The 55514-nt window shown below is 71.8% G+C and carries 56 protein-coding genes, 1 pseudogene and 1 riboswitch (1 of these 58 running past the window's edge); of the genes and pseudogenes, 31 read left to right on the top strand and 26 right to left on the bottom strand.

Going from position 1 to position 55514, the window contains the following annotated elements:
* From ACWCP2_RS22125 to ACWCP2_RS22110, 4 genes are all read left to right on the top strand, one after another.
* Window positions 1–129: the end of a zinc-binding dehydrogenase gene (locus ACWCP2_RS22125; protein WP_450910289.1), read on the top strand. It extends 834 nt beyond the left edge of the window; only the last 129 of its 963 coding nucleotides appear in the window; its start codon lies off the left edge, out of view; the stop codon is at window positions 127–129.
* An 85-nt stretch (window positions 130–214) separates the two neighbouring features.
* Window positions 215–424 (top strand): helix-turn-helix domain-containing protein, encoded by a 210-nt coding sequence (locus ACWCP2_RS22120; protein WP_266881092.1) that lies wholly within the window; start codon window positions 215–217, stop codon window positions 422–424.
* A complete protein-coding gene (locus ACWCP2_RS22115) occupies window positions 424–936 on the top strand; it encodes a Clp protease N-terminal domain-containing protein (RefSeq protein WP_450910288.1) in 513 nt (170 codons plus the stop codon). Before ACWCP2_RS22120 ends, ACWCP2_RS22115 begins: the two co-directional genes overlap by 1 nt.
* A 108-nt stretch (window positions 937–1044) precedes the next feature.
* Window positions 1045–2256, top strand: a complete 1212-nt coding sequence (locus ACWCP2_RS22110) for an ALF repeat-containing protein (RefSeq protein WP_450910287.1) — start codon at window positions 1045–1047, stop codon at window positions 2254–2256.
* Window positions 2257–2311: 55 nt separating this feature from the next.
* Here ACWCP2_RS22110 and ACWCP2_RS22105 read toward each other — a convergent pair whose 3' ends face one another.
* Window positions 2312–3205: a helix-turn-helix transcriptional regulator gene (locus tag ACWCP2_RS22105; protein ID WP_450910286.1), complete on the bottom strand. Its 894-nt coding sequence runs from the start codon at window positions 3203–3205 to the stop codon at window positions 2312–2314.
* Window position 3206: 1 nt separating this feature from the next.
* On the bottom strand, window positions 3207–4166 hold the full coding sequence (locus ACWCP2_RS22100) for a DUF4097 family beta strand repeat-containing protein (RefSeq protein WP_450910285.1): 960 nt from the start codon (window positions 4164–4166) through the stop codon (window positions 3207–3209).
* Between the two features lie 146 nt (window positions 4167–4312).
* Here ACWCP2_RS22100 and ACWCP2_RS22095 point away from each other — a divergent pair, with 146 nt between their 5' ends.
* On the top strand, window positions 4313–5131 hold the full coding sequence (locus ACWCP2_RS22095) for a hypothetical protein (protein ID WP_450910329.1): 819 nt from the start codon (window positions 4313–4315) through the stop codon (window positions 5129–5131).
* Between the two features lie 13 nt (window positions 5132–5144).
* Here the strand turns inward: ACWCP2_RS22095 and ACWCP2_RS22090 are convergent, their stop codons facing one another.
* Window positions 5145–6089 carry a LysR family transcriptional regulator gene (locus tag ACWCP2_RS22090; RefSeq protein ID WP_450910284.1) on the bottom strand — a complete coding sequence of 315 codons (945 nt, stop codon included), beginning with the start codon at window positions 6087–6089 and terminating at the stop codon, window positions 5145–5147.
* 207 nt (window positions 6090–6296) lie between these two features.
* On the opposite strand from ACWCP2_RS22090, the gene snpA reads away from it, so the two are divergent.
* Window positions 6297–6971, top strand: coding sequence for a snapalysin (gene snpA / locus ACWCP2_RS22085; RefSeq protein ID WP_450910283.1), 675 nt, complete (start codon window positions 6297–6299; stop codon window positions 6969–6971).
* 257 nt (window positions 6972–7228) lie between these two features.
* Here the strand turns inward: snpA and ACWCP2_RS22080 are convergent, their stop codons facing one another.
* The 4 genes from ACWCP2_RS22080 to ACWCP2_RS22065 form a co-directional block, all read right to left on the bottom strand.
* On the bottom strand, window positions 7229–7813 hold the full coding sequence (locus ACWCP2_RS22080) for a dihydrofolate reductase family protein (protein WP_450910282.1): 585 nt from the start codon (window positions 7811–7813) through the stop codon (window positions 7229–7231).
* Between the two features lie 112 nt (window positions 7814–7925).
* Complete coding sequence (locus ACWCP2_RS22075) at window positions 7926–8525, bottom strand: GNAT family N-acetyltransferase (RefSeq protein WP_450910281.1); 600 nt, start codon at window positions 8523–8525, stop codon at window positions 7926–7928.
* Between the two features lie 138 nt (window positions 8526–8663).
* Window positions 8664–9710: a family 2 encapsulin nanocompartment cargo protein polyprenyl transferase gene (locus tag ACWCP2_RS22070; protein WP_450910280.1), complete on the bottom strand. Its 1047-nt coding sequence runs from the start codon at window positions 9708–9710 to the stop codon at window positions 8664–8666.
* Between the two features lie 78 nt (window positions 9711–9788).
* The gene (locus ACWCP2_RS22065; RefSeq protein ID WP_450910279.1) at window positions 9789–11195 is read right to left on the bottom strand and encodes a family 2B encapsulin nanocompartment shell protein; all 1407 of its coding nucleotides are present in this window, start codon (window positions 11193–11195) and stop codon (window positions 9789–9791) included.
* Between the two features lie 247 nt (window positions 11196–11442).
* Here ACWCP2_RS22065 and ACWCP2_RS22060 point away from each other — a divergent pair, with 247 nt between their 5' ends.
* The 4 genes from ACWCP2_RS22060 to ACWCP2_RS22045 all read left to right on the top strand — a co-directional run bounded on the left by ACWCP2_RS22060 (window position 11443) and on the right by ACWCP2_RS22045 (window position 14886).
* Window positions 11443–11895, top strand: a complete 453-nt coding sequence (locus ACWCP2_RS22060) for an RrF2 family transcriptional regulator (RefSeq protein WP_450910278.1) — start codon at window positions 11443–11445, stop codon at window positions 11893–11895.
* Between the two features lie 167 nt (window positions 11896–12062).
* Complete coding sequence (locus ACWCP2_RS22055; protein WP_450910277.1) at window positions 12063–13259, top strand: globin domain-containing protein; 1197 nt, start codon at window positions 12063–12065, stop codon at window positions 13257–13259.
* 92 nt (window positions 13260–13351) lie between these two features.
* Window positions 13352–13942, top strand: coding sequence for an N-acetylmuramoyl-L-alanine amidase (locus tag ACWCP2_RS22050; protein WP_450910276.1), 591 nt, complete (start codon window positions 13352–13354; stop codon window positions 13940–13942).
* Between the two features lie 41 nt (window positions 13943–13983).
* Window positions 13984–14886, top strand: a complete 903-nt coding sequence (locus tag ACWCP2_RS22045; protein ID WP_450910275.1) for a 1-aminocyclopropane-1-carboxylate deaminase/D-cysteine desulfhydrase — start codon at window positions 13984–13986, stop codon at window positions 14884–14886.
* Window positions 14887–14907: 21 nt separating this feature from the next.
* Here the strand turns inward: ACWCP2_RS22045 and ACWCP2_RS22040 are convergent, their stop codons facing one another.
* Entirely contained in the window at window positions 14908–16485 is a 1578-nt protein-coding gene (locus ACWCP2_RS22040) for a Na+/H+ antiporter (protein WP_450910274.1), read from the bottom strand.
* 63 nt (window positions 16486–16548) lie between these two features.
* On the opposite strand from ACWCP2_RS22040, the gene ACWCP2_RS22035 reads away from it, so the two are divergent.
* From ACWCP2_RS22035 to ACWCP2_RS22025, 3 genes are all read left to right on the top strand, one after another.
* Entirely contained in the window at window positions 16549–16809 is a 261-nt protein-coding gene (locus ACWCP2_RS22035; protein WP_250750367.1) for a UBP-type zinc finger domain-containing protein, read from the top strand.
* Window positions 16810–17045: 236 nt separating this feature from the next.
* Window positions 17046–17459: an ATP-binding protein gene (locus tag ACWCP2_RS22030; protein ID WP_214949331.1), complete on the top strand. Its 414-nt coding sequence runs from the start codon at window positions 17046–17048 to the stop codon at window positions 17457–17459.
* The gene (locus ACWCP2_RS22025; RefSeq protein WP_450910273.1) at window positions 17456–18544 is read left to right on the top strand and encodes a SigB/SigF/SigG family RNA polymerase sigma factor; all 1089 of its coding nucleotides are present in this window, start codon (window positions 17456–17458) and stop codon (window positions 18542–18544) included. The genes ACWCP2_RS22030 and ACWCP2_RS22025 overlap by 4 nt, the downstream gene beginning before the upstream one ends.
* 18 nt (window positions 18545–18562) lie before the next feature.
* On the opposite strand, the gene ACWCP2_RS22020 is transcribed toward ACWCP2_RS22025, so the two are convergent.
* On the bottom strand, window positions 18563–18997 hold the full coding sequence (locus ACWCP2_RS22020) for a hypothetical protein (RefSeq protein WP_450910272.1): 435 nt from the start codon (window positions 18995–18997) through the stop codon (window positions 18563–18565).
* 84 nt (window positions 18998–19081) lie between these two features.
* Between ACWCP2_RS22020 and ACWCP2_RS22015 the strand changes: the two genes are divergently transcribed.
* Window positions 19082–20047, top strand: coding sequence for a diacylglycerol/lipid kinase family protein (locus ACWCP2_RS22015; RefSeq protein ID WP_266881073.1), 966 nt, complete (start codon window positions 19082–19084; stop codon window positions 20045–20047).
* 332 nt (window positions 20048–20379) lie between these two features.
* Window positions 20380–20637 (top strand): WhiB family transcriptional regulator, encoded by a 258-nt coding sequence (locus ACWCP2_RS22010; protein WP_004937597.1) that lies wholly within the window; start codon window positions 20380–20382, stop codon window positions 20635–20637.
* Between the two features lie 171 nt (window positions 20638–20808).
* On the opposite strand, the gene ACWCP2_RS22005 is transcribed toward ACWCP2_RS22010, so the two are convergent.
* Complete coding sequence (locus tag ACWCP2_RS22005) at window positions 20809–22278, bottom strand: sensor histidine kinase (protein WP_250750383.1); 1470 nt, start codon at window positions 22276–22278, stop codon at window positions 20809–20811.
* Between the two features lie 374 nt (window positions 22279–22652).
* The gene (locus ACWCP2_RS22000; protein WP_450910271.1) at window positions 22653–23246 is read right to left on the bottom strand and encodes a TetR/AcrR family transcriptional regulator; all 594 of its coding nucleotides are present in this window, start codon (window positions 23244–23246) and stop codon (window positions 22653–22655) included.
* Window positions 23247–23324: 78 nt separating this feature from the next.
* On the opposite strand from ACWCP2_RS22000, the gene ACWCP2_RS21995 reads away from it, so the two are divergent.
* A complete protein-coding gene (locus ACWCP2_RS21995) occupies window positions 23325–24104 on the top strand; it encodes an SDR family oxidoreductase (RefSeq protein ID WP_450910270.1) in 780 nt (259 codons plus the stop codon).
* A gap of 145 nt (window positions 24105–24249) precedes the next feature.
* The gene (gene nagB, locus ACWCP2_RS21990) at window positions 24250–25035 is read left to right on the top strand and encodes a glucosamine-6-phosphate deaminase (RefSeq protein ID WP_450910269.1); all 786 of its coding nucleotides are present in this window, start codon (window positions 24250–24252) and stop codon (window positions 25033–25035) included.
* Window positions 25036–25178: 143 nt separating this feature from the next.
* Here nagB and ACWCP2_RS21985 read toward each other — a convergent pair whose 3' ends face one another.
* The 4 genes from ACWCP2_RS21985 to ACWCP2_RS21970 form a co-directional block, all read right to left on the bottom strand.
* Complete coding sequence (locus ACWCP2_RS21985; RefSeq protein WP_450910268.1) at window positions 25179–26669, bottom strand: glycoside hydrolase family 3 protein; 1491 nt, start codon at window positions 26667–26669, stop codon at window positions 25179–25181.
* 6 nt (window positions 26670–26675) lie between these two features.
* A complete protein-coding gene (locus ACWCP2_RS21980) occupies window positions 26676–27512 on the bottom strand; it encodes a carbohydrate ABC transporter permease (protein WP_450910328.1) in 837 nt (278 codons plus the stop codon).
* Between the two features lie 56 nt (window positions 27513–27568).
* Complete coding sequence (locus tag ACWCP2_RS21975; RefSeq protein WP_450910267.1) at window positions 27569–28591, bottom strand: carbohydrate ABC transporter permease; 1023 nt, start codon at window positions 28589–28591, stop codon at window positions 27569–27571.
* Window positions 28592–28771: 180 nt separating this feature from the next.
* Window positions 28772–30052 (bottom strand): extracellular solute-binding protein, encoded by a 1281-nt coding sequence (locus ACWCP2_RS21970; RefSeq protein WP_450910266.1) that lies wholly within the window; start codon window positions 30050–30052, stop codon window positions 28772–28774.
* Window positions 30053–30348: 296 nt separating this feature from the next.
* Here ACWCP2_RS21970 and ACWCP2_RS21965 point away from each other — a divergent pair, with 296 nt between their 5' ends.
* The 6 genes from ACWCP2_RS21965 (at window position 30349) to ACWCP2_RS21940 (ending at window position 38023) form a co-directional block, all read left to right on the top strand.
* Entirely contained in the window at window positions 30349–31113 is a 765-nt protein-coding gene (locus ACWCP2_RS21965; protein WP_250750353.1) for a GntR family transcriptional regulator, read from the top strand.
* A 198-nt stretch (window positions 31114–31311) separates the two neighbouring features.
* The gene (locus ACWCP2_RS21960; RefSeq protein WP_450910265.1) at window positions 31312–33474 is read left to right on the top strand and encodes a carbon starvation CstA family protein; all 2163 of its coding nucleotides are present in this window, start codon (window positions 31312–31314) and stop codon (window positions 33472–33474) included.
* Entirely contained in the window at window positions 33474–33671 is a 198-nt protein-coding gene (locus tag ACWCP2_RS21955; RefSeq protein WP_450910327.1) for a YbdD/YjiX family protein, read from the top strand. The genes ACWCP2_RS21960 and ACWCP2_RS21955 overlap by 1 nt, the downstream gene beginning before the upstream one ends.
* Before the next feature lie 90 nt (window positions 33672–33761).
* Entirely contained in the window at window positions 33762–34259 is a 498-nt protein-coding gene (locus tag ACWCP2_RS21950; RefSeq protein WP_450910264.1) for a GNAT family N-acetyltransferase, read from the top strand.
* Between the two features lie 66 nt (window positions 34260–34325).
* A riboswitch (cobalamin riboswitch) is annotated at window positions 34326–34454 on the top strand.
* A 159-nt stretch (window positions 34455–34613) separates the two neighbouring features.
* Entirely contained in the window at window positions 34614–37004 is a 2391-nt protein-coding gene (locus tag ACWCP2_RS21945; RefSeq protein WP_450910263.1) for a ribonucleoside-diphosphate reductase subunit alpha, read from the top strand.
* The gene (locus ACWCP2_RS21940) at window positions 37004–38023 is read left to right on the top strand and encodes a ribonucleotide-diphosphate reductase subunit beta (RefSeq protein WP_389435591.1); all 1020 of its coding nucleotides are present in this window, start codon (window positions 37004–37006) and stop codon (window positions 38021–38023) included. The genes ACWCP2_RS21945 and ACWCP2_RS21940 overlap by 1 nt, the downstream gene beginning before the upstream one ends.
* A gap of 48 nt (window positions 38024–38071) precedes the next feature.
* Here the strand turns inward: ACWCP2_RS21940 and ACWCP2_RS21935 are convergent, their stop codons facing one another.
* A complete protein-coding gene (locus ACWCP2_RS21935; protein WP_450910262.1) occupies window positions 38072–38296 on the bottom strand; it encodes a hypothetical protein in 225 nt (74 codons plus the stop codon).
* Window positions 38297–38377: 81 nt separating this feature from the next.
* Between ACWCP2_RS21935 and ACWCP2_RS21930 the strand changes: the two genes are divergently transcribed.
* On the top strand, window positions 38378–39343 hold the full coding sequence (locus ACWCP2_RS21930; RefSeq protein ID WP_450910261.1) for a helix-turn-helix domain-containing protein: 966 nt from the start codon (window positions 38378–38380) through the stop codon (window positions 39341–39343).
* Between the two features lie 199 nt (window positions 39344–39542).
* Here the strand turns inward: ACWCP2_RS21930 and def are convergent, their stop codons facing one another.
* The 8 genes and pseudogenes from def to ACWCP2_RS21890 form a co-directional block, all read right to left on the bottom strand.
* Complete coding sequence (gene def, locus ACWCP2_RS21925; RefSeq protein WP_450910260.1) at window positions 39543–40178, bottom strand: peptide deformylase; 636 nt, start codon at window positions 40176–40178, stop codon at window positions 39543–39545.
* Between the two features lie 66 nt (window positions 40179–40244).
* A complete protein-coding gene (locus ACWCP2_RS21920; protein ID WP_450910259.1) occupies window positions 40245–41255 on the bottom strand; it encodes a tetratricopeptide repeat protein in 1011 nt (336 codons plus the stop codon).
* Between the two features lie 117 nt (window positions 41256–41372).
* Window positions 41373–42641: an HD-GYP domain-containing protein gene (locus tag ACWCP2_RS21915; RefSeq protein WP_450910258.1), complete on the bottom strand. Its 1269-nt coding sequence runs from the start codon at window positions 42639–42641 to the stop codon at window positions 41373–41375.
* 236 nt (window positions 42642–42877) lie between these two features.
* Window positions 42878–44341 (bottom strand): annotated as a pseudogene (locus ACWCP2_RS21910) (HD-GYP domain-containing protein); the annotation flags it as partial.
* A gap of 227 nt (window positions 44342–44568) precedes the next feature.
* A complete protein-coding gene (gene rsrA / locus ACWCP2_RS21905) occupies window positions 44569–44910 on the bottom strand; it encodes a mycothiol system anti-sigma-R factor (RefSeq protein WP_450910257.1) in 342 nt (113 codons plus the stop codon).
* Complete coding sequence (locus tag ACWCP2_RS21900) at window positions 44907–45551, bottom strand: sigma-70 family RNA polymerase sigma factor (RefSeq protein WP_008741505.1); 645 nt, start codon at window positions 45549–45551, stop codon at window positions 44907–44909. Before ACWCP2_RS21900 ends, rsrA begins: the two co-directional genes overlap by 4 nt.
* A gap of 291 nt (window positions 45552–45842) precedes the next feature.
* Window positions 45843–46514 (bottom strand): alpha/beta hydrolase family protein, encoded by a 672-nt coding sequence (locus tag ACWCP2_RS21895; RefSeq protein ID WP_450910256.1) that lies wholly within the window; start codon window positions 46512–46514, stop codon window positions 45843–45845.
* 97 nt (window positions 46515–46611) lie between these two features.
* Window positions 46612–47427 carry an SOS response-associated peptidase gene (locus ACWCP2_RS21890; RefSeq protein WP_450910255.1) on the bottom strand — a complete coding sequence of 272 codons (816 nt, stop codon included), beginning with the start codon at window positions 47425–47427 and terminating at the stop codon, window positions 46612–46614.
* A 53-nt stretch (window positions 47428–47480) separates the two neighbouring features.
* On the opposite strand from ACWCP2_RS21890, the gene ACWCP2_RS21885 reads away from it, so the two are divergent.
* The 4 genes from ACWCP2_RS21885 to ACWCP2_RS21870 all read left to right on the top strand — a co-directional run bounded on the left by ACWCP2_RS21885 (window position 47481) and on the right by ACWCP2_RS21870 (window position 51157).
* Entirely contained in the window at window positions 47481–48194 is a 714-nt protein-coding gene (locus ACWCP2_RS21885) for a M50 family metallopeptidase (RefSeq protein ID WP_450910254.1), read from the top strand.
* Window positions 48195–48280: 86 nt separating this feature from the next.
* Complete coding sequence (aroA, locus tag ACWCP2_RS21880; RefSeq protein WP_450910253.1) at window positions 48281–49642, top strand: 3-phosphoshikimate 1-carboxyvinyltransferase; 1362 nt, start codon at window positions 48281–48283, stop codon at window positions 49640–49642.
* Between the two features lie 8 nt (window positions 49643–49650).
* Window positions 49651–50661 carry a ribosome small subunit-dependent GTPase A gene (gene rsgA, locus ACWCP2_RS21875; RefSeq protein WP_399376706.1) on the top strand — a complete coding sequence of 337 codons (1011 nt, stop codon included), beginning with the start codon at window positions 49651–49653 and terminating at the stop codon, window positions 50659–50661.
* A 172-nt stretch (window positions 50662–50833) separates the two neighbouring features.
* Window positions 50834–51157, top strand: coding sequence for a DMT family transporter (locus ACWCP2_RS21870; protein WP_112447780.1), 324 nt, complete (start codon window positions 50834–50836; stop codon window positions 51155–51157).
* On the opposite strand, the gene ACWCP2_RS21865 is transcribed toward ACWCP2_RS21870, so the two are convergent.
* Window positions 51123–51701 carry a TetR/AcrR family transcriptional regulator gene (locus ACWCP2_RS21865; protein ID WP_450910252.1) on the bottom strand — a complete coding sequence of 193 codons (579 nt, stop codon included), beginning with the start codon at window positions 51699–51701 and terminating at the stop codon, window positions 51123–51125. The two genes, ACWCP2_RS21870 and ACWCP2_RS21865, sit on opposite strands and share 35 nt — an antisense overlap.
* A 133-nt stretch (window positions 51702–51834) precedes the next feature.
* On the opposite strand from ACWCP2_RS21865, the gene hisN reads away from it, so the two are divergent.
* The gene (gene hisN, locus ACWCP2_RS21860; protein ID WP_450910251.1) at window positions 51835–52638 is read left to right on the top strand and encodes a histidinol-phosphatase; all 804 of its coding nucleotides are present in this window, start codon (window positions 51835–51837) and stop codon (window positions 52636–52638) included.
* Window positions 52639–52844: 206 nt separating this feature from the next.
* Entirely contained in the window at window positions 52845–53252 is a 408-nt protein-coding gene (locus ACWCP2_RS21855; RefSeq protein ID WP_450910326.1) for a CBS domain-containing protein, read from the top strand.
* A 71-nt stretch (window positions 53253–53323) separates the two neighbouring features.
* On the opposite strand, the gene ACWCP2_RS21850 is transcribed toward ACWCP2_RS21855, so the two are convergent.
* Window positions 53324–54775, bottom strand: coding sequence for a catalase (locus ACWCP2_RS21850; RefSeq protein ID WP_450910250.1), 1452 nt, complete (start codon window positions 54773–54775; stop codon window positions 53324–53326).
* Between the two features lie 148 nt (window positions 54776–54923).
* Here ACWCP2_RS21850 and ACWCP2_RS21845 point away from each other — a divergent pair, with 148 nt between their 5' ends.
* Window positions 54924–55340, top strand: coding sequence for a Fur family transcriptional regulator (locus ACWCP2_RS21845; RefSeq protein ID WP_450910249.1), 417 nt, complete (start codon window positions 54924–54926; stop codon window positions 55338–55340).
* Window positions 55341–55514 lie beyond the last annotated feature (174 nt).

Below are 55514 nucleotides of genomic sequence, written 5' to 3'. Positions count from 1 at the left end.
CTGTCCTTCTGCGCGGCGACCGGGGTCCGCCCGGTGATCGACGAGACCCTGCCGCTGGACCGGGCCCGCGAGGGCTTCGAGAAGCTGGAGTCGGGCGACCTGTTCGGCAAGATCGTCCTCACCGTCTAGGCCGCCGCACGCCGCACCGGCCGAGCCGCATCGCGCGTGTCAATGTGGGTTGACGTCTCCCGTGCGTCAACCTACATTGACACCCATGACCGAAGCTACCGATCTGGCCGCACGCGCCGGTGACCGTGACCCGCGCGTGGGCCTGCGTGCCGTGGCCGCCCTCCGGCGGCTGCTGGAGCAGCTGGAAGCCGTACAGGTACGCGGGGCCCGCGCGCAGGGCTGGTCCTGGCAGGAGATCGCGGCCGAGCTGGGCGTCAGCCGGCAGGCCGTACACAAGAAGCACGGGAGGCTCTGATGTTCGAACGCTTCACCCGGGACGCCCGCTCCACCGTGACGGGCGCGGTCGCCGAGGCCGAGCGGACCGGGGCGCAGCGGGTCGGCGAGGAGCACCTGCTGCTCGCCCTGCTCGCGCTGGGCACCCTCGATCCGCTGGGCGTCGACCGGGAGGCGGTCCGCGCCGACCTGGCGGCGGCCCGCCGCCGGGGCGGCATGTCCAAAGCGGACGAGGAGGCCCTCGCGGATCTCGGCATCGACCTCACGGAGATCGTCTCCCGCGTCGAGGAGACCCACGGCGAGGGCGCCCTGGCGGACCCGGCCCCGCCCAGCCGCTCCGGCCGCACCCGCTTCACCCCGGGCGCCAAGAAGGTTCTGGAACAGTCCCTGCGGATCGCCCTGGGCCGCAAGGACCGGCACATCTCCACGCTCCACCTGCTGCTCGCCCTCCTCTCCCGGCCCGGTACGCCGGCCGAGGTCCTCGCGGACCACGGGGTCACCCACGCGGGAGCGGAGGCGGCCCTGACGGGTTGAGCGGCGGGCGCTCCACGGCACCCCTCACGTTCTTTGCTGCTGCGTACAACCATCGGCCCGGCTCGTGAGTCTGAGCCGCGTAAGTACGTTTTCTCTGAGGGGTTCTCCGTGAAGCTGTCCCGTATCGCCGCCGCGATCACCACTGCCGCGCTGGCTCCGGCGGTGCTGCTCGCGTCCCCGGCCCTCGCCGCGGGCCAGGGGCCCGCCGTGCCCGCCGGGACGACGGCTCCGACCGCCCCCGACCAGGGTGCGGCAGGCCAGGAGGGTGCGGACCAGGCCGAGCAGGACCGCAAGACCATCCTCGCGATCATCGCCGACCCGATGGCCAGCACGTACATGAAGGAAGCCGGCAACAAGGCCATCGCCGACGGCCCGGCGGCCATGCGCAAGTTCATCGAGACGGACCAGTACGTCATCCGCCGCGACGACTACCGCGTCCTCATCAGCCGCCTGGCGAACGACGCCGGCCCCGGTCTGATGGAGGGGATCAAGCAGATCATGCGGAGCGACGCGACCCTGGACGAGCTGCGGCACTTCTACGAGGTCACCCAGCACGAACTGCGCGACGACGACAACAGGGTCGACATCGCGCGGCTGATCGGGACCGGCGGCCCGGCGGTGAAGGAAGCGGGCAAGAAGGCCCTGCGGGGCACCCCCGCCGACCGCATCGCCTTCCTGAAGACGGGGCAGTACCTCGCGCAGGCCGCCGACGACCGGGCCGAGCTCGCCCGCATCGACGAAAGCTGGGACGGCCCCCTCCTGAGCGAGGCGATCAGGAAGATCCTCGGCGGTTCCGCGACCCCGGCCGAACTGCGCCACTTCCTCGAGGTGACCCAGTACGAGCTGCGCGACCAGGACAACCGCGCCGAGATCGCGAAGATCATCGACGGCGGGGGTCCGGAGCTGGTCAAGGCCGGCCGTGCCGCGCTCGCGGGCACCGCCGCCGACCGCACCGCGTTCCTGGAGACGGGCCAGCACGAGGCGCGCGCCAAGGACAAGCAGGCCCAGGAGGAGCAGGGCACGGGCGGTCAGGGCACCGGTGGCCAGGGCACGGGCGGTCAGGGCACGGGCGGACAAGGCACGGGCGGTCAGGGCACCGGTGCGGGCTCGGATTCGGGTTCCGGCTCGGGTTCCGTGGCCGGCTCCGGAACCAGCGGCGGCAACACCGCCGTCACTCCCCAGGGCGGCAGCACGTCTCCCCTCGCCTCCACCGGCGCGGGTGACTCCGCCCTCATCGTGGGCGGCGCGGGCACGGCCCTGGTCGCCGGCGGGGGGCTCCTGCTCGCCGCCCGGAGTCGCCGTACGCGCTCCGAGCGCTGAACCGCCTCGCCGCGGCCGTACAGGGGTCGGCCGCGGCGAGGGGCGGCCCTTCGGCCTAGGCGGGGCCGAGCTCCGCGGCGATGCGGGCGGCCGCCTCCGCCAGGTGCGTACGGGCCCGCGCCAGCTGGTCCTCGCCGACCCCCCGGTCGCGGGCCGCGTCGCGGATGTCGTCGCGGAAGCGGTCCAGCAGCCGGTCCAGGTCGCGGGCCGGGTCCCCCGTCGGCGGTACGTCACGCGCCCAGTCCGTGTCGGCGGCGGGCGCCTGCTGAGCCGAGGGGGCGGACGGCGCCGTCGCCGGGCCGGAGCCGCCGAGCCAGGCTCCCGCCAGGCTGCCCAGGACCCCGCCCGACTTCGCGAACTGCTCCTGCAGCTGGCCGGCGATGCGCTGGACCTCCTCGCGCGCCCGCTCCTGCGCCTCCTTGGCCTGCCGGCGCGCCTGCTGGGCCTCCTCGCGGGCCCTGCGGCTCTCGTCCTTCGCCCGGCGTGCCTGTTCCTTCCACTCGGCCTTCGCCTTGCGGAACTCCTCCTTGGCGGCCGTCCACGACTCGCCCTCCACCGAAGTGGCCGACGCGCTGGCCGCGGCCCGCAGTTCGCGCCGCAGATCGCCCGCGGCGCCGCTCACGTCGGCGCGGATCTCGGCGGCCAGTTCGGAGACCGAGTCGCGGATCTCCAGTTCCAGGTCGGCCAGTTCGCCGCCGCGGTCGGCCAGTTCGGCACGCCCCGCGTCGGTGATCGAGTACACCTTGCGCCCGCCTTCGGTCGCGTGCGTGACCAGGCCCTCGGTCTCCAGCTTAGCCAGACGCGGGTACACCGTGCCCGCGGAGGGGGCGTACAGCCCCTGGAAACGCTCCTCCAGCAGCCGGATCACCTCGTACCCGTGGCGCGGTGCCTCGTCGAGCAGCTTGAGGAGGTAGAGGCGGAGGCGGCCGTGGGCGAAGACGGGCGGCATGTCAGAGCACCTTCTTGTCGAACGTGAGCGGGGCGGCCGGGGCGGCGGGGGCGGCCGGGTCCGAGGCGGGGCGGCGCAGCAGCGCGATGGAACCGGAGACGGTGGTGGCGCGCAGCGTGCCGGCGCCGGCCCCCAGGGTGCCGGTGATCCGTTTGGCGCCCAGCTGACCGGAGACCTGCAGGTCCTCGAAGGCGTTGGAGACGCCGCCGGTGGCGGTGTTGGCCTCGACCCGGGCGTCGGCCGGGTGCGGGAGGCGGATGGCGACCTGTCCGGACACGGAGGTGAGGGAGATGTCGACCGGTCGCGGCTCGGGCCGGTCGTCGAGGGCCAGATCGATCAGCATGTCCCCGCTGACCGAGTCGGCCCGTACGGTGCCGACGGCTCCGTCGACGACCGTCAGGCCGCCGGACACGGAGTGGAAGCCGAATTCGCCGGTCACGGACTGGGCCTCGACCCCGCCGGAGACCGTGTGCGCCTTGACCTTGCCGGAGAGGCCCACGAGCGTGGTCTCTCCGGAGACCCCGTGGATGTCCGTGCCGCCTTCGATGCCGGACACGAAGACGGTGGCGCCGACCCTGGCCAGCTGGACCCGGGCGGCAGCCGGGACGGTGAGGGTCACGGTCGCGCTGCGCTCCCAGGCCTTGCGGCCGAAGCCGCCGGAGGACCAGGTCTTCCAGGGCTTGGCGTCGAACCACTCCTTGAACCCCTGGGAACCGTTCCAGGGGAGGTCCTCGTAGGAGACGGTCAGGACGCCGCCCTCCTGCACCACGTGCAGGGGCGGGCCGTCGACCTCGGACACCTCCAGGCGGGCCGGGCCCTCATCGGCGGCGACGACGTTGACCGTGCCGCCGACCACCCGGACCCGGACCTCGGTCACCGGCTCCTCGAAGGTGAGCTTCTGCGGTTCGGCGACCGACCATACCTTCGGCGGACTCTGCGGGTCCCGCGCTGCCTCTGCCATGGTGCTGACCCTCCTCGGCGTACGTGCACGCAACATATCGCGTCTTCTGAGGAACACGATATATCGCGGTTGTGGGAAGTCAAGGGCGTCGGGATGATCCAAAATCATCACTTCGGTCCGATTTGGCTTAGCGTGTGGGCATGTCGATCTCCCAGACCACGGCGGGCGGCCTGCTGCTCTGCCGCGCCGAGCCGCTCGCCGCCCGACCCGCCGCGCACATCCTGCGCGAACGCCTGCTGCTGGCCCCGGCCGGCGAGTGGAGCGTGCTGGTCCCCGAGGCCAAGCCCTGGCTCGGCGGCGCGGAATCCGTGGCCGAAGTCCTGGCGGGCTGGGGCGCGGCGGTCGCGCTGAGTTCCAACTGGCCGGTGCTGAGCCTGTGGTGGGAGGAGGGCCGGACCGGCTTCGTGCTGTCCTCGGGCTTCCGCCGGTCCGCGGCCTACGCGTGGGACGCGGCGGGCCGTCCGCACGGCGCCCCGGACGCCCCGGACGCCGATGCCATGCGGGTGCTCGCGGCGCGGCTCGGGCTGGACCCGGTCCTGGACCTGGAGGAACTGGAGCGCCTGACCCGCCCCGACACGGCGGCCGACGGCGAGTCCCGGCTGCTCGGCGTCATCGCGCTGCTGGCCCGCGCGGGGCTGGCCCTGCCGGCCGGCCTGAACCCGGGGGAGCCGGCCGACCGGCTGCGCGAGGCGGCCCGGGTCGCCCCGGCGGCGGAGCGGGTGGAGTGGGCGGGCTGGCGCGACACGGTGCGGGCGGAGCTCGCGGTGGTCGAGGACAGCCCCCTGGGCCCGTGGCTGCGGGGCCCCAAGGCGCGCCTGGCGGGAGCCGCGCAACTGGCCGCCGGAGCCCCCCTGATGATGTGGGCGGCCCGCCGCCGCAGCCCGGGCTGGCTGGCGGCGGGCACCGTCCTGGTGACCCACGGCGCGGCCGCCCTGGCCTACGACCGGGCCCGCCGCCGGGCCTGAGGGGAGCCCGCCCCTACGCCGCCAGCAGCGGGCTCGCGTTGCGCGCCAGCCAGGCCCGGTAGGGCGGGGTCCCCAGCGCCGCTTCGCGGTAGGCCGCGCGGAGGTCCTCGTACACCCCCTCGGACATGTGCGCCTGCACCCCGGGGCGGGTCGCCAGCAGGAGGCGTACGGCGAGCGGGTCGCCCGAGAGCGGGCGGATCGCCATGTCCTCGCGCGGTCCGGAGGTGGGCTGGCAGGGGGCGACGGCCTCGCCGGAGACGATCAGCGAGGTGGCCGTGTGGTAATCGGCGTGCAGCAGCGGCGGGTCGAGGCCGGCCCCCGCGAGGACCCGGCGCAGACCGTCCCACTCCCCGTCCACCGACGGGTCCACGGTCCACCGGTCGGCGGCGAGGTCCCGCAGCTCCACCACGGCCCGCGCCGCCGCGGGATGGTCCCGGGACATGGACACGAACTGCGGCTCCCGCTCCATCAGCACCCGTAACTCCAGCCCGGCCGGCATCCGCAGCGGGCTGCCCTCCACCTCGTGCACGAAGGCCACGTCGAGCCGGCCCGAAGCCGTCATCCGCAGCAGGGCGTTGGCGGACACGTCGACCATCAGGTCGGTCTCCGTGTCGGGCAGCCGCCGGTGCAGCCGCCGCAGCCAGCCGGGCAGGGCGCGGCTGGCCGTCGAGCCGATCCGCAGCCGGGGCCCCTGGGACAGCGAGCGGGCCTCCGCGACGAGGGCGGCCATCTCGGCCAGCAGCGGCCGCGCCCGCCCGAGTACGGTGCGCCCGAAAGGAGTCGGCCTGCATCCGGTGCGCTCGCGCAGGAACAGCTCCCCGTCCAGGGCCCGTTCGATGCGCCGCAGCTGCGTCGTCAGGGAGGGCTGGCTCACGCCGAGCTGCCGGGCGGCCTTGTGCAGGCTGCCGGCGTCGGCGATGGCGCACAGGGCGCGCAGGTGCCTGACCTCAAGCTCCATGTCCCGAGGGTAGGCCGGGCCGAGCCGACCGCACCAGTAACCGGTATCCCCTCGAATCCCGCCATTCTCACGGGAGTTGGTCTTCCGAAATCCTCCCGATAGCCCCGCGCTATCGGGGTCTGACATCATCCGCCGGCCCCTCCCGCTCCCGCAGACTCCGGTACCGAACGATCCCCCCACCGCACCGGATGAGCAGGAGTCCCCCACATGCGCCACTCCCGCAAGACCACTCTGTCCGCCGTCGGTCTCGGCGTCGCCGCCGTCCTCGGAGCCGTCGTCCCGGGCGCCGCCGCCTCGGCCTCCCCGGGCGCCGGCAGCCCGGCCACCTATGCCGCGTACGAGCAGTCGAAGGAGAACCAGGCCGCCAACCGCGCCTTCTTCGAGGCCGTCCAGCGCTCGGTGGCGCAGCAGCGTGCCGCCGCCCCGGGCGCGGCGGCCGTGACCGTCACCTACAACACCCGCAACGCGCCGAGCTTCCGCTCCCAGATAGCCCGTTCCACGCAGATCTGGAACAGCTCGGTGGTCAACGTCAAACTGCAGGAGGTGTCCTCGGGCGGGAACTTCTCGTACTACGAGGGCAACGACTCGCGCGGTTCGTACGCGAGCACGAACGGGCACGGCCAGGGGTACATCTTCCTGGACTACCGGCAGAACCAGCAGTACGACTCCACCCGGGTGACCGCGCACGAGACCGGCCACGTGCTCGGACTGCCGGACCACTACTCGGGTCCCTGCAGCGAGCTGATGTCCGGCGGCGGCCCCGGCACCTCCTGCACGAACCCCAACCCGAACTCCGCCGAGCGCTCGCGCGTCAACCAGCTCTGGGCGAACGGCCTCGTCGCGTCCCGCCTCGCCGCGTCCGGCCTGGACGCGAAGGGCTAGGACTCCCGGGGCCCCGGCTCTTCGAACCCGGGCTCGTACGCCGCGCACCCCCGGTTCCGGCAGGGACCGGGGGTCCATGCCGGGACGAAGATCCCCAGGGATTTGCGCCGTCCGACCACCGTGTCGACGGGGCTCCCGCAGGCCGGGCACGACTGCTGGTCGTGCCCGGCCCGCGGGGCGACCGTCCCGTGCGTCCGCTGGTCCCGCTGTTCACCGGCCATACCTCCACGGTAGGCCGGTTTCGCCGGTTCGGCGGGTCAGCGCTTGACGGCGTACGAGGTGATGACCTGGCCGCCGCCGAGGGCCTTGCACCCGGTCAGCTCCAGGGGGCGCGCCCCGAATCCGGCGCGGGACATCGGCATGCCGGTGCCGACGAAGACCGGGTACGTCTTGACGACGAAGGCGTCGATCTCGTCGACGAGCCGGCCCGCGAGGTCCGCTCCGCCGCACAGCCAGATGCCGAGCCCCTCCCCGGCCTTCAGCTCGCGGACCTTGGCCACCAGGTCGCCCTCGATCAGCCGGACCGCCGGGTCCGGCGCCTCGGTGAGCGAGCGCGAGACGACGTACTGCTCGCGCATGTGCCCGTAGGGGCTGGTCAGGCCCTGCTTGAGGCCGGGCTCGTACGTACCGCGCCCCATGAGCACCGTGTCGAAGTGCCGGGGTTCCGCGTCCTCGATCCCCAGCTGGACGCGCCCCGGGGTGGAGATGGTCTCCGGGTACTCGGCCTTGAGGTGTTCGACGAACTCCTGGTCGAGGTGGCTGTAGAGGAAGTCGGCGTCGCCGTCGGGGGCACCGATGAAGCCGTCGACCGACGTGGCGACGAAGTACGTGAGCGTGCGCAAGCGATTCTCTTCCGTTCGGCAGTGCACCCCCATCGAGGCACGTCGGCCAAAGTACTTCAGGTGAAGTGGTACGGCAAGGGGTGACCGGACCTGGGCCCCGGGGGCCGGCCCGTCACTGCGGCTTGCGCCACATCGGCCACATCAGCGGTCCGTCCGGCAGCCGCACCGCCTCGCCCGTGAACTGCCAGCCCAGCCGCTCGTACAGCCCCTTGCTGCGCTCGCTGCTCGCCTCCAGGTACGCCGGCACGCCCTCGCGGTCGCAGCGCTCCAGCACCGGCCGGATCAGCTCCGTGCCCAGCCCCTCGCCCTGGCGCCCGGGGGCGACCGCGATCATCAGCAGGTACTCGTGCTCCTCCGCCATCGGGTGCACCGCGCCGGTGAGCCGGCCCACCAGCTCGCAGCGCTCGTTGTCCGGGTCGGCGACGGCCCGCATCTTCGCCGGCACCTCGTCCTCGACGTGCTCGGCCTCCGGATCGCCCGCCGGGATCCGCAGCCACAGCGCCGCCGCCGAACCGTCCGCCGCGTAGTCGATCCGGCCCTCGGCCAGCGCCACGTCCACGAAGACGCCCAGGAACTTCCCGTGCACCGCGGCCCGGTGCTCCGGGTCGGGGAACACCCAGCTGCTCACGGGATCGCTGCGGAAGGCCTCGTCGAGCAGCCGCGCCACGGCGTCCCGGTCCGACGGTCCGGCTTGACGTATCTCCAGCCCCATGGGGTCACACCCTTCACATCACTCACGCCTCAACAACCCTGAGTGATCCTAGAGTTGACCCACCGGCGCAGAAAGGCCCGTTCCGGCACCATGCGGTGCCGGAACAGGCCTCCGGGGTCCCCCCTCGCCCCTAAGCGGTCACTTCGTGCGCCGGGTCACGAACTCCGCCAGCGCCAGCAGCCCGCCCGCCGCCCCGAGGTCCGGGACGGCCCGCGACAGCTGCTGCACCGCCCGCCCCATCCGGTCGGCGGCATGGGCCTGCGCCCAGTCCCGCCCGCCGGCCCGCTCCACCGCGGCGGCCGCCCTGACCACGTCCTCCCCGGTCATGGGACCCGCGTACAGCTCGGCGAGTTCCGCCCCCGCCCCGGTGCCCGAGGTGAGCGCGGCCACGACCGGCAGGGACTTCTTGCGGGCCAGCAGATCGGCCCCGGCGGGTTTCCCGGTGTGCCCGGGGTCCCCCCAGATGCCGATCAGGTCGTCGATGAGCTGGAACGCCAGCCCGGCCTCCCGGCCGAAGGCGTCCATCGCGTCGACCTCGTCCGGGCCGGCCCCCGCGTACAGCGCGCCGAGCGCGCACGCGCAGCCCAGCAGGGCCCCGGTCTTGGCCGTGGCCATCGTCAGGCACTCGTCGAGCGAGACGCTGCGGCGCTGCTCGAAGGCGCAGTCCGCCTGCTGGCCCGCGCACAGCTCGACGATGCAGGCGGCGAGCCGCGCCGAGGCCGCCGCCGAGGCCGGATGCGGGTCCTCGGCGAGCAGCCGCAGCGCGAGCGCCATCATGGCGTCACCCGTGATGATCGCGTCCGGGGTCCCGAAGACCGTCCAGGCCGTGGGCCGGCCGCGCCTGCGCACGTCGTTGTCGATGACGTCGTCGTGCAGCAGCGTGAAGTTGTGCGCCAGCTCCACGGCCACCGCCGCCCGTACGGCCTCCCCCGCCGCCCCTTCCCCGCGCAGGGCCTGTGCGGCGGCGAGCACCAGCGCGGGCCGGATGGCCTTGCCGGTGCTGCCCGCCGCCGGGGTGCCGTCCTCGCGCTGCCAGCCGAAGTGGTACATGGCCACGTTCCGCATCGAGCCGGGCAGGCTCTCGACGGCCCGGCGCAGCTCCGGGTTGACCGTTTCTCTCGTCCGTTCCAGCAGGACGGCCGCTTCGTGCCCCTCGCTGGTGGTCATCGCCTCAGTGGTCGACATGGCGTGTGCGCTCCGTCCCGTCCTGTCCCGTCCCGCCCCGTGGCCTCCGCGCCGGCGCCGGTTCCGGCGCCGGCCGGGTCAGCGCCAGCGGGCGATCTCGACGTTCTCCAGGACTCCGAGCGCGTCCGGCACCAGGACCGCCGCGGAGAAGTAGGTGGTGACCAGGTACGAGATGATCGCCTGCTCGCTGATCCCCATGAACCGCACCGAGGTGCTCGGCTCGATCTCGTCCGGGATCCCGGGCTGGTGCAGGCCGATCACGCCCGACTCCTCCTCGCCGGTGCGCATGCAGAGGATGGAGGTCGTACGGGCGTCGCTGATCGGGATCTTGTTGGACGGGAACATCGGGACCCCGCGCCAGGAGGGCACCCGGTGTCCGCCGATCTCGACCGACTCCGGGTACAGCCCGCGCTTGTTGCACTCGCGGCCGAAGGCGGCGATGGCCTTGGGGTGGGCCAGGAAGAACTTGGAGCCGCGCCGCATGCTGAGCAGCTGGTCCATGTCGTCGGGGCTGGGCGCCCCGTCGTGGGACTGGATGCGCTGGTCGTAGTCGGCGTTGTGCAGGAGGCCGAAGTCGCGGTTGTTGAGCATCTCGTGCTCCTGGCGCTCCCGCAGCGCCTCGACCGTGAGCCGCAGCTGCTGCTCGGTCTGGTTCATCGGCTGGTTGTACAGGTCGGCGACGCGCGTGTGGACGCGCAGAACCGTTTGGGCGATGGAGAGTTCGTACTCGCGCGGCCGGGCCTCGTAGTCCACGAAGGTGCCCGGCAGCACGGCCTCGCCCTGGTGACCGGCGGAGAGGTCGATCGCCGCCTCGCCGTACTTGTTGGTGCGCTGCTCCGGCAGGTCCCGTACGGAGTCCAGGTGCGCGCGCAGCGAGTCGACCCGGTCGGCGAGGATCTGGAAGTCCTGGCGGGAGAGGACGAGCACGGTGCCGGCGGTGGCGGCCCGGGCGGTGTACTCCCAGATGGCCTCCTCGTCGACGAGGGCGTCCTCGCCGAAGAAGGCGCCGTCGGCGACGGTCTGCAGGACGGCGTCGTCCCCGTACGGGCCGGGGCCGATCTGGTCGATGCGCCCGTGGGCGAGCAGGAACACCTTGTCGGCGGGGCTGCCGAAGGAGGTGAGCTCCTGGCCAGGCTCGAAGTCGATCTGGTGGCAGCGCGCGGCGAGTTCGGCCAGCGCGTCGGGGTCGTCGTAGTCGCGCAGGACCGGGAGCTCCCCCAGCTCCGCCGGAATCACCTGCACCTGCGTGCCGGTCTTGATGAACTCCACGATGCCGTTGCCGACGGAGTAGCTCAGCCGGCGGTTGACCCGGTACGTACCGCCCTGGACGGACACCCAGGGGAGCATCTTCAGGAGCCACCGCGAGGTGATCTCCTGCATCTGCGGAGCGGACTTGGTCGTGGTTGCCAAGTTCCGCGCGGCCGATGTCCCCAGACTGCGCTGCGGTGCCTGGGCCTCGGATTCGGAACCCGCCTGGACCGACATGAATTTCCCCTTCGATCACTCCATGAATCTGCGGGAGGAGCCTTTCAGCACGGACCGTGGTGAGACCATTACACAAAAGGGTGGGACTACTCCGTTCGTGGCTGGGCACCCTTTTGAGTTCACCTCCCGCCTCACGAGGCACTTGGACCCCACCCGTTTCAGCCATCCACCGAAAACGCCCCGCGCACCCCCGCGACGACCGGCGCCTAAATTTGCACGGTGGATGCAAGTTTTCTACGCTGGACCCATGCGGCTGACCCGATTCACCGACCTCGCCCTGCGCGTCCTGATGCGCCTGGCCGTCGCGGAGGAGGACCTCCCCACCACCCGTGACGTGGCGGCGACCATGGAGGTCCCGTACACCCACACCGCCAAAGTGGTCGCCAAGCTGCAGCATCTCGGCCTGGTCGAGGCCCGCCGCGGACGCGGCGGCGGCCTCACCCTGACCCCGGCGGGGCGCGCCGCCTCGGTGGGCGGGCTGATCCGCGAACTGGAAGGCGCCGGCGACGTCGTGGACTGCGACGGCACCGTTCCCTGTCCGCTGCGCAGCGCGTGCGTCCTGCGCGGGGCGCTGCGCCGCGCCCAGGAGGCGTTTTTCGCCTCTTTGGACCCCCTGACGGTGAACGACCTGGTCGCGGCCCCGACCGGGCCGCTCCTGCTGGGCATTTCGGGCGGATCGCCGGGGGCCGGAAGGCCCTGACGACGGGGGTCGGATGGCCGGTTCCCACCGGCCATCGGCCCGCATAGCCTGACACCCACAGACACTTCGAACAGAAATCCGTATCTTCGCGGACATCCGCACCCCTGCTTTTAAATACGCATCTCACATTCCACTTACATGCTCCACCCCGACCCGAGGAGTCACCGATGCTGTCCGAGAAGTCGACCGCGACCGTACGCGCCACCCTGCCCGCCGTCGGCGCGGCCATCGGCGACATCACGGAGCTCTTCTACCGGAAGCTCTTCGCGGCCCACCCCGAGCTGATCCGCGACCTGTTCAACCGCGGCAACCAGAACGCCGGCCTCCAGAAGCAGGCCCTCGCCGGCTCCATCGCCGCCTTCGCCACCCACCTGGTCGAACACCCGGACACCCGCCCCGACGTGATGCTGAACCGCATCGCCCACAAGCACGCCTCCCTCGGCGTCACCCGCGAGCAGTACCCCGTCGTCCACGAGCACCTCTTCGAGGCCATCGCGGAGATCCTCGGCGAAGCCGTCACCCCGGAGGTCGCCGCGGCCTGGGACGAGGTCTACTGGCTCATGGCGAACGCCCTCATCACCATCGAGGAGCGCCTCTACGCCGAGCAGCAGGTGCTCGCCGGCGACGTCTGGCGCGACTGGACGGTCGCCGCCCGCGTCGAGGAGACCGCGGACTGCACCACCTTCCACCTGACCCCGGCCGACGGGCTCCCGGCGCCGTCGTTCAAGCCGGGCCAGTACGTCTCCGTGCAGGTCGAACTCCCCGACGGCGCCCGCCAGATCCGCCAGTACAGCCTCTCCAGCGCCCCCGGCTCCCCGGTCCGCTCCCTCACCGTCAAGCGGGTCCACGGCCCGGCCGCCGCCGGGCCCGACGGCGAGGTCTCCCACCACCTGCACGCCGAGGTCCGCACCGGCGACACCCTGCGCGTCTCGGCCCCCTACGGCGACCTCGTCCTCCAGGACTCCGCCGCGCCGGTGATCCTTGCCTCGGCCGGCATCGGATGCACCCCGATGCTCTCGATGCTGGAGCACCTGGCCGACACCGCGCACACCGCCCCGGTCACCGTCCTGCACGCCGACCGCTCGCCCGCCGACCACGCCCTGCGGGCCGGCCACCGGGAGCTCACCGGCAAGCTCCCCGACGCCTCGGCGCACTTCTGGTACGAGACCGGCGCCGGGCCCGGCGACCGCGAGGGCCTCCTCGACCTCGCCGCCATCCCCGTCGCCCCGGGCACGAAGGCCTACCTCTGCGGCCCGCTCCCCTTCATGCGGGCGGCGCGCGAGCAGCTCATCGGCAAGGGCGTGGCGCCCGCGGACATCGCCTACGAGGTCTTCGGCCCCGACCTGTGGCTCGCCTCCGCGTGAACCGTGCGCCGGGTGCGCGCCCTTGCGGCGGAATGACCGCCTCCATTAAACGTTGAGTAACCAATCGGCTACTCACAGCCAAGGAGGCGGTCATGTCCGCACCCCTGTCCGCGAACCGGTTCATCGGCGCCCTGCGGGCCGAGGGCCTCACCGTCGTCGAAGTCGGGAACTGGCGCACGCACAACCGCAACCACAAGGGCCCCTGGGGCCCGGTGCACGGGGTGATGCTCCACCACACCGTCACGCACGGGACCGCGTCCACCGTCCAGCTCTGCCGCGACGGCCGCGAGGACCTCCCCGGCCCCCTCTGCCACGGGGTGATCACCAAGGACGGCCGGGTCCACCTGGTCGGCAACGGCCGCGCCAACCACGCCGGCGCGGGCGACTCCGACGTTCTGGCGGCGGTGATCGCGGAGAAGCGCCTCCCGCCCGACCAGCACACGGACACCGACGGCAACCGCCACTTCTACGGCTTCGAGTGCGAGAACCTCGGCGACGGCGAGGACCCCTGGCCGGCCGTCCAGCTCGACGCGATGGCCCGCGCGTCGGCCGCCCTGTGCCGCGCCCACGGCTGGACCGCCCGCTCGGTGATCGGCCACCTGGAATGGCGTCCGGGCAAGATCGACCCGAAGGGCTTCACGATGGCCGCGATGCGCACCCGCGTCGAGGAGCGCCTGAAGTAGCCCGCCGCGGCCCCTCCCCCGGCCCGGCACACAATGGACGGGTGGAACATCCAGTCGAGCCCGGCCCCGATCCCGACCTGATCCTGTGCCCCCGCCCGGCCTCGCCGCTGCGGGAGGTCCGCGACGAGCGGTTCGCCGCGCGGGGCGTACGGCTGCTGCTCAAGCGGGACGACCTGGTCCATCCGGAGCTGCCCGGCAACAAGTGGCGCAAGCTCGCGCCGAATCTGCGGGCCGCCGTGGCGGGCGGGTACCCGGAGCTCGTGACCTTCGGCGGGGCCTACTCCAACCATCTGCGGGCCACCGCCGCGGCCGGCCGGCTGCTGGGGCTGGCCACGGTCGGGATCGTACGGGGCGACGAGCTCGCGGGGCGGCCGCTGAACGACTCGCTGGCCCGGTGCGCGGCCGACGGCATGCGGCTGCACTTCGTGACCCGGTCGGCCTACCGGGACAAGGCCGCCCTGCCGGCACTGGCGGGCGCCGAGGGGGCCTACGTGATCCCCGAGGGGGGCAGCAACGCCCTCGCCCTGCACGGCTGCGCCGAGCTCGGCCGCGAGCTGAGCGGCGCCTGTGACGTGGCCGCCGTGGCCTGCGGCACCGGGGGCACGCTGGCCGGGCTCGCGGCGGGACTCGGCGCGGGCGCGCGGGCCGTGGGGGTACCGGTGGTCGGGGGCGGGTTCCTGGAGGCGGAGATACGTTCCCTCCAGACGGCCGCGTTCGGCGGTCCCGCGGGCGACTGGTCCCTGGCCGAGGGCTACGCCCACGGGGGCTACGCCCGGGTCCCCGCCGAGCTGGAGGAGTTCGCGGCGGACTTCGGGTCCCGCCACGGCCTGCCGGTGGAGCGGATCTACGTGGCGAAGCTCCTGTGGGCCCTGCTCGACCTGACCCGCGCGGGCGCCTTCCCCCATGGCACCACCCTGGCCGCGGTGGTGACGGGCCGCCCGTAGCCCCGCGGCCCCGCGGCGCCGTCAGCCCGACTCCTCCCGGTAGGCCGCCGCCTCCTCCAGGTCCAGTCGGCGCAGCAGCGCCCGGAGCATTTCGTCGTCGATGCGGCGGGCGTCGCGCAGGGAGACGAAGACCTCGCGTTCCGAGGCGATCATCTCCCCCGCCAGGCGGCGGTAGACGTCGTCCGCGGACTCCCCCGTCACCGCGTTGACCTCCCCCAGCCGTTCCCACACGGCGTTGCGCCGCCGCTCCAGCACCGTGCGCAGCCGGTCCGCCAGCGGCGGCGGCAGCGCGTTCGCGGGGGAGGCCAGGAGTTCCGTCAGCCGGTCCTCCGCCGCCCGCGAGGCCTCGCTCTGGGCCTGCGCCTCCGCCAGGGTCTCGGCGTGGGCGTCCTTGGGCGGCAGCCGCAGCAGCCGGATCAGCGGCGGCAGGGTCAGGCCCTGGACCACCAGCGTGCCGATCACCGTCGTGAAGGTCAGGAACAGGATCAGGTTCCGGTGCGGCACGCTCATCGGCACGGAGAAGGCGATCGCCAGCGAGACCACGCCCCGCATGCCCGCCCACCCCACGATGACCGGCGCCTTCCAGTTCGTCTCCGGCTCGCGCGCCCGGACCCGCCGCGAGAGCCTCGGCAGGAACGTCGCCGGGAACACCCAGGCGAAGCGGGCCGCCACCACGACCAGGAACACCACCACGGCGTAGCCCGCCGCCGCCGTGCCCTCGTACTCCCCCAGCCCCTTGAGCACCACCGGCAGCTGGAGTCCGATCAGCGCGAAGACCACCGATTCGAGGAGGAAGGCGACCATCTTCCAGACCGCCTCCTCCTGGAGCCGGGTCGCGAAGTCGACCTGCCAGTTGCGGTGTCCGAGGTACAGCGCGACCACCACGACCGCCAGCACGCCCGACGCGTGCACCCGTTCGGCGGCCGCGTAGGCCACGAAGGGGATCAGCAGCGACAGGGTGTTCTGCAGCAGCGGTTCGCGCAGCTTCTTGCGCAGGACGTGGATCGGGACCATCAGCAGCAGGCCGACCGCGACCCCGCCCACCGAGGCCAGCAGGAACTCCCGGATCCCGTCCGTCCAGCCGGCGCTCGTCCCGACCGCGGCCGCCAGCGCGACCTTGAACGCGGTGATCGCGGTGGCGTCGTTGACCAGGGACTCACCCTGGAGGATGGTCGTGATCCGGTTCGGCAGCCCCAGCTTGCGGGCGATGGCCGTCGCCGCGACCGCGTCGGGCGGGGCGATGACCGCCCCCAGCACCAGCGCCACCGGCAGCGACAGCCCCGGCACCGCCAGGTACGCCACGTACCCGACGGCGACCGTCGCGAAGAGCACGTACCCCACCGAGAGCAGCGCCACGGGCCGGATGTTCGCCCGCAGGTCCAGGTACGAGCTGTCCACCGCGGCCGTGTAGAGCAGCGGCGGGAGCAGCAGCGGCAGCACGATGTGCGGGTCCAGGTCGTACTCGGGCACGCCCGGCACGTAGGCCGCGGCCAGCCCGGCGGCGACCAGCAGCAGCGGCGCGGGCACCGGGGTGCGGCGGGCCAGTCCCGCGACGACCGCACAGCCGGCGACCAGTGCCACCAGCGGCAATACCTCCATCGAAGATCATCCTCGCTTGAGTCATGTCATCCCGGGCGCCCGCACCTCAGTACGCTGGCCATCATGAGCGAGTGCACCCACGTTCCCGAACTGCCGCGCCCCGAGCCGGTCCCGCTTGCCCAGACCTGCCCCGAATGTCTGGCGCTCGGCAGCCATCCCGTCCAGCTCCGGCTGTGCCTGGGGTGCGGGCACGTCGGCTGCTGCGATTCCTCGCCCCACCGGCACGCCACGGCGCACCACCGGGAGACCGGTCATCCGGTGATGCGCAGCTTCGAACCGGGCGAGACCTGGCGATGGTGTTTTGTCGACGGTTCGATCGTCTGAGGCGGGGTAGATCAACCCTCCGCCGGTTCCCCTGATTTGGGCCCGCAGACCCCTAGCCACTGTGCGTCCCCATGGGCTTACCATCAGTCACTGGTCGCAGGTACGGCCTTTCGGCCAGCCATGTGCGGCTAAGTTCGAAAGGGTTCTGCACCCTCCGGCAGGGGGGCCGCGACACGATCGCCCGGATCGCGATAGCGTCACCGGCGAACAGAGCTCGTACCACCTTGGAGGTGAGGGTGTCCCAGATCGCAGGCGAGCCCGGGACCCAGGACTTCGTGGAAGTCCGGCTGCCCGCTGCGGGTGCCTACCTGTCTGTGCTGCGGACGGCCACGGCCGGCCTCGCGGCACGTTTGGACTTCACCCTCGACGAGATCGAGGACCTCCGCATCGCGGTGGACGAGGCCTGCGCGATCCTGCTCCAGCAGGCCGTGCCCGGCTCCGTCCTCAGCTGCGTCTTCCGGCTGGTGGACGATTCGCTGGAGGTGACCGTCTCCGCCCCGACCACCGACGGCCGGGCCCCGGAGCGCGACACGTTCGCGTGGACGGTCCTCTCGGCGCTCGCCGGGAAGGTCGAGGCCACGGTCGAGGAGAACAAGACGGTGAGCATCAGCCTCTACAAACAGCGCGGCGCGGGACCAGGCCCGGCGTGAGCGGCGGGGAGGTCCCGGTGCGGGGCGGGGATCGGCCCCGGGTAGGACACGAGGTCGACGGCGGCATTCCGGAGCAGCAGCACGCCCGGCCGCACCCGGCTGACACGGATGCGGAAAACGGCTTTTTGGACTCGGCGGAGCGACGGGCGGGCCCTGTGAGCGAGAACCAGCACGACCAAACACTGCCGGTCCAGCCACCGGGGGCCGCTGCCACGGCCCAGCCGGTGACCCCGGCCCAGGACACACCGGACACACCGGACCCGGCCGGCGCGGACGTCCCCGGGGCCTTCGCGGCCCCGGTGTTCACCGCGCCGCTGCCCCTCCCGGATCCGCGCGACCGCAGCGGCGCGCGGGCCCTCTTCATCGAGCTCCGGGCACTGCCCGACGGCTCGCCGGAGAAGGCGGAGCTGCGCAACCGGCTCGTACGGATGCACCTGCCGCTGGTCGAGCACCTGGCCCGGCGCTTCCGCAACCGCGGCGAGCCGCTGGACGACCTGACCCAGGTCGCCACGATCGGTCTGATCAAGTCGGTGGACCGGTTCGACCCGGACCGCGGGGTCGAGTTCTCCACGTACGCCACGCCCACGGTGGTCGGCGAGATCAAGCGCCACTTCCGCGACAAGGGCTGGGCCGTACGGGTCCCCCGGCGCCTGCAGGAGCTGCGGCTCTCGCTGACCACGGCGACGGCGGAGCTGTCCCAGCAGCACGGCCGCTCCCCCACCGTCCACGAACTGGCCGAACGGCTGGGGATCTCCGAGGAGGAGGTGCTGGAGGGCCTGGAATCGGCCAACGCCTACAGCACGCTCTCGCTGGACGTCCCGGACACCGACGACGAGTCGCCGGCGGTCGCGGACACCCTGGGCTCGGAGGACGAGGCGCTGGAGGGCGTCGAGTACCGCGAGTCCCTCAAGCCGCTGCTCGAAGGGCTGCCGCCGCGGGAGAAGCGGATCCTGCTGCTGCGCTTCTTCGGCAACATGACCCAGTCGCAGATCGCCCTGGAGGTCGGCATCTCCCAGATGCACGTCTCCCGGCTGCTGGCCCGCACCCTGGCCCAGCTCCGCGAGAAGCTCCTGGTCGAGGAGTAGAACGGCGGCCCGTACGGGCTATCGGGCCTGTTCCGCGGGCCCGATGCCCAGGGCCTCGGTGGCCTTCGGGTTCACCAGCAGGGCGGTGACGGCCACCGCGGCCAGGGCCAGCGCCACGGCGGCGGCCCTCATCGGCCCTCCCGCGGTCCACAGCATCCAGGCGACCGGCAGCGACATCAGCTGGGTGATCAGCGCCGGGCCGCGGCTCCAGCGGCGGCGCAGGAGCAGTCCGCGCGCCGCGACCAGCGGCAGCGCGGCCAGGACGAGCAGGGTGACCCCGCCGGTCGCGGCCTGCAGCGAGTCTCCGCCGCCGAAGACGGCCGTGTAGAGGTCGGCGACGCCGGGCCCGGCCAGGGCCAGCCCCTCCAGCGCGGTCAGCGCGGCGGCCGCGGTCAGCCGGCGGGGCAGCGGGACGGGGACGGCGGACACGGTGGGGCTGGGCTTCGTACTCACCCCAGCAGGGTAGCCTCGCCCCTCCCGCCCCGAAGGGGACGGCCAGTATGGGCCGCGTCCGGACGGGTCGGTAGGCTGACGCCCATGCGTGCACTCCTCGTGGCCAACCCAGCAGCGACGACGACCAGTGCGCGCACGCGCGACGTCCTGACGCACGCCCTGGCCAGCGAGATGAAGCTGGAGGCGGTCACCACCGAGTACCGCGGCCACGCCCGGGACCTGGGCCGCAGGGCGGCCGAGACCGGTGTGGACCTGGTCGTCGCCCTGGGCGGTGACGGCACCGTCAACGAAGTGGTCAACGGACTGCTGCACGAGGGACCCGATCCGGACCGGCTGCCCGGGCTCGCGGTGGTCCCCGGCGGCTCCACCAATGTCTTCGCCCGAGCGCTCGGCCTGCCCAACGACGCCGTCGAGGCGACCGGCGCCCTGCTCGACGCGCTGCGCGAGCGGCGCGAGCGGACGGTCGGCCTCGGACTCGCGGCCGGCACCCCGGGCACCGAGGACGAGTCGGTTCCGGCGCGCTGGTTCACCTTCTGCGCGGGCTTCGGCTTCGACGCGGGTGTCGTGGGCCGCGTCGAACAGCAGCGGGAACGCGGCAAGCGTTCGACGCATGCCCTGTACGTGCGACAGCTGATGCGCCAGTTCTGGGAAGAGCCCAACCGCCGGCACGGCACGGTGACGCTGGAGCGGCCCGGCGCGGATCCCGTGACGGATCTGGTGCTGTCGATAGTGTGCAACACGTCACCCTGGACATATCTGGGCAACCGGCCGCTCTACGCCTCCCCGGAGGCGTCGTTCGATACCGCACTTGACGTATTGGCACTGGACCGTTTGTCAACTCCGGCGGTCGCTCGCTACGCGACACAGCTCCTGACCTCGACTCCTGAGCGCGGTCCGCACGGAAAGCACGCGGTGTCTCTGCACGATCTGACGGACTTCACCTTGCATTCCAAGGTGCCGCTTCCGTTCCAGATGGACGGAGACCACCTCGGGCTGCGCACCAGCGTTCGGTTCACAGGCGTACGCCGTGCACTGCGTGTGATTGTGTGAGTGGAAGGGCCGAAAGTCCTTCTACTCGAACGTTTACACGCCGGTCCACCCCTAGGAAGTAGGGCTGTGACCTAGTAGACACCGACGAATCAAAAAAAACTTTCCGGAAGGGGTTGTATCCCCGTCCGAGGTTTGCGAATCTCTACATGGCGATCGGGACAGCCCGCAGAACCCGGCACCCACACAGACCGCCAGAACCCCTCCACGAATCTCCGGCAGCCCAGGGCGAGTTTTTCCCCAAACTGGGCGGTCTCCCTTCCCTCACGAAGGGATTCGTGAAAGCGTTCACATTCACAAGCAACCTGCCCGCAATACAAGGAGATGGAGCAGCCATGGACTGGCGTCACAACGCCGTTTGTCGTGAGGAAGACCCGGAACTCTTCTTCCCCATCGGCAACACCGGTCCTGCGCTGCTGCAGATCGAGGAAGCCAAGGCCGTCTGCCGCCGTTGCCCCGTCATGGAGCAGTGCCTGCAGTGGGCGCTCGAGTCCGGTCAGGACTCCGGTGTCTGGGGCGGTCTCAGCGAGGACGAGCGCCGCGCGATGAAGCGCCGCGCCGCTCGCAATCGGGCGCGCAACGCAACCGCCTGACATCGACTTTCGAGCCTCGAGCCGCAGCGCGTAGAACCCGCATAAGCGCTCAGCAACGTGCTCTTGAACCCCGTACCGAAAACCATTCGGTCCGGGGTTCAGTGCTGTCCGGCCTCCGTGAGCGGTCCGTGAGCACCCCACGGCGTCACCCTGAGTGACCGGAACGCTGCACTACTTCTGCGGGCTGGCAGGTATGTCGAGGACGACCTTGGTGCCGCGCGGCTCGGACGCGACCATGTCGAAGGTGCCGCCGAGCTCCCCCTCCACCAGGGTCCGCACGATCTGCAGCCCGAGGTTGCCGGCCCGCTGCGGGTCGAACCCCTCGGGCAGACCGCAGCCGTCGTCGACCACCGAGATCAGCAGCCGGGCGTCGTCGCGTCCGCTGCCGGAGCGGGCGGCGGACACCTCCACGGTGCCGCCCTCCCCCTGTGTGAAGGCGTGCTCCAGGGCGTTCTGGAGGATCTCCGTCAGCACCATCGACAGCGGGGTGGCGACCTCCGCGTCCAGGATTCCGAAGCGGCCGGTGCGCCGGCAGGCGACCTTGCCCGGGGAGATCTCGGAGACCATCGCGATCACGCGGTCGGCGATCTCGTCGAACTCGACCCGCTCATCCAGGTTCTGAGACAGCGTCTCGTGCACGATCGCGATCGACCCGACGCGGCGGACGGCTTCGTTCAGCGCCTCGCGGCCCTGCGGCGAATCCATGCGGCGGGCCTGCAGGCGCAAGAGCGCGGCCACCGTCTGGAGGTTGTTCTTGACCCGGTGGTGGATCTCCCGGATGGTCGCGTCCTTGGTGATCAATTCACGTTCGCGACGGCGCAGTTCCGTGACGTCGCGGCACAGGACGAGCGAGCCGATCCGGGTGCCCTTGGGCTTGAGCGGGATGGCCCGCAGCTGGATGACCCCGCCGCTGCCCTCGGCCTCGGTCTCGCGCGGGGCCCAGCCGCTGGCGAGTTTGACCAGGGCCTCGTCCACCGGGCCGCGGGAGGGTGCGAGTTCGGAGGTGATGGTGCCCAGGTGCTGGCCGACCAGGTCGGAGGCGAGGCCGAGCCGGTGGTAGGCGGAGAGCGCGTTCGGTGACGCGTACGTCACCACGCCCTCGGCGTCGAGCCGGATCAGGCCGTCGCCGACGCGCGGGGAGGCATCCATGTCGACCTGCTGGCCGGGGAACGGGAAGGAGCCCGCCGCGATCATCTGGGCGAGGTCGGAGGCGGACTGGAGGTAGGTGAGCTCCAGCCGGCTGGGTGTACGCACAGTGAGCAGGTTGGTATTGCGTGCGATCACTCCGAGGACCCGGCCCTCGCGGCGCACGGGGATCGACTCGACGCGGACCGGCACCTCCTCGCGCCACTCCGGGTCGCCCTCGCGCACGATGCGGCCCTCGTCGAGCGCGGCGTCGAGCAGCGGGCGGCGGCCGCGTGGGACCAGGTGGCCGACCATGTCGTCCTGGTAGGAGGTGGGGCCGGTGTTCGGGCGCATCTGCGCGACCGAGACGTAGCGGCTGCCGTCGAGGGTGGGAACCCACAGCACGAGGTCCGCGAAGGAGAGGTCGGAGAGCAGCTGCCACTCCGAGACCAGCAGGTGGAGCCACTCCAGGTCGGTTTCACTGAGAGCGGTGTGCTGGCGTACGAGGTCGTTCATGGAGGGCACGTGGCGAGCGTACCCCGGGTACGGGCCATGACTTTCCTCAGCGCGATACTCCGGAGTATCCAGGAGACCCCGCTTCCGCGTAGGCTTGGAGGAAGTGACGGGAACCCGGGTCCCGCCATTGGATGGACAGAACAGATTGGTCTAGTCCACAATTGCATCAAGCTTCCGCCCTCCCCGCACAGGAGGACGGATCGAGGTAAGCCGCGCGCTCCGCCCTGACCGCGCGTCACCTCCCACCGGCTGTCGGGCACCGCACACCCGACGGCCGTAAGTACTCCGGGCTACGGTGCCGGGCGGGCTGAGGGTCCCGTTCGGCACCGTGGCCCAGAGGAATCTCCCCCGGAGCCCGTGACCCCCCGCCGCCTCTACTGCGGCCAGGCCCGCACGGCGAGCTCCGCCACCGCCTCCAGCTCCTCCCGGCCCGCGCCGTCGCGCGACTGCTGGGACATCCCCTGCAGCACCGCCCCGGCATAGCGCGCCAGCGCCCACGTGTCCGTACCGGCCGGCAGGACTCCCGCGGCGACATCGGCCCGGATGCGGCTCTCGAAGGCCACCAGGTTGGCCTCGCGGCGCACCCGCAGCGCCTCCGCGACCTCGTCCGAGGTGGTGTTGACCGCCGCGCTGATCACCATGCAGCCCGGCGGATGGGCGGGGTCGGTGTAGACCTCGGCCGCCTCGTGCAGGATCCGCCCCAGCGCCGCGAGGGCGGTGGGCTCCTCGGCGAGGGCGACGGCCGCGAAGTCCCCGTAGCGGCCCCCGTACACCACCACGACCTCGTCGAAGAGCTTGCGCTTGTCGCCGAAGGCCGCGTAGAGGCTCGGGGCGCTGATCCCGAGCGAGGCGGTCAGATCGGAGATCGAGGTCGCCTCGTAGCCGCGCTCCCAGAAGGCGAACATCGCCTTGTCGAGGGCCGCGTCGCGGTCGAAGGAGCGGGGCCTGCCGCGCTGTCCGGTCACCATGCACTCATTCTATAGCGGCCGCTACGAAATCTGATACGGTCCTTTCTGTAGCGACCATTATCGAAAGGGGGGCGCGCCATGGGCGTGCTCGAAGGAAAGACGGCACTGGTCACGGGCGGCAGCCGGGGCATCGGGCGGGCCGTCGCGGAGCGCCTCGCCCGCGACGGGGCGCTGGTCGCGGTGGCCTACGGATCCAACGCGGCGGCCGCCGAGGAGACCGTGGGCGCCATCGAGGCGGCCGGGGGCCGCGCCTTCGCGGTCGGGGCGGACCTCGCCGCCCCGGGCGGCGCGGCGGCCCTCTGGGCGGCGTACGCGGCCCATCCGCTGTCCGCCGGGGGGAACGGCGGGGACGGCGGGGTGGACGTCCTGGTGAACAACGCCGGCGCGGCCACCTTCGCCGGCATCGGCTCCACCGACGAGGAGACGTACGACCGGGTGCACGCGCTCAACGCGAAGGCGCCGTTCTTCGTGATCCAGCACGGCCTGGAGCGGCTGCGGGACGGCGGCCGGATCGTGAACGTGACCGGCACCCCGGACCTCGCCCTGCCCGCGATCCTCGCCACCATCATGGCCAAGGGCGCGGTGAACGCGCTGACGGTCTCGCTGGCCGCCGAGCTCGCGCCCCGGAACATCACGGTCAACTCGGTGGGCCCCGGGATCGTGGAGACCGACCTGAACGCCGCCTGGCTCGCGGACCCGGCGGCCCGCGCGCACGCCGCCTCGCGCTCCGTCTTCGACCGGCTGGGCACCCCGCAGGAGGTGGCGGACGTGGTCGCCTTCCTGGCCTCCCCGGACTCCCGCTGGGTCACCGGCCAGCACCTCGCCGTGACGGGCGGACTCCAGCTCTCGCTGCTCTAGCGGGCGCCCGGCCGTGCCCGGCCCGACAGGCCGCGGGCGCGGATCCGGCCCACCATGGAGAGTGCGCGAAGACCCGGCAACGGGGCCTCGCCTCTGCTAGATTGGTCTATACCACATCGTCACACTCCAGATCGGCAGGCCCCGCGTGGAAGTTGTCATCGTCCCGGACGCCAAGGCAGGCGGCGAGCTCATCGCGGAGGCCATGGCCGCCCTGGTCCGCCGCAAGCCCGACGCCCTGCTCGGCGTGGCGACCGGCTCTACCCCGCTGCCCATCTACGAGGCGCTCGCCGCCAAGGTCAAGGCCGGACTGGTCGACGCCTCCCGGGCCCGCGTCTGCCAGCTCGACGAGTACGTCGGCCTGCCGGCCGGGCACCCGGAGTCCTACCGCGCCGTCGTCCTGCGCGAGGTCGTGGAGCCGCTCGGCCTGTCGGAGGCCTCCTTCCTGGGCCCGGACGGCTCGGCCGAGGACATCGTCGCCGCCTGCGACGCCTACGACCGCGCGCTCGCCGCGGCCGGCGGCGTGGACCTCCAGCTCCTCGGCATCGGCACGGACGGGCACATCGGCTTCAACGAGCCCTGCTCCTCGCTCGCCTCCCGCACCCGCATCAAGACGCTGACGGAGCAGACCCGCGTGGACAACGCGCGCTTCTTCGACAACGACATAGAGCAGGTGCCCCACCACGTCATCACCCAGGGCATCGGCACCATCCTCGACGCCCGCCACCTGGTCCTGCTGGCCACCGGCGAGGGCAAGGCCGAGGCCGTCGCCCAGACCGTCGAGGGCCCGCTGTCCGCCCTCGTGCCGGCCTCCGCGCTCCAGCTGCACCGCCACGCCACGGTGGTCGTGGACGAGGCCGCCGCGTCCAAGCTGAAGCTCGCGGACTACTTCCGCCACACCTTCGCCAACAAGCCCTCCTGGCAGGGTCTGTAAGCACTTCTGTACGGCAGAGGCCGGGCTTCCCCTGGGGAGCCCGGCCTCTGCCGTACCCGGACGCGTGCCGTACCCGGACGCGGCGGAGCCGGGCACCCCCGTGACGGGTGCCCGGCTCCGGTCCGGATCCTCGGCGTTCTCGGCTAGACGCCGGCGATGATCTCCGCGGCGGCCCGCCCGCAGACCCGGGCGGCGCCGTGCGTCGCGATGTGCAGCGCGCCGCGCGGCTCGGCCTGCGGCACGCCCATCTCGACCACGATCGTCCCCGGCCGCGCCGCGACGAGCGCGTCCAGGGCCTCGGTCATCCAGGGGTGCCGGTGCGCGTCGCGGACCACCGCGACGACGGTGCGGCTGCCCGCGGCGGCCAGGATGGCGTCGGCCGTCACGCCCTCCTGGTACACGCCCGAGTCCGTGCCCGGAACCAGCGCGGACACCTCCCCGGCCACCCCCCACGGGGTCTCGTCGCCGACCGCGAAGTTCGCCACCGGGGTGAGCGTGGCGATGTACGGGGCGTTGACCAGGGCGGCGGCCGCGGGCGAACCCGTCACGACCACCGCGCGGCGGGCCGCGGCCAGACCGATGCCGGGCGCGCTGCTCCCCTCCGGCCGCGCCCCCTGACGGACCTGGCGGGTCCACTCGGCCAGGGAGCGGACCCGGGCGGCGGCCTCGGCGAGGCGCTCCTCCGGGAGCGAGCCCTCGCGGACGGCCGCGACCAGCGCGTCGCGCAGGCTCAGCACCGTGCCCTCGTCGGCGAGCCCGCCGCCGACGCAGATCGCGTCGGCTCCGGCCGCGATGGCCAGCACCGAGCCGCGCTCGATCCCGTACGTCCCGGCGATGGCCTGCATCTCCATGCCGTCGGTGACGATGAGGCCGTCGTAGCCGAGCTCCTTGCGCAGCAGACCGGTCAGGATCTGCGGGCTGAGGGTGGCCGGGCGGGTCGGGTCCAGGGCGGGCACCAGGATGTGGGCGCTCATGACGGCCTTGGTGCCGGCCTCGATCGCGGCCCGGAAGGGTACGAGTTCGCGCACGGTCAGGGTGTCGAGGTCCACGTCGATGCGCGGCAGCGCGTGGTGCGAGTCGACGTTGGTGTCGCCGTGCCCGGGGAAGTGCTTGGTGCAGGCGGCGACGCCGGCGGCCTGGAGGCCCTCGACGTACGCGGCGGTGTGCCGGGCGGCGAGGTGGGTGTCGGCGCCGAAGGACCGTACGCCGATGACCGGGTTGTCCGGGTTGGAGTTGACGTCGGCGGAGGGGGCCCAGTTGAGGTTGACCCCGCACTCGGCGAGCCGGCGGCCCAGCTCGCGGGCGACGTCGCGGGTCAGGTCCACGTCGTCCACGGCGCCGAGGGCCAGGTTGCCGGGGAAGGAGGAGCCGCCCCGGACCTCCAGGCGGGTGACGTCGCCGCCCTCCTCGTCGATGGCGACGAGGACGTCGTCCCGCTCGGTACGCAGCTGCGCGGTCAGCGCGGCGAGCTGCTCGGGCGAGGTGATGTTGCGGCCGAAGAGGCCGACGGCGGTGAGGCCTTCGGCGACCCGGCGCAGCACCCAGGCGGGGGCGGTGGTGCCCTCGAAGCCGGGCTGGAGGACCGCGAGGGCGTCCCGGGTGAGGGTGTCTGTGCGGTGCGCAAGGACAGTCATGGGCCGTTATCCCTTCACGGCGCCGGCGGTCATGCCGCCGACGGCCTTGCGCTGGAGGAAGACGAAGATGAGCAGCACCGGGACCGCGAAGAGCGAGGAAGCGGCCATGGTGGCGCCCCAGTCGTTGCCGAAGGCCGTCTGGAACTGGGTCAGCCACAGCGGCAGGGTCTGCGCGGTCTTCTCCTTGTGCAGGATCAGGACCATCGCGAACTCGTTCCAGGCCGTGATGAAGCCGAAGAGCGAGGTGGACATCAGGCCGGGGGCCAGCAGCGGGAAGATCACCTTGCGGAAGGCCTGGCCGCGGGTGCAGCCGTCGATCTGGGCGGCTTCCTCCAGGGTCACCGGGACCGCGGCGATGAAGCCGCGCAGGGTCCAGATGGTGAAGGGGAGGACCATCACGAAGTAGATGGCGGTCAGCACACCGAGGTTGTTCAGCATCTCGGCGTCGCGGACGATCATGTACATCGCGATGACCATGACCTCCCAGGGCGCCATCTGGGCCAGCATCACGGCGAGGACGAGGCCCTTGCGGCCCTTGAACTTCATCCGGGCGATGGCGAAGCTCGCGGCGAGGGCGACGAGCAAGGCCAGCGCGACGGCGCCGACGGTGACGATCAGGCTGTTCGTGACGTAGGTCCAGAACAGGTCGACGCCGGTGGCCTTGGTGAAGTTGTCCAGCGTCGGGGTGAAGACGAAGACGGGGTCCTTGGAGAGGATCTCGCTGGACGGCTTGAGCGCCGAGGAGAACATCCAGTAGACGGGGAAGATGAAGAGGAGCGCCAGGAGCAGTGCGCCGAGGTTCTTGGCGACGGCGCCGGGGCGGACCGGCCGGCGGTTGCGCACCTGTGCGGGCTTCACGGACGGCGCGGACTGCGCGGGCTTCGGGGCGGTGGTGGTGGTCACTGCTCCTCCTCCTGCTTCAGGATCAGACGGAAGTAGAAGGACATGACGATCACGAGCATCAGGATCGTCAGGACGGAGATCGCCGCGGCCAGGCCGTAGTGGAACTGGCTCTGGCCCTCGACGTAGGCGAAGACCGGCAGGATCTCCGAACCGCGGTCGGGACCGCCCGCCTTCATCGCGTAGACCTGGGTGAAGGCCTTGAAGACCCAGATCACCTCGAGGAACGTGGTGACGAGGAAGAACGACTTCAGGTTCGGGAAGACGACCTTCCAGAAGGTCTGCCAGCCGTTGGCGCCGTCCATCCGGGCGGCCTCGTACAGCTCGCCGCTGACCGTGGTCAGACCGGCGTACATGTTGAGGGCGACGAAGGGGATCGAGCCCCAGACCACCAGGACCGTCACGATCACCAGGGTGGAGAAGCCGGTGCCGAACCAGTTGTGCTGCTCGTAGCCGGAGAAGCCGAGCGTGCGCATCAGCCAGTTCATGACGCCGAACTGCTCGTCGAACAGCCACTGGAAGACGGTCACGGAGGCGACGATCGGCATGGCCCAGGCCATCACCAGCGCCATCGACAGGACCAGGCGCATCCACTTGCCGAGCCTGTTCAGCAGGATGCCTATGAGGCTGCCGATGATCATGATCAGCGCGACGTTGGCCGCGGTGAAGGCGAAGCTTCGGACGACGACGGTCCAGAACTGCGAGTCGCTCAGCAGCTGGGTGTAGTTGTCGAATCCGGCGAACGGCGCCTTGCGCTGGATGAACTCGATCTTGTCGACCGTCTGGAACGACAGGATGATGTTCTTGACCAGCGGATACAGCAGGAGCACGGCCATGCTGAGCACGGCCGGCCCGACCAGAATGTAGGGCCACCACCCTGCAGGGAGCGACTTTCTGCCCCCGCGAGGAGACTTGGGCGCTGCCTTGGCTCCGGCGGGCGGCGGCGTCTTGGCCACCCCGACGGACTTCTGTGGTGCGTCCTGTGGAGCGGAGGTCGCCGCTCCCTGGGAGTGCACGGTCATGTCTGGCTTCCTCGCGGTTGACTGTGGCGACCCGCACCCGCTTCCCCGCTCGGAGCAGGCGGCGCTTACTTCTGTCAATGCGCGACCGGGGGCGCGGCGGGCGCTCGGGGCGCCCGCCGCACCCCCCGGTGCGATCCTGCTGGTCCTGCGTACTTCAGGTGATGCGGTACTTCGGCCGTGCTACTTGTTGATGCGCTTCGCGATCTCGGCGTCCGCGTCCGCGCCGGCCTTGGCCGGGTCGGTGCCGTTCAGGACCTTGGTCATGAAGTCCTTGATCGGGTTCGGCTCGGTCTCGACGTTCGCCCAGCCCGGGGTGACCGGGGTGATCTTGCCGTTGGCGCCGGCCTTGGCCATGGCCTCGGCGAAGGAGCCCGCCGGCGGGGTGAAGTTCGCGCCCACCTGGTTCGGGAGCAGCGCGCCCTTGGTCTCGGCGGCGTACTTGGTCATCTGGTCCTTGCCTGCGGCGAGGGCCAGCCACTCCTTGGCGAGGTCCTTGTTCTTGGAGCGCTCGGCGATCGCCAGGTTCGAGCCGCCGAGGAAGACGGTGCCCGGCTTGTCGGCGGTCTTGCCCGGGATCGGGAAGTAACCGAAGTCGGCTTCCTTGCCCGCGTCCTTCAGCGCCTTCTCCGCGCCGCCGGCCTCCCAGCCGAGACCGATCCAGGACGAGACGCCGCCCTTGGGAACGATGTCGGTGGACTGCTGCGGGGTCGCCTCGTCCTTGTCCTTCGGGGCGGTGGAGAAGGCCTGGAGCTTCTTGTAGAACTCGGCCGCGGAAGCGGCCTGGGGGGTGGCGAGGCCACCCTTCCACTTGTCGCCGTCCTTGACGGCGAGGTCGCCGCCCTCGTCCCAGATGAAGCCCGCGAGGACGTACCAGCTCTGGCCGGGCAGGTAGATCGGCTGCGACTTCGGGTCGGCCGCCTTCAGCTTCTCCAGACCGGCGACCCACTCGTCGCGGGTGGTCGGCGGGGTGACGCCGGCCTTCGCGTAGGCCTTCTTGTCGTAGACCACGACGCGGTTGGCCGCGTACCACGGAGCGGAGTAGAGCTTGCCGTCGATCTCGGCCGAGGCCAGCATGCCCTTCGCCCAGGCGTCCGCGCCGAGCTTGTCCTTGTCCTTGGTCAGTTCGGCGAGGCCGCCCGTGACCGCGTAACCGGCGGTCTGGGTGTTGCCGAGCTCCAGGACGTCCGGCGGGGTGTCCTCGGAGAGGGCCGTCGTGACCTTCTCCTGGATGCCCTTCCACTGCTGCGTCTCGACCTTGACCGTGACACCGGGGTGCTTGGCCGAGAACTCGGCGTTGACCGCGTCGATCCAGGCCTTCGGCGCGGAGCCATCCATCACCCAGACGGTGATCTCCTTGGGGCCCGCGTCGGCCTTGCCCTTGCCGTCGTCGCCCTTACCGCACGCCGCGAGTCCGGCCATCATGCCAACGACACTGACCGCCACGATGAGCTTGCGCTTCACGCCACCCTCCTCAGGGATGCTGCCTGCAACTTCCCTTGCCCGCCGCGGTGACTCAAAAAGCACCAAGTACTGCCCGTGGGGCCGGGATCCGATCCATATTGGTGTAGACCAGTAGCTGGAGCTTGGCCTAGACCTTTAGGGGTGTCAAGGGTCTAATGAGCGGGTGCTCGGTCCGTTATCGGACCGACACCTGGGGGAGGGAGGAGGCCCGCCCTCCCTCCCGTGTCACGATGTGACCGCACATATCGGAGGAGCCGGTGACGGCAACGAAACTGGAGTCGGGAAGGCGGGCGGCGATGGCCACCGAAGGGGCGATCACGGAGCCGGACAGCGGGGCGGCCACCCGCACGGCACGCGTTCCCAAGTACTACCGGCTCAAGCGCCACTTGCTCGATATGACCGAAACCCTTCCACCTGGCACACCGGTGCCGCCCGAGCGCACGCTCGCGGCCGAGTTCGACACCTCGCGCACCACGGTGCGACAGGCGCTCCAGGAGCTCGTCGTCGAGGGCCGGCTGGAACGGATCCAGGGCAAGGGAACCTTCGTCGCCAAGCCGAAGGTCTCCCAGCCGCTCCAACTCTCCTCGTACACCGAGGACATGAGGGCCCAGGGACTGGAGCCGACCTCCCAGCTCCTGGACATCGGCTACGTGACCGCCGACGACACCCTCGCCGGTCTCCTCAAGATCGCCACCGGCGGCCGGGTCCTGCGCATCGAGCGGCTCCGCCTGGCCAGCGGGGAGCCGATGGCCATCGAGACCACGCACCTGTCGGCCAAGCGCTTCCCCGCGCTGCGCCGTTCGCTGGTCAAGTACACCTCCCTCTACACCGCCCTCGCCGAGGTGTACGACGTGCGCCTCGCCGAAGCGGAGGAGACCATCGAGACCTCCCTGGCCACTCCCCGGGAGGCGGGGCTGCTCGGCACCGACGTCGGCCTGCCCATGCTGATGCTTTCCCGCCATTCGCTGGACGCCGACGGCGAGCCCGTCGAGTGGGTGCGTTCCGTGTACCGCGGCGATCGTTACAAGTTCGTCGCCCGACTCCAGCGTCCCGCCGTCTGATTCGTAGTTGACTCTCGTTCCGCTATACGGACGGGGGCTTACGTCCAGCGGGCGGTCCCCCGTAGATTCCCTGCGCTCGCGCAGATGATCAACGAGGGGACGAGGATCATGACGGAACCAGGACCGGAAGCGAATCGGTCTGTACGGGACGCGGCGAGTCCGGGCACCACGCCGGACTCGCCTTCTCCATCAGGGGGCATGTCCCCCAAGGCCGTGGCCGCATGGGTGCTGGTCGGGCTCGTGGGGGCCATCGGCTGGGGCGTGCTGGCCCTCTCGCGCGGCGAGGAGATCTCGGCCGCCTGGCTGCTCGCCGCCGCGCTGGGCTCGTACGCGATCGGCTACCGCTTCTACGCGCGCTTCATCGCGAACCGCGTACTGAAGGTGGACAAGACCCGCGCCACCCCCGCCGAACGCCTTGACAACGGTGTCGACTTCCACCCGACCGACCGACGGGTGCTTTTCGGCCACCACTTCGCCGCCATCGCCGGCGCCGGACCGCTCGTGGGTCCCGTACTCGCCTCGCAGATGGGCTACCTGCCCGGCACCATCTGGATCGTCGTGGGCGTGATCTTCGCGGGCGCCGTCCAGGACATGGTCACGCTCTTCTTCTCCACCCGGCGCAACGGCCGTTCGCTCGGCCAGATGGCCCGGGACGAGATCGGCCCGGTCGGCGGCGCCGCCGCGCTGATCGGTGTCTTCGCCATCATGATCATCCTGCTGGCCGTGCTGGCCCTGGTCATCGTCAACGCCCTGGCGCACTCGCCGTGGGGCGTCTTCTCCATCGGCATGACCATCCCGATCGCCCTCTTCATGGGCTTCTACCTGCGCGTCCTGCGCCCGGGCAAGGTCACCGAGGTCTCCGTCGTCGGCGTCGCGCTCCTGCTGCTCGCCATCGTCGCGGGCGGCTGGGTCGCCGAGTCCTCGCTGGCGGACTTCTTCACCCTGGAGAAGGAGACGCTGGTCCTCTGGATGATCGCCTACGGCTTCGTGGCGTCCGTCCTGCCGGTGTGGATGCTGCTCGCCCCGCGCGACTACCTCTCCACCTTCATGAAGGTCGGAACCATCGGGCTGCTGGCCGTGGGCGTGGTCATCGCCATGCCGACGCTGAAGATGCCCGCGGTCACCGAGTTCGCCTCGCGCGGCGACGGCCCGGTCTTCGCCGGCTCGATGTTCCCGTTCGTCTTCATCACCATCGCCTGCGGAGCCCTGTCCGGCTTCCACTCCCTGGTCTCCTCGGGCACCACCCCCAAGATGATCCAGAAGGAGACCCAGGTCCGGGTCATCGGCTACGGCGCGATGCTGACCGAGTCCTTCGTCGCCATCATGGCGATCATCGCGGCCTGCATCATCGACCCCGGCCTGTACTTCGCCATCAACTCCCCCGGCGGGGTCGTCGGCGCCACCGTCGAGACGGCCTCGCAGGCCGTCACGAACTTCGGCTTCGCCATCTCCCCCGACGCCCTCGCCCAGGCCGCGAAGGACGTGGAGGAGACCAGCCTGCTGTCCCGTACCGGTGGCGCACCGACCTTCGCACTCGGAATGTCGGAGATCTTCTCGGCCGTGGTCGGCGGCTCCTCGATGAAGGCGTTCTGGTACCACTTCGCGATCATGTTCGAGGCCCTGTTCATCCTGACGACCGTGGACGCCGGTACCCGCGTGGGCCGCTTCATGCTCCAGGACACCCTCGGCAACGTGCACAAGTCCTTCAAGGACGTCAGCTGGAAGCCCGGCGTCTGGTTCGCCAGCGCGATCGTCGTCGGCGGCTGGGGCTACTTCCTGTGGGTCGGCGTCAAGGACCCGCTGGGCGGCATCAACCAGCTCTTCCCGCTGTTCGGCATCGCGAACCAGCTGCTCGCGGCGGTCGCCCTGGCCGTCTGCACCACCCTGCTGATCAAGTCGGGCCGGCTCAAGTGGGCCTGGGTGACGGGCGTTCCGCTGGCCTGGGACCTGGCCGTCACGCTCACCGCCAGCTACCAGAAGATCTTCTCGGACAACCCGAAGATCGGCTTCTTCGCCCAGCGGGACGTCTACCAGGACGGGATCGACGCGGGCAAGATCCTCAAGCCCGCCAAGACCATGGACGAGATGCACACCGTGGTCACCAACGCCACGGTGGACGGCGTGCTGTCGGTGTTCTTCGCCCTGCTGATCGTCATCGTGCTCGTGGACGCGGCCCGGACCTGCCTGGGGGCCATCCGCAAGCCCGAGTCGGTCACCCTGGCCGAGGTCCCGTGGACCGAGTCCAAGCTCGTCGCCCCGGCCGGGCTCATCCCCACCGCCGAGGAGCGGGCCGAGCTCGCGGCCGCCGGGCTCGATTCGGGCGGGGGCCTCGCGAAGGACCCCGTACGCGAGCCGGCGTGATGACCCGCCTGCGCCACGTACTGGGCCGGGCCCGGTACTTCGTACGGGAGTTCTCGGGCGAGGCCGCCTACGACCGCTACGTCGCGCACGCCCGTACGCACGACCCGGACGCGCCGGTCCCGTCCCGCCGGGCCTTCGAACGGGCCCGCACGGACGCCCGTGAGGGCGACCCGCGCGAAGGGTTCCGCTGCTGCTGAACGGGCGGGTCCCGCAGGGGCCGCCGCGTCCACCGTCCACCCGACGGAACGCGGCGGCCCCTTCCCTTTCCCTGTCGCACACTCGATGCCATGGACATCATCATCAGGACGGCGGCGGCCGCCGAATACGAAGAGCTCGGCGAGATCACCGCACGGGCCTACCTCGACGACGGACTGCTGCACTTCTCCGCGGACGACCCCTACCTGAGCAGGCTGCGCGATGTCGCCGGCCGGGCCCCCGACGGCGAAGTGCTCGTCGCGGAGTACGAGGGCACGCTGCTCGGCGGTGTGACCTTCGCCCCTCCCGGCAGCCCGCTGTGCGACATCGCGGGCCCCGGCGAGGCGGAGTTCCGGATGCTGGCCGTCTCCCCGGCGGCCCGCGGCCGCGGCGCGGGCGAGGCCCTCGTACGGGCCTGCGTGAGCCGCGCCCGGGAGCTGGAGGGCGTGGGCCACCTGGTGCTGTCGACCACGGAGAAGATGCTCGGGGCGCACCGGATCTACGACCGGCTGGGCTTCGTACGGACGCCGGAGCGGGACTGGTACCCGGTTCCGGGCCTGCCCCTGCTCACCTACCGCCTGGAGCTGTAGTCACGCACCCGGCTCGGGGAGCGACACAACATGTGGGGGCTCACGCAAGGACCGGCCCCCACATGTATGCTCATGCTCGCTGTCGTCGCAGGGGAATCCGGTGGGAATCCGGAACTGTCCCGCAACGGTATGAAATGCACCGACTCGCTCGGTGCATCCGCAAGTCCGAGGACCTGTCGACAGTGCGCCCGGCTCGACCGAACCGGGTGCAGACACGTCCGGGCCTCGCGGTTGGGCCGGTGGACGCCACGTGGCGCATGCGCACAGCCCTGCCAGGCACGCGCTCCCCACGTGCGCCCCCTCGCGCCCCGCACCAAAGGTGTTCCCGGAGCCGAGCGAGGGAGAGCTCCCCCCGTGACCATCGCGCCTTCCGCACCGCGCGCCGAGTCCGACCCGTCCGCCCACGAGGGTCCGGGGGCCGCGCTCCTGCGCACGCTCACCGAGCTGACCGCCGACCTGCCCGACACCGACCCCGGCCGGGTCGCCGCCGCCGCGCTGCGCGGCCGCAGCGCCGCCGCCGACGAGGCGGAGCTCCGTACGCTCGCCACCGAGGCGGCCGCCGGGCTGATCTCCGAGGACCCGGCGTACTCCCGCCTCGCCGCCCGCCTGCTGACGCTGGCCGTCCGCGACGAGGCCGCCGGCCAGGGTTCCGGTTCCTTCTCCGAGTCCGTCGAGGTCGGCCACCGCGAGGGCCTGATCGCCGACCGCACCGCCGACTTCGTCCGCCTGCACGCGAGCCGGCTCGACGCGCTGGTCGCGCACGCGCTCGCCGAGGGCGCCGACGACCGCTTCGGCTTCTTCGGCCTGCGCACCCTGCACAGCCGTTACCTGCTGCGCCACCCGATCACCCGCCAGGTCATCGAGACCCCGCAGTACTTCATGCTGCGGGTGGCCTGCGGCCTCGCGGAGAACGAGACGGTCCAGGCCGTCGAGGAAGTGGCCTCGCTCTACCGGCTGATGAGCCGCCTCGACTACCTGCCCTCCTCCCCCACCCTCTTCAACTCCGGCACCCGGCACCCGCAGATGTCCTCCTGCTACCTGCTGGATTCCCCGCTGGACGAGCTGGACTCGATCTACGACCGCTACCACCAGGTCGCGCGCCTGTCCAAGCACGCCGGCGGCATCGGCCTGTCGTACTCCCGCATCCGCGCCCGCGGTTCGCTGATCCGCGGCACCAACGGCCACTCCAACGGCATCGTGCCGTTCCTGAAGACGCTGGACGCCTCCGTCGCCGCCGTGAACCAGGGCGGCCGCCGCAAGGGCGCCGCCGCGGTCTACCTGGAGACCTGGCACGCGGACATCGAGGAGTTCCTGGAGCTCCGCGACAACACCGGCGAGGACCAGCGCCGCACGCACAACCTGAACCTCGCGCACTGGGTGCCGGACGAGTTCATGCGCCGCGTGAACGCCGACGCCGACTGGTCGCTGTTCTCCCCCGCCGACGTCCCCGAGCTGGTCGACCTGTGGGGCGACGCGTTCGACGCCGCGTACCGCAAGGCCGAGGAGTCGGGCCTGGCCCGCAAGACCATGCCCGCCCGCGACCTGTACGGCCGGATGATGCGCACCCTCGCGCAGACCGGCCAGGGCTGGATGACCTTCAAGGACGCCTCGAACCGCACGGCGAACCAGACCGCCGAGCCGGGCACCGTCGTCCACTCCTCGAACCTGTGCACCGAGATCATCGAGGTCACCAACGACGGCGAGACGGCCGTCTGCAACCTCGGCTCGGTCAACCTCGGCGCCTTCGTCCTCGCCGAGTCCGGGGACATCGACTGGGAGCGCCTGGACGAGACCGTCCGCACCGCGGTCACCTTCCTGGACCGCGTCGTGGACATCAACTTCTACCCGACCGAGCAGGCCGGCCGCTCCAACGCCCGCTGGCGTCCGGTGGGCCTGGGCGCGATGGGCCTCCAGGACGTCTTCTTCCAGCTGAAGCTGCCCTTCGACTCCCCCGAGGCGAAGGCCCTGTCCACGAAGCTCTCCGAGCGCATCATGCTCGCGGCGTACGAGGCCTCCTGCGACCTGGCCGAGCGCAGCGGCCCGCTCCCCGCGTGGGAGCAGACCCGCACGGCCCGCGGCGTCCTGCACCCCGATCACTACGCAGTCGAGCTGAACTGGCCGGAGCGCTGGGACGCGCTGCGCGCCCGCGTCGCGACGTCCGGGATGCGCAACTCGCTCCTCCTGGCCATCGCCCCGACGGCGACCATCGCCTCCATCGCGGGCGTGTACGAGTGCATCGAGCCGCAGGTCTCCAACCTCTTCAAGCGCGAGACGCTGAGCGGTGAGTTCCTCCAGGTCAACGGCTACCTGGTGCAGGAGCTCAAGCGGCTCGGCGTCTGGGACGCCCAGACCCGCGAGGCGCTGCGCGAGTCCTCCGGCTCGGTCCAGGGCTTCGGCTGGATCCCGGCGGAGGTGCGCGACCTGTACCGCACGGCGTGGGAGATCCCGCAGCGCGGCCTGATCGACATGGCGGCGGCGCGCACCCCGTTCCTGGACCAGTCGCAGTCGCTGAACCTGTTCCTGGAGACGCCCACCATCGGCAAGCTCAGCTCGATGTACGCGTACGCCTGGAAGCAGGGGCTGAAGACCACGTACTACCTGCGCTCGCGCCCGGCGACGAAGATCGCCCGCGCCGCGTCCGGCACCGCCGTCCCGGCCGCCGCCACCCCGCTCCCGCAGGCCGTCGACGCCGACGCGCTGGCCTGCTCCCTTGAGAACCCCGAGTCCTGCGAGGCCTGCCAGTAATGAGCTCCACCGACACCACCAAGAACCTCCTGGACCCGGGCTTCGAGCTCACGCTCCGCCCCATGCGCTACCCGGACTTCTACGAGCGCTACCGGGACGCGATCAAGAACACCTGGACCGTCGAGGAGGTCGACCTCCACTCGGACGTCGCGGACCTCGCGAAGCTGACGCCCTCCGAGCAGCACATGATCGGCCGGCTGGTCGCGTTCTTCGCGACGGGCGACTCGATCGTCTCGAACAACCTGGTCCTCACGCTCTACAAGCACATCAACTCCCCGGAGGCGCGCCTGTACCTGTCGCGCCAGCTCTTCGAGGAGGCCGTGCACGTCCAGTTCTACCTGACGCTGCTCGACACCTATCTGCCCGACCCGGACGACCGCGCGGCCGCGTTCGACGCGGTCGAGGAGATCCCGTCGATCCGCGAGAAGGCGCAGTTCTGCTTCCGCTGGATGGACTCGGTCGAGAAGATCGACCGGCTGGAGACGGCCGCCGACCGGCGCCGCTTCCTGCTGAACCTGATCTGCTTCGCGGCGTGCATCGAGGGCCTGTTCTTCTACGGCGCCTTCGCCTACGTCTACTGGTTCCGCTCGCGCGGCCTGCTGCACGGCCTGGCGACGGGTACGAACTGGGTCTTCCGCGACGAAACCATGCACATGAACTTCGCGTTCGAGGTCGTGGACACGGTCCGCAAGGAGGAGCCGGAGCTCTTCGACGACGCCCTCCAGCAGCAGGTCGTCGACATGCTGAAGGAGGCCGTGGAGGCGGAGCTGCAGTTCGGCCGCGACCTGTGCGGTGACGGCCTGCCGGGCATGAACACCGAGTCGATGCGCGAGTACTTGGAGTGCGTCGCGGACCAGCGCCTGGTCCGCCTCGGCTTCGCGCCGGTCTACGGCTCGCAGAACCCGTTCTCCTTCATGGAGCTCCAGGGCGTCCAGGAACTGACGAACTTCTTCGAGCGCCGCCCGTCGGCCTACCAGGTCGCGGTCGAGGGCACGGTCGACCTGGACGAGGACTTCTAGCCCGAGGCGATCCGCCCCTTCACCAGGCTCTCCACGCGCCCGGCCGGTTCACCGGCCGGGCGCGTGGCGTACGGCGACGCGCGCCGCACGGGGGCGGGTCCGCCCGGGACGGGTCCGGGTCCGCGGGGTGCGGGGCTGCGGGGTGCGGGGCTGCTGCCCGGCCGCACGGATCTGGCGGTCGAGGCGGCGCTCGCGTGCGGCTCCGTAGAGGGCGGGGCCGAGGAGCAGGGCGGCGACGGCGAGGACGAGGAGGTAGTCGAGGAGCGTGTTCATGCCTCCACTCTCGCCAGGGCGGCCGAAACCGGACAGTGGCAGGACTGTCATGGAAGAACGAATTACTGCCACACTGGGACCATGCTGAAGAACGTCGCCGTGGCCGTGGTGAACGGGGTCACCCCCTTCGAGATGGGCATCTTCTGCGAGGTGTTCGGGATCGACCGCAGCGGCATGGGGCTGCCGACCTACGATTTCGCCCTCTGCGCCATGGAGGAGAACCCGATCACCGCCGGCGACGGCCACTACCGCCTCACGCTCCCCTTCGGGCCCGGGCGGCTGGAGGAGGCGGACCTGATCTGCCTGCCCGCCGACCGCGAGGCCGCCACCCGCGTGTACCCGGAGCCGCTCCTGGAGGCGCTGCGGCGGGCCGTGGACCGGGGTGCGCGGGTGCTGAGCGTGTGCAGCGGGGCCTTCATGCTCGGCGCGGCCGGGCTGCTGGACGGGCGGCGCTGCACCACGCACTGGATGCACGCCCCTGCCCTGGCCCGCCGCTTCCCGCGGGCCCGGGTCGACCCGGACGTGCTCTACGTGGACGAGGGCCAGGTCATCACCTCGGCCGGCACCGCCTCCGGGATCGACGCCTGCCTGCACCTCGTGCGGCAGGAGCAGGGCGCCGAGGTGGCCAACACCATCGCCCGGCGCATGGTCGTACCGCCGCACCGGGACGGCGGGCAGGCGCAGTACATCCAGCGTCCGCTGCCCCGCACCTCCTGCGACACGGTGGGCGAGGTGATCGGCTGGATGGCCCGCCATCTGGAGGAGGAGATCACGGTCGAGCAGCTCGCGGAGCGGGCCCACATGTCCGCGCGGACCTTCGCCCGCCGCTTCCTCCAGGAGACCGGCACCACCCCGTACCAGTGGGTGCTGCGCCAGCGGGTCCTGCTGGCGCAGGAGCTGCTGGAGACCACCGACGAGACGGTGGACGCGATCGCGGGGCGCTGCGGGTTCGGGACGGCGGCCGCACTGCGCCACCACTTCCTGCGGACGCTGAGCACCACCCCGAACGCCTTCCGCCGCACGTTCCGGGGCCCGGCCGCGGCGTGAGGTCCGGCCGCCGGCTCACGGGGGGCGGACTCCCCGACCTTGATCATCATCGATAGGGTTCGGAGGTTCGCACCACACAGGGGGCTCTCATGACGCGCCGCAGCGACTTCGGCTGGGACTAGACCGTTCACGCGGAAAGGCGCCCCGCTCCTGACCGGAGCGGGGCGCCTTTCGCGAGCGTACGGAACGCGGGGAACGACTAGGCGTTCGGCACCGTCTCGTAGCGCGGGGTGCCCTCTTCCATCTGCCGCAACGCGTCCTTGCGGTCCCGCTTGGAGAGCCGGTCGATGTACAGGTAGCCGTACAGGTGGTCGGTCTCGTGCTGCAGGCAGCGCGCGAAGTAGCCGGTGCCCCGCACCTTGATCGGGTTGCCCTGCGCGTCCTGGCCGGTCACCTCGGCGTAGTCCGGGCGGGCCAGCGAGGCGTAGGCGGTCGGGACCGACAGGCAGCCCTCGTTCGAGTCGTCCAGGATGCGGGCGGCGGCCGGCAGCTCGACGAGCTTCGGGTTGATCACCACGCCCGTGTGGCGGTTGCCGTCGTCGTCCGGGCAGTCGTAGACGAAGACCTTGGCGTCGACGCCGATCTGGTTCGCGGCCAGGCCCACGCCCTCGGCGGCCTTCTGGCTGGCGAACATGTCGTCGATCAGCTGGGCCAGCTCGTCGTCGAACACGGTGACGTCCTTGCACTCCCGGTGCAGGACCGGGTTGCCGACCACCGTGATCGGGCGGGCGGTACCGCGCTCGCGGTGGGCGAGCTCGCGCGCCTCACAGTCCTCGGTGTCGACGACGTACCCGTCGTTCACGCTCTCGACAACGTCGTTCTCCTGCTGCGCCATGTCCGCCGTACGCCTTCCGTAAAGTCCACCAGTCACCGATGTGCCGGTACAGACTACGGCCCCCGCTCAGCAGACCTCTTCGAGATCCCGCCACTCCCGGGTGTCCGGACTGTCCGCGACCCAGCCGTCGAGCAGCCCGCGCACCAGGCCGGCCGGCGCCGCGATCCCGCACTCCCGCTCGGGCACCCACAGCGATCCGGACCCGGCCGTACGGTGGCCCAGCGGGCCGGGGTGACCCGGTTCGCTGTGGTCGTGCGGGTCCAGGTGCTCGCCGTCGCCCTCGCCGCTCGGCATCGCGCTCTCCGAGCAGGTCCGGCACAGCAGCCGCACCGAGGAGGACCAGTCCTCGGCGGCGAAGCCCGCGTCGGAGGCCAGCTGCTCCAGGGCGTTGCGGTCGGCCTCGGTGGCCGCCTCCAGGAGCACCACCCAGGTCGGCACCGGGGAGGGCGCCCACAGCTCGATCTCGTCGAAGACGGGGTACGAGGGCCCTGCGGCGGTGACGCGCTCGCCGTGCGGGACCCCGTCGTGCAGGACGACCTCGCCCCAGCGCCGCCCCGAGGAGGGCAGCGGGATCGACAGGACCTCCATGCGGGCCGGGTCCAGCCGCCGGCCCCAGACCACCTCGGCCTCGCCCTCGGGCGACAGCCGCACGGCCGCGCTGCCGAGCCCCATGCCGACCGGTTCGCCGTTGGCGTGGGCGCCGCCCGAGCCCGCGCCGTGCGGGTCTCCGGGCACCTTCAGCCCGTACGCCTGCCAGGCGCGGCGGGCCAGCGGCCAGTCCTGCAGCGCGGTCGCGGCGATGCCGACGTTCCACCAGTCCGGGGCGCCGGTCTCCCGGTCGAGCAGGGCCACGGCGCGCAGCCCGGCGGCCCGCGCCTGCTCCCAGTCGTGGCGGAACTTGTGGAGCAGCGCCAGGTTGAACCAGGACTCGGACAGCCAGGGTTCCAGGTCCGCCGCTCTGGTCAGGAGCGCGCCCGCGTCCTCGTACCGACCGTCGCCGATCAGGGTGAACGCGCGGTCGGTGGCCTGCCGCCACGAGGCGGAGGGCCGGTGCCGTACCTTCCCGAAGATCCTCACGATTCCCGCCTGCCGGACACTCTTGCTGGGGACACTCCGCCTGCGAACACTTCTCCTGGGAACACTCTCACTGGCATCCAACCATGCCCACTCGGACGGCCGCTCATTACCCATGGGTTACCCAGGTGGGACGGGTACGACTCTGGCACGTCCGCCCCGGGCGAGCACCCGGGCGAGACACTCCACGATTTCCGGCTGGTAGTCGTGCCCGGTCCCCAGGCGCAGCCGTTCCAGGGCCTCCAGTGAGCCGCCCGGGTGACGGGCTCCGCCGGCGTGCATGCTGAGGTCCTCGTACGCGTTGACCGTGCGCACGATGCGGGCGGCGACGGGCTGGTCACGGTACGGATCCGCCTGCAGCTCCACCACCACCGCGACCTCGGCCGGGACGCCCGTCTGGCGGGCCACCTCCCCGCCGAGCCCGGCGATCCGGCGGGCCTCGGCCTCGGGCAGCTCGGCGGTGGCCCCGGCCGGGACGGGGTCGACGAGGGAGAGCTGCCCGATGTCGTGCATGAGGGCGGCGTACTCCAGGACCGTGATCTCCCGCTCCGAGAGGCCCAGCTCCCGCCCCACGGCGACGCTGAGCGCGGCGACCCGGCGCGAGTGGCCGGGCCGGGTGTAGCCGGCGATCTCGGTGGCGCGGGCGAGGGAGGTGATGGTCTGGCGGTAGGTGGTGCGGATGGCGGTGATCCGGTGGAAGGACATCTGGGTCAGGAGCAGCGGCACGCTGAAGACGGGCACCGCCCACAGACCGGCGACGGCGACGCCGAGGGCCATGACCACGCCCGTGGCGCAGATCGCGGAGCCGATGCCGAGCTGGGCGCGGAGCTCGTCGCGCAGCAGCGGGGCGAACGGCCAGCCGGTCCGGGCCCCGGCGAGGGCGGCGCCGAGGACGGCGTCGCACAGCGCGGTGAGCCCGAGGAGGAAGACCAGGAAGAGCGCGAGGTACGGGCCCTGGCCGACCCAGTGCTCCAGCTGCCCGGAGTTGTAGAGCGGCTGGAAGCAGACGGCGGCGAAGGTGACGGTGAGGACGCGGCGGGCCAGGTGGTCGAGGGCGGGGCCGTGGCCCCGGGCGATGTGCGGGACGATCCCGAGCAGGGCGGCGGTGACCACCACGGCGACGATCTGCAGGACCCCGTGGTGGGTGGGGGCTCCGGCGTTCTCCCCGAGCAGGGCGTACGCGAGCGCCCCCGCGGATCCGAGCGGCGCGGCCTGCTGGCGTGCGGCGTCGCCGCTGTCCCGGCGGGCGAGCTCGCCGATGGTGATCAGGGTCCCGAAGGCGAGGGCGATCCCGGGGTCGGTGAGGCCGATCCACACGGTGTGCCCGAGCGCGGCCACGGTCAGCAGGGCGGCGGCCCCGCGCACGAGGGCGACGGCCCAGCCCCTCACGCGCCCGCTCCCCTCGCCGGCGCGGACGGGGAACCCGGCGCCGCCTGCGCCCCCTCGGCGTCCGCTCCGGGCTCGGCGGCGGGCCCGGGCACGCAGTGGCACGGATCGCCGGAGCCGGCGGCGGGGAGCGGGCTCCCGGCCCCGCGGGCCTGGGGCGCGGCCGTGGCCGCGGCCGGGCCCGGGCCCGTGCCGGCCGGGCCCGCCTGGGCGGGCAGTCCGGTCAGCGCCGCGCCGGCGGGCACGGGCTCCCGTACGGCCCCCCGCGCTCCGGCGGCGGGGGCCTCGCCCGCGGTCGCCTCGCCGGCGCCGGCCGGGATCACCTGGAGGTCGTCGTCCGAGGTCACCTTCGGATGCCAGCCCTGCCGGCCGATCGCCTCGGCCAGCGCCCGCACCATGTCCGGGTCGAACTGGGCCCCCGCGCACCGTTCCAGCTCGGCCAGGGCGACCGTCACCGGCCGGGCTCTGCTGTAGGAGCGGGTCGAGGTCATGGCGTCGAAGGCGTCGGCGACCGCCACGACCCGGGCGAGCACCGGGATCTGTTCCCCGGTCAGCCCGTACGGATAGCCGGAGCCGTCCACCCGCTCGTGGTGGTGCAGGATCGCCGCGCGGGCCTCTCCCAGGAAGCCGATGCCGCGCACCATCTCGTGTCCGTATTCGGGGTGGAGTTCGATGATCCTGCGTTCTTCCGGGGTCAGGGGTCCGTCCTTGCGCAGCAGCCGGGTCGGGACACCGAGCTTGCCCACGTCGTGCAGGATCCCGGCGATGCGCACGACTTCGAGGCGTTCCTCGCCCATGCCCAGCTCGCGGGCGATCATCGCCGAGGCCTCGCCGACCCGCTCGCTGTGGCCGCGGGTGTAGCGGTCCTTGATGTCGACGGCCTGGACCAGGGCACGGATGGTGGCCTGGTGGGCGGCGCGCTCGCGGTGGTACTGGGCGAAGACCCAGCAGGAGATGTACATCGGCAGCATGACGAGCAGTGCGGCCGGAAGTCCGTACGGGCTGCGCCACATGACGGCCATCATCAGCCCGGCGAGGCCGTGCACGCAGTGCGGGGCGAGGGACCGGGTCACCAGGCCCCGCCAGGCGGTGGCGGCGGGCCGGCGTTCGGCGGCGGCCAGGATGCAGCCGTCGAGGGCGGTCAGCACCAGGCAGAACGCGACGGCCGCGGCGGCGGCGGGGAGCATCACGTACGGGAAGTCGGCGACCCAGGCGGCCGGTCCCGCGGACCCCACCGTCTCCACGGCCCCCGCGGGCCCCACCGCCCCCGGGCCCGACGGACCGGCCCCGCCGAAGGAGCCCGTGCCCAGTGCCCCGGGTCCGCCGAGCAGCCCGTAGACCTGTCCGGCGGTCCAGGCGGCTATGGACTGCTGCGCCCCGTGCCAGACGCGCCGCACCCCGGCGGGCCGGGCGGTCACCGTCCCGGCGAGTCCGCCGGGCAGCGCGACCAGGCCCGCCGCGGCCGGCGGCAGGAGGAAGACGGCTGCCAGCACCACCGGGAAGAAGGAGCCGAGGCCCTCGGGCACCCGGTGGCCCATGAGCGGGCACACCTTGACGAGTTCGCAGCCGAGGTAGAGCAGGGCGAGCAGTCCGATGGAGGGCCACGGCGTGGCGGAGCCGGTGACGGCCGGGGCGACGCACGCGCAGGCCGCCAGGACGGCGCACAGGACGTAGGCGCGCGCCAACGGCGGAAGCACCCGCATGGCGCTCTCCTCCCCCTGAGCCGTGCAAGTCAGGTACGAATCAAACCAGTACCGAATGGGGAGAATAAGTGGGGCCGGGGGCGAGCTGGGCCACATTTTCGCATTGCGCCATGCGGACGCCCCCGGATTAGCACGTTCGAGTGAAGGAAGTGCCCTTCCGGGGGCGGCTGTTCGAGATTGTTCAATCAGGTACTACTTCATCGGCGAACATGGCCGATTCTCGGCATTCAGCCCGTCGCGGATCCCGGCATCGGCTCGGCGGCGACGGCCGGCTCGGGCGGCGGAGCCGTAATGTCATGATCCGGCACGGCCTGGCCCGAACGGATGAGCTCGATCCGTCCCATCACCTTCGAGCGCAGGTCGGTCGGCACGTCGTCCGACCCGCAGCAGCGCTTGACCAGCTTCTTCACGGCCTGTTCCAGGCCGTACTTCTCCAGACAGGGATTGCACTCGCCGAAGTGCGCCTCGAACTTCGTGCAGTCGCTGTCCGGCATCTCCTGGTCCAGGAACTCATAAAGGTGGTCCAGGACCTCGGAGCACTCCGTCTCGTGTGCGTCTCCGCAGCTCATGAGCCCGAGCCTTTCAGGTCGTTCGACTCTCCCGCGCCGGCCGGGACGAGCCCGCGCTCACGGGCGTAGTCCTCAAGCATTCCACGGAGTTGACGGCGGCCACGGTGCAGTCGCGACATGACCGTACCGATGGGTGTACCCATGATGTCCGCGATCTCCTTGTACGCAAAGCCCTCTACGTCTGCAAGATAGACCGCGATGCGGAACTCCTCCGGAATGGCCTGGAGCGCTTCCTTCACGTCGGAATCGGGCAGGTGATCGAGCGCCTGCGACTCGGCGGAACGCAAGCCCGTCGACATGTGCGACTCGGCGCGCGCGAGCTGCCAGTCCTCGATCTCCTCGGCCGCACTGCGCTGGGGTTCGCGCTGCTTCTTGCGGTACGAGTTGATGAAGGTGTTGGTCAGAATGCGGTACAGCCACGCCTTCAGGTTGGTGCCCTCGCGGAACTGGTGGAACGACGCGTATGCCTTCGCGTACGTCTCCTGGACCAGGTCCTCGGCGTCGGCCGGATTGCGCGTCATGCGCAGCGCGGCCGAGTACATCTGGTCGAGGTAGCCGAGGGCGTCCCTCTCGAAGCGCGCATTGCGCTCCGGGGTCGTCTCCTCCGCGTGGCCTTCGTCGGTCCCAGCGACAGGACCCACCTCCTCCGACTGCGTGGCGGCTCCGAAAGCGGACCCGCTCGAATCGGAGAATAGTCGACCATCCCGGTCGCCCGCCGCCCGAACCGAACCCCGCTTGGGCGCGGGCAGCACTGTCCAGTCCAGGTCAGCGGCCTGCGGACGGTTCTGGCTGATGACCTGGGTCATGCGTTGCCTCTCCTCCGACGTCTTCCCGTACGTACCGACATCCGGGACAACAGACCGTCCGGGTGGCGCATTCCCCGGCAGGGCCCGGTTTAGCGGACCAAAGTCACCCCGGCGGCCGGACGTACGTCACACCGGCAGCCGGCCGAGCCAGTCCGCCACCGCCCCGGTGATCACCGCCAGGGCCTCCTCCTGCGGGGGACCGGTCCGCTTCGGCACGGCGAAGCCGTGGTCCCCGCCCTCCACTTCCACCAGCTCGTACGGGGCCGCGCCCGCGCCCCGCGCCGGGAACTCCTCCGGCCTCCCGAAGGCGTCGCGGCCGCCCTGGACCACCAGCGCCGGCCGCCCGGCGCCCAGCAGCTCCCCGGCCCGGGACTTCTCCGGCCGGCCCGGCGGGTGCAGCGGGAAGGCCAGCGCGAGCACCCCGGCCGCGCCCAGCTCCGCGGCGGTCCGGCAGGCCACCCGGGCCCCGGCGCTGCGGCCGCCCGCGACGACGGGCAGCCCGGACTCCGCGAAGGCGGGCCACAGGGCGTGCCAGCCCGCGTCCAGCACCTTGGGCGCGGCGGCGACCTTCTTCCCGGCGACCCGCCAGGGCTGCTCGGCCAGCGCCACGGTGATCCCCAGCGCGGGCAGGGCCCCGGCCAGGGCCTGCAGGTCCCGGGCCTCGATCCCGCCCCCGGCCCCGTGGCCCAGGGCCAGCACCAGGCGGGCTCTGGCCGCCGGGGCCGGATGCCAGGTGATGCGGGCCGCGCCCGCCGGGGTGTCGATCGTCTCGGTGCGCTCGGCGCGCGTGCTGCTCATGCCCCGATCATGCCGCTCGGCGGCGGGAGGCGGGGTGACGTCCGGGCCGTCCGGGGCGCCCGGGCCGTCCGGAGCGCCCCGGCCGTCCGCACGGCCTTCAGAAGAGCGTGCCCTCCTCCGGTCCGTCCAGCTCCTCCAGCAGCTCGGGCCCGTTGTTGCGGACGTTGCTCGCCGCCGTGGACACCGGATAGGCGCGCATCAGCCCGCCGGGCGGCGGCGCCAGCAGGGCCTGGAGCTCGTCGGGGTCCGTCCGCGCCGGGTCCAGCCAGGCGTCCCACCGGTCCGGGGTGAGCATCAGGGGCATCCGGGGATGGATGTCGGCGAGCGAGCGCGGCCCCTCGGCCGGGGCGACGCCGAGCGGGCCGGTCTCGGCCTCGGCGGTGATCACGGAGCAGGTGGCCCACCAGGCGCGCGGGTGCTCGTCGGGCAGGGTCCGGTCGCGCCAGAACTCGTATATCCCGGCCATGGCGAAGACGGAGCCGTCGGCGGGGAGGACGAAGTAGGGCTGCTTGCGCGCCCGCTTCTTCCTGCCCTCGACCTCCAGCTGCCGCTCGTCGTGGGCGGTGACCCACTCGTAGTAGCCGTCCGCCGGGACGATGCAGCGGCGCTGGGCGAAGGGGCGGCGGAAGGAGGGCTTCTCGGCGATGGTCTCGGACCGGGCGTTGATCATCCGGGCGGCGCCGTCGGGGTTCTGCGCCCAGGACGGCACCAGCCCCCATTTCAGAACCCTCAGCTGGCGAACCGGACGCTTGCTCGGAGCGTCTTTCAGGGGACGGTCGAGGACCACGTGGACCTCTTTCGTCGGAGCCACGTTCCAGTCCGGAGCCAGCACCTCCTCCGGCTCCCACCGCTCCACCCCGAAGACCTCGGCCAGCTCCTCCGGCCCACGACTCGCTGCATACCTACCGCACATGGCTGCCACACTGCCATGTCACCCGATCGCCACCACAAGGAGTCCGCCACCCCATGAACACCAGTACCGCGGCCGGCCTGTGGGACCGGCTCACCGGCATACAGGCGGCGCCCGACCAGTGGCTGGTGATCGCGACGGGGCTGGTGGCGCTCGTCGCGGTGGGCCCCCGCCCGGTGTGGCGGCTGTCGCGCAACGCGATCACCATCGCGCACGAGGGCGGCCACGGACTGCTGGCGCTGCTGACGGGCCGCAGCCTGGACGGGATCCGGCTGCACTCGGACACCAGCGGGGTCACCGTCAGCCGCGGCAAGCCCACCGGCCTCGGCATGGTCCTCACCGCCGCCGCCGGGTACACGGCGCCCTCCCTGCTCGGCCTCGGCGGGGCGGCCCTGCTCTCGGCGCACCGGATCACCCTGCTGCTGTGGGCGGCGACGGCCCTGCTGCTGGCGGTGCTGGTGATGATCCGCAACGCGTACGGGCTGCTGACGGTGGTGCTCACGGGCGCCACCTTCGTCCTGGTCTCCTGGCTGGCCCCGGCGGACGTCCAGGCGGTCTTCGCCTACGCCGTGGTGTGGTTCCTGCTCCTCGGCGGCGTCCGCCCGGTCTTCGAGCTCGGGGCCAAGCGCCGGCACGGCGGAGCGCCCGACTCCGACGCGGACCAGCTCGGACGGCTCACCCATGTGCACCCGGTGGTGTGGCTCCTGCTCTTCCACGTGGTGGCGCTGTGCTCGCTCATCGGCGGCGGCCGCTGGCTGCTGGTCCTCTGACCGATCCGGGCCGGCGCGCGTCCGCCCGCCGAGACTCCCCCGGTGATCAAGATCTGTGGCCATGGGAAGCCACTAAAGTGGTGGCCATGACCGAGACCCCCGCTCTCCCCGCCCTCTGGCCCGCCCCGCTCGCCGACACCGCCGTCCAGGCCACCGTCACCGTGCCCGGGTCCAAATCGGTCACCAACCGCGCCCTCGTGCTCGCCTCGCTGGCCTCCGAGCCGGGCTGGGTGCGCCGCCCGCTGCGTTCGCGCGACTCCCAGCTGATGTCCGACGCCCTCCGCGCGCTGGGCGTGGGCATCGAGGAGACGGTCTCCTCCAGCTCCGCCGGCGACGGCCAGGCCGGCGAGGCCTGGCGGATCATCCCGACCGCCCTGCACGGGCCGGCCACGGTCGACGTCGGCAACGCGGGCACGGTCATGCGCTTCCTGCCGCCCGTCGCCACCCTCGCCTCCGGCGACATCCGCTTCGACGGCGACCCGCGCTCCTACGAGCGCCCCCTCGGCCAGGTCATCACGGCGCTGCGCACGCTCGGCGCCCGCATCGACGACGACGGCCGCGGGGCGCTGCCGATGACCGTCCAGGGCGGCGGGGCCCTGGAAGGCGGGACCGTGGAGATCGACGCGAGCAACTCCTCGCAGTTCGTCTCGGCGCTGCTGCTCTCCGCCCCGCGCTTCAACCAGGGCGTCGAGGTCCGGCACGTGGGCACCAACCTGCCGTCCATGCCGCACATCCGGATGACCGTGGAGATGCTGCGCGCGGCGGGCGCGCAGGTCGACACCCCCGAGGCCGGCGGCGAGAAGAACGTCTGGCGGGTCGCCCCCGGCGCCCTGCTCGGCCGTGACCTGGTCGTGGAGCCCGACCTGTCCAACGCGCAGCCCTTCATGGCGGCCGCCCTCATCACCGGCGGCACGGTCACCATCCCGGACTGGCCGCGCCGCACCACGCAGCCCGGTGACGCGCTGCGCCGGATCTTCACCGAGATGGGCGGCTCCTGCGAGCTGACCGACGCGGGCCTGGTCTTCACCGGCACCGGCAAGATCCACGGCATCGACGTGGACCTGCGCGAGGTCGGCGAGCTGACCCCGGGCATCGCGGCGGTCGCGGCGCTGGCCGACTCGGAGTCGGTGCTGCGCGGGGTCGCGCACCTGCGGCTGCACGAGACGGACCGGCTGGCGGCGCTCACCAGGGAGATCAACGGGCTGGGCGGCGATGTCACGGAGACCGCGGACGGTCTGCGGATCCGGCCGCGCGCCCTGCACGGCGGCACGTTCCACACGTACGACGACCACCGGATGGCCACGGCCGGCGCGGTGATCGGCCTGGCGGTGGAGGGCGTGCTCATCGAGAACGTGGCGACGACCGCGAAGACCCTGCCGGACTTCCCGAAGATGTGGGCGGACATGCTCGCCCGGGCCGAAGCGGCTCCGGCAGGCGTGGGAGCGTAGGGCCCGTCATGCGCAGGTACGGGAAGCACACCGACGAGGACGACATCCGCCAGCGGCCCAACCCCAAGGGCAACCGGCCGCGTACGACCATCCGCCCCAAGCACGAGGACGCGGCCGAGGGCTTCGTCCTGACCGTGGACCGCGGCCGGCTCACCTGCCTGGTCGACGGCCGTCCCGTGCACGCGATGAAGGCCCGCGAGCTGGGCCGCAAGGCGGCGGTGGTCGGGGACCGGGTCTGGATCGTCGGTGACCTGTCCGGCAAGAAGGACACCCTGGCCCGCATCGTGCGGATCGAGGCGCGCAAGTCCGTCCTGCGGCGCACGGCCGACGACGACGATCCGTACGAGCGCGTCGTCGTCGCCAACGCCGACCAGCTGGCCATCGTGACGGCGCTGGCCGATCCGGAACCGCGCCCCCGGATGATCGACCGCTGTCTGGTGGCCGCGTACGACGCCGGGCTGGAACCGCTGCTGGTGCTCACGAAGTCCGATCTGACCTCCGCGGACAAGATCCTGGAGATCTATTCGACCTTCGGCCTGAACTACGTGGTCACCAACCGCGAGGAGCTGGCGGCGGGCGACGCGGCCGACCGGGTGCGCGAGCACCTGAACGGCCGGATCACCGCCTTCGTCGGCCACTCGGGCGTCGGCAAGACCACCCTGGTGAACTCGCTGGTCGCCGAGGGCCGCCAGCGCGCGACCGGCGTGGTCAACGCGGTGACCGGGCGCGGCCGGCACACCACCACCTCCGCGCTGGCGCTGCCGCTGCCGGGCGGGGACGGCTGGGTCATCGACACCCCGGGCGTACGGTCCTTCGGCCTGCACCACGTGGACCCCTCCCGGGTCATCCTGGCCTTCCCGGAGCTGGTCCCGGGGACCGAGGGGTGCCCGCGCGCGTGCAGCCACGACGAGCCGGACTGCGCGCTCGACAAGTGGGTGGAGGACGGCCACGCGGATCCGGCGCGGCTGTACTCGCTGCGGCGGCTGCTGCAGACGCGGGAGCGCCGCGAGGGCGACTGACCGGGCGGGCGGGCGGCCGATCGGGCGAGCGCCTGATCGGGCGGGCGCCTGATCGAAGGGTGAAGGACCTGCGGGGTTTGCCGTCCCCGATGTCTGGTAAATGCATAATCGCACCAAGTGACGTTCGGGCCCGGCCCGTGAGCACGTCACGTGACGCGGGGAGGCATACGCCATGGCGTGGCTGCTGGTCGTGGTCGCCGGGATCCTGGAAACGGGGTTCGCGGTCTGCCTCAAGCTCTCGCACGGCTTCACCCGGCTGTGGCCGACCATCGCCTTCGCGTGCTTCGCGCTCGGCAGCTTCGGCCTGCTGACGCTGGCCCTGAAGAAGCTGGACGTGGGGCCGGCCTACGCGGTGTGGACCGGCATCGGGGCGGCCGGTACGGCGATCTACGGGATGGTCTTCCTCGGAGATCTGGTCTCCACCCTCAAGCTCGTCTCGATCTCGCTGGTGATCCTCGGCGTCATCGGGCTCCAGCTCTCGGGCTCGTCCCACTGAGCAGCCCCAGCAGCGCCAGCAGCCCGGCCCGGCCCGCCCCCGGCGGCTCGGCCGGGGCGATCAGATAGGACAGCGCGAGCCGCACCGCGAGCTCGCACCGCTGCGCCCCCTCCTGCGCGCCGAACACGGCGCGGGCCCGCTCGCGGACCCCGCGGATCAGCTCGTCGGGCCCCAGCGCGGGCAGTCCCGGCCGGACCCCGCGGCCGGCCGGGACGGGTAAGTTGCCGTTCCAGCACCCCGTCAGCAGGGCCCGTACGAGGGGGCGCTCGCGGCCCGCGCGCACGGTCCACTCCGCGACCGCCGCCTGCCGTTCGGCCGCGGCTCCCGGGACGGACAGGGCCCGGTCCACGCCGTCGAGGTACCAGGCCGCGTCGCGCCGGACCAGGGCGTGGCCCAGGCCCGTCTTGCCCGCGAACTCGTTGTAGAGGGTCTGCCGCGAGACCCCGGCGGCGGCCGCCACGTCGGTCATCCGCACGGCCGGCCACGGGCGCGCCGCGAGGGCCGCTCCCGCCGCTTCGAGCAAGGACTCCCGGGCCGTGGGCACCGTCGCCTCCCCTTCGACACCTCCGGTCGACGTCTCCGTCAGAGTTGACGGACCGACAGATCCTGTCAAGGGTGCCCGTGCCGCACCGTGGACGCCCACCCCGCCGTCCCGGCCGCCTCGGTAGGGTTCTGGCATGCCCGAGTATGACGATGACCTGCGCCTTGCCCTCGAACTCGCCGACGCGGCGGACGCCGCCACGATGGAGCGGTTCCGCGCCCTCGACCTGAAGGTCGAGACCAAGCCCGACATGACCCCGGTGAGCGAGGCCGACACCGCCACCGAGGAGATCATCCGGGCCGGGATCGCCGCCGCGCGGCCCTCCGATGCCATCCTGGGCGAGGAGTACGGCCTCAAGGGCGACGGCCCGCGCCGCTGGGTCGTGGACCCCATCGACGGGACGAAGAACTACGTGCGCGGCGTTCCGGTGTGGGCGACGCTGATCTCCCTCATGGAGGAGCAGGCCGACGGCGCCTTCCGTCCCGTCGTCGGCGTGGTGTCCGCCCCGGCGCTGGGCCGCCGCTGGTGGGCGGCGCGCGGCCGGGGGGCCTTCACCGGCGGCGCGCTCGGCGCGACCACCGCGCTCGGCGTCTCCAAGGTCGCCACCCTCGCCGACGCCTCCTTCGCCTACTCCTCGCTGAGCGGCTGGGAGGAGCAGGGGCGGCTGGCCGGCTTCCTGGACCTGACCCGCGCGTGCTGGCGTACGCGGGGCTACGGCGACTTCTGGCCGTACATGATGGTCGCCGAGGGCTCGCTCGACCTGTGCGCCGAGCCGGAGCTGAACCTGTGGGACATGGCCGCGCTGGCGGTCGTGGTGGAGGAGGCCGGCGGCCGCTTCACCTCGCTCGACGGGGTGGACGACGTGCACGGCGGCAACGCGGCGGCCTCGAACGGCCTGCTGCACGCGCAGATGCTGGACCTGCTGCGCCCGCGCGCCTGACGGCCCCGGGACGGGCGCGCGCCGCCATGCCGGCGGCCTGCGCCCGTCCGTGCCGAAGTGACCCTCCCGCGCCTCCTTGCTGACACCGCGTGTGCATGGGAATCTGAGACTCCTCCGCTTGTGCGCTTGTGAAGGGCTTCTCTCAGTGCGGCCGTCCGCGCGCACCCCACCCAAGCGGAGGGACTCACCAGGAGGTGGCTCTCTTCATGTTCGTCCGCGACGCCATGAGCACCGTGATCCTCACCCTCGGCCCCACTCACACCCTGCGGCAGGCGGCCTGCCTGATGTCCGGCCGGCGCGTCGGCGCCGCCGTCGTCCTCGATCCCGAACACAGCGGCATCGGCATCCTGACCGAGCGCGACATCCTCAACTCGCTCGGCGCGGGCCACGACCCCGACCGGGAGTCCGTGGGCGCGCACACCACCAACAACGTGGTCTTCTGCACCCCGGACGCCACCGTGCAGGAAGCCGCCGAGGCGATGGCCCACGGCGGCTTCCGGCATCTGATCGTCCTGGAGCACGGCGGCCCGGTGGGCATCGTGTCCGTGCGCGACGTCATCCGCTGCTGGGCCCCGGCGCGGCGCACGACCGTGCCCGCCTCCGTGCCCGCGTAGGAACGGCCGACGGGCCGGCGCCCCCCTCGCGGGGTGCACCGGCCCGTCGGCCTGCTACGGCAAGGTCCCGGTCAGGCGCGGAGGGCCTGGACCGCGGCCTCGAGACGCTTGCCGAAGTCACCGTCCGCCTGGCGGAAGTTGTTGATCGCACGCTCGACGATGTCGTCGCGGGAGACCTTGGCGATGAAGCCGGAGAGGTTCTCGACCAGACGGGTCTTCTCGTCCTCCGAGTACAGGCGGTAGAGGTTGCCCGCCTGGACGAAGTCGTTGTCCTCGCTGTGGACGGGCGCGGCGTGGTTGCCCGTGCCGCCCGTCAGCGCGACCGGCTGCCACAGCGGGCGGTCGGTCTGGTGCGGGCCGCCGAAGCTGTTCGGCTCGTAGTTCTTCGCGCCCTTGTGGCGGCCGTCGTACAGGTGGCCGTCGCGGGAGTTGGTGCGCGCCTCGGTGGCGTGCGGACGGTTCACCGGCAGGTGGTCGGCGTTGATGCCGACGCGGTAGCGGTGGGCGTCGCCGTAGCCGAAGAGACGGCCCTGGAGCATCTTGTCCGGGGACGGACCGATGCCGGGGACGAAGTGCGCCGGGCTGAAGATCGACTGCTCGACCTCGGCGAAGACGTTCTCCGGGTTGCGGTTGAGCTCCAGCTTGCCGATCTCGATCGGCGGGTAGTCCTCGTGCGGCCACACCTTGGTGAGGTCGAACGGGTTGAAGCGGTACTCGGCCGCCTCGGCCGCCGGCATGATCTGGACCTGCACGGTCCAGGACGGGAACTCGCCGCGCTCGATGGACTCGCGCAGGTCGCGCTGGTGCGAGTCGGGGTCCTCACCGGCGAGCTGGTTGGCCTCGGCCTGGGTGAGGTTCTTGATGCCCTGGTCGGTCTTGAAGTGGTACTTGACCCAGAAGACCTCTCCGGCCTCGTTGTTCCACTGGAACGTGTGCGAGCCGTAGCCGTTCATGTGGCGGTAGGACGCCGGGATGCCGCGGTCACCGAACAGCCAGGTCACCTGGTGAGTGGACTCGGGCGACAGACCCCAGAAGTCCCAGACGTTGTCCGCCTCCTGCGAGCCCGTGTACGGGTCGCGCTTCTGGGTGTGGATGAAGTCGGGGAACTTGATGGCGTCCTTGATGAAGAACACCGGGGTGTTGTTGCCGACGAGGTCGTAGTTGCCCTCTTCGGTGTAGAACTTCAGCGCCCAGCCGCGGGGGTCGCGCACGGCGTCGGCGGAACCGAGGTTGCCGGCGACGGTGGAGAAGCGCAGGAAGGTCTCGGTCTCCTTGCCGACCTCGGACAGGAACTTCGCCCGGGTCCACTGGGAGACGTCACGGGTCAGCGTGAACGTGCCGTACGCACCGGCGCCACGGGCGTGCACCACGCGCTCCGGGATGCGCTCGCGGTTGAAGTGCGCGAGCTTCTCCAGCAGCAGCTGGTCCTGGACCAGAACGGGGCCGCCGATGCCGGCGGTCTCGCTGTTCTGGTTGTCAGCGACCGGAGCTCCGGCCTCCGTGGTGAGCGGTCCCTGCGTCACTATGCGCCTCCTGCGTAAATTTGCTGCAAACCTGTCCTGCGCCCTAACGTAACCGATCCTACGATGGACTTTGTCTAAGTCAAGTAAGCATCCAAGTCGAAACAGATTCGGGAGTTACACCGAATCCCCTCGCTGTTACGCTGCATGCATGAGTGACCTGCTGGAACGACTTCGCGGACGCGGATGGCGCATGACCGCACAGCGGCGCGTCGTGGCCGAGGTGCTCGACGGTGACCACGTTCACCTGACGGCCGACGAGGTGCACGCGCGCGCCGTGGACAGGCTGCCGGAGATCTCCCGCGCGACCGTCTACAACACCCTGGGCGAGCTCGTCACCCTGGGCGAGGTCCTGGAGGTCTCCACGGACCGGCGGGCCAAGCGGTACGACCCGAACGCCCACCGCCCCCACCAGCACCTGGTGTGCGCGCAGTGCGGGGCGATCCGGGACGTGCACCCGGCGGGCAACCCGCTGGCCGACCTCCCGGACACCGAGCGCTTCGGCTTCACGGTGTCGGCGGTCGAGGTCACGTACCGCGGCGTGTGCCCGAACTGCGCCGCTGCGTAACGAACCACGCACGAGAAGAAGGCCGGGAGCTCGATGAGCTCCCGGCCTTCTTCGTTCGCGTTCGCGTTCGCCCGTCGAAACGACCGAAGGCCCGGATCCAGGGGATCCGGGCCTTCGGGTCTTCAGTAGCGGGGACAGGATTTGAACCTGCGACCTCTGGGTTATGAGCCCAGC

This window comes from Streptomyces sp. NPDC002104, assembly GCF_053593795.1.
Note: the sequence above shows the minus strand (reverse complement) of the source record. Positions and strands in the feature narration are given on the sequence as shown.

Coding starts and splice junctions, on each gene's coding strand:
- ACWCP2_RS21895 (WP_450910256.1), bottom strand. CDS start 46,514: ATGAGCAGCACGCGCGCCGAGCGCACCGAGACGATCGACACCCCGGCG.
- ACWCP2_RS21845 (WP_450910249.1), top strand. CDS start 54,924: ATGAGTGACCTGCTGGAACGACTTCGCGGACGCGGATGGCGCATGACC.
- ACWCP2_RS21965 (WP_250750353.1), top strand. CDS start 30,349: ATGGCCACCGAAGGGGCGATCACGGAGCCGGACAGCGGGGCGGCCACC.
- ACWCP2_RS22040 (WP_450910274.1), bottom strand. CDS start 16,485: ATGGAGGTATTGCCGCTGGTGGCACTGGTCGCCGGCTGTGCGGTCGTC.
- snpA (WP_450910283.1), top strand. CDS start 6,297: ATGCGCCACTCCCGCAAGACCACTCTGTCCGCCGTCGGTCTCGGCGTC.
- rsgA (WP_399376706.1), top strand. CDS start 49,651: ATGCGCAGGTACGGGAAGCACACCGACGAGGACGACATCCGCCAGCGG.
- ACWCP2_RS22005 (WP_250750383.1), bottom strand. CDS start 22,278: ATGAACGACCTCGTACGCCAGCACACCGCTCTCAGTGAAACCGACCTG.
- ACWCP2_RS21940 (WP_389435591.1), top strand. CDS start 37,004: ATGAGCTCCACCGACACCACCAAGAACCTCCTGGACCCGGGCTTCGAG.
- ACWCP2_RS21870 (WP_112447780.1), top strand. CDS start 50,834: ATGGCGTGGCTGCTGGTCGTGGTCGCCGGGATCCTGGAAACGGGGTTC.
- ACWCP2_RS22100 (WP_450910285.1), bottom strand. CDS start 4,166: ATGGCAGAGGCAGCGCGGGACCCGCAGAGTCCGCCGAAGGTATGGTCG.
- ACWCP2_RS22000 (WP_450910271.1), bottom strand. CDS start 23,246: ATGGTGACCGGACAGCGCGGCAGGCCCCGCTCCTTCGACCGCGACGCG.
- ACWCP2_RS22060 (WP_450910278.1), top strand. CDS start 11,443: ATGCGGCTGACCCGATTCACCGACCTCGCCCTGCGCGTCCTGATGCGC.
- ACWCP2_RS22105 (WP_450910286.1), bottom strand. CDS start 3,205: ATGCCGCCCGTCTTCGCCCACGGCCGCCTCCGCCTCTACCTCCTCAAG.
- ACWCP2_RS21995 (WP_450910270.1), top strand. CDS start 23,325: ATGGGCGTGCTCGAAGGAAAGACGGCACTGGTCACGGGCGGCAGCCGG.
- ACWCP2_RS21935 (WP_450910262.1), bottom strand. CDS start 38,296: ATGAACACGCTCCTCGACTACCTCCTCGTCCTCGCCGTCGCCGCCCTG.
- def (WP_450910260.1), bottom strand. CDS start 40,178: ATGGCGCAGCAGGAGAACGACGTTGTCGAGAGCGTGAACGACGGGTAC.
- ACWCP2_RS21885 (WP_450910254.1), top strand. CDS start 47,481: ATGAACACCAGTACCGCGGCCGGCCTGTGGGACCGGCTCACCGGCATA.
- ACWCP2_RS22050 (WP_450910276.1), top strand. CDS start 13,352: ATGTCCGCACCCCTGTCCGCGAACCGGTTCATCGGCGCCCTGCGGGCC.
- ACWCP2_RS22035 (WP_250750367.1), top strand. CDS start 16,549: ATGAGCGAGTGCACCCACGTTCCCGAACTGCCGCGCCCCGAGCCGGTC.
- ACWCP2_RS22070 (WP_450910280.1), bottom strand. CDS start 9,710: ATGTCGACCACTGAGGCGATGACCACCAGCGAGGGGCACGAAGCGGCC.
- ACWCP2_RS22115 (WP_450910288.1), top strand. CDS start 424: ATGTTCGAACGCTTCACCCGGGACGCCCGCTCCACCGTGACGGGCGCG.
- ACWCP2_RS21930 (WP_450910261.1), top strand. CDS start 38,378: ATGCTGAAGAACGTCGCCGTGGCCGTGGTGAACGGGGTCACCCCCTTC.
- ACWCP2_RS22055 (WP_450910277.1), top strand. CDS start 12,063: ATGCTGTCCGAGAAGTCGACCGCGACCGTACGCGCCACCCTGCCCGCC.
- ACWCP2_RS21890 (WP_450910255.1), bottom strand. CDS start 47,427: ATGTGCGGTAGGTATGCAGCGAGTCGTGGGCCGGAGGAGCTGGCCGAG.
- ACWCP2_RS21950 (WP_450910264.1), top strand. CDS start 33,762: ATGGACATCATCATCAGGACGGCGGCGGCCGCCGAATACGAAGAGCTC.
- ACWCP2_RS22120 (WP_266881092.1), top strand. CDS start 215: ATGACCGAAGCTACCGATCTGGCCGCACGCGCCGGTGACCGTGACCCG.
- ACWCP2_RS22010 (WP_004937597.1), top strand. CDS start 20,380: ATGGACTGGCGTCACAACGCCGTTTGTCGTGAGGAAGACCCGGAACTC.
- ACWCP2_RS22075 (WP_450910281.1), bottom strand. CDS start 8,525: ATGGGGCTGGAGATACGTCAAGCCGGACCGTCGGACCGGGACGCCGTG.
- rsrA (WP_450910257.1), bottom strand. CDS start 44,910: ATGAGCTGCGGAGACGCACACGAGACGGAGTGCTCCGAGGTCCTGGAC.
- ACWCP2_RS21985 (WP_450910268.1), bottom strand. CDS start 26,669: ATGACTGTCCTTGCGCACCGCACAGACACCCTCACCCGGGACGCCCTC.
- aroA (WP_450910253.1), top strand. CDS start 48,281: ATGACCGAGACCCCCGCTCTCCCCGCCCTCTGGCCCGCCCCGCTCGCC.
- ACWCP2_RS22065 (WP_450910279.1), bottom strand. CDS start 11,195: ATGTCGGTCCAGGCGGGTTCCGAATCCGAGGCCCAGGCACCGCAGCGC.
- ACWCP2_RS22015 (WP_266881073.1), top strand. CDS start 19,082: ATGCGTGCACTCCTCGTGGCCAACCCAGCAGCGACGACGACCAGTGCG.
- ACWCP2_RS21855 (WP_450910326.1), top strand. CDS start 52,845: ATGTTCGTCCGCGACGCCATGAGCACCGTGATCCTCACCCTCGGCCCC.
- ACWCP2_RS22090 (WP_450910284.1), bottom strand. CDS start 6,089: ATGGAGCTTGAGGTCAGGCACCTGCGCGCCCTGTGCGCCATCGCCGAC.
- ACWCP2_RS21955 (WP_450910327.1), top strand. CDS start 33,474: ATGACCCGCCTGCGCCACGTACTGGGCCGGGCCCGGTACTTCGTACGG.
- ACWCP2_RS21960 (WP_450910265.1), top strand. CDS start 31,312: ATGTCCCCCAAGGCCGTGGCCGCATGGGTGCTGGTCGGGCTCGTGGGG.
- ACWCP2_RS21975 (WP_450910267.1), bottom strand. CDS start 28,591: ATGACCGTGCACTCCCAGGGAGCGGCGACCTCCGCTCCACAGGACGCA.
- hisN (WP_450910251.1), top strand. CDS start 51,835: ATGCCCGAGTATGACGATGACCTGCGCCTTGCCCTCGAACTCGCCGAC.